The sequence below is a fragment of the Acinetobacter sp. ANC 4178 genome (genome assembly GCF_004331175.1).
In the GTDB taxonomy this organism is placed as follows: Bacteria; Pseudomonadota; Gammaproteobacteria; order Pseudomonadales; family Moraxellaceae; genus Acinetobacter.
Map to the genome: position 1 here is coordinate 1 of NZ_SJOD01000006.1, position 56,035 is coordinate 56,035.

At 42.1% G+C, this 56,035-nt stretch carries 68 protein-coding genes, 4 tRNA genes and 1 pseudogene (1 of these 73 cut by a window edge); 22 read left to right on the forward strand and 51 right to left on the reverse strand.

All coding sequences use genetic code 11. The features are described 5' to 3' along the window. Positions 1-207: 207 nt before the first annotated feature. The 3 genes from E0H87_RS12600 to E0H87_RS12610 are packed head-to-tail and all read right to left on the reverse strand — an operon-like array spanning position 208 to position 3,041. Positions 208-1,281 carry a DUF6670 family protein gene (locus tag E0H87_RS12600; protein ID WP_131323932.1) on the reverse strand — a complete coding sequence of 358 codons (1,074 nt, stop codon included), beginning with the start codon at positions 1,279-1,281 and terminating at the stop codon, positions 208-210. 31 nt (positions 1,282-1,312) lie between these two features. Then, entirely contained in the window at positions 1,313-2,137 is an 825-nt protein-coding gene (gene pssA / locus E0H87_RS12605; RefSeq protein WP_131323933.1) for a CDP-diacylglycerol--serine O-phosphatidyltransferase, read from the reverse strand. A gap of 46 nt (positions 2,138-2,183) precedes the next feature. Continuing rightward, positions 2,184-3,041, reverse strand: coding sequence for a 23S rRNA (adenine(2030)-N(6))-methyltransferase RlmJ (locus E0H87_RS12610; protein ID WP_131323934.1), 858 nt, complete (start codon positions 3,039-3,041; stop codon positions 2,184-2,186). Between the two features lie 115 nt (positions 3,042-3,156). Here E0H87_RS12610 and E0H87_RS12615 point away from each other — a divergent pair, with 115 nt between their 5' ends. Then, complete coding sequence (locus E0H87_RS12615) at positions 3,157-3,759, forward strand: 2OG-Fe(II) oxygenase (RefSeq protein WP_131323935.1); 603 nt, start codon at positions 3,157-3,159, stop codon at positions 3,757-3,759. Between the two features lie 59 nt (positions 3,760-3,818). Further along, complete coding sequence (locus tag E0H87_RS12620; RefSeq protein WP_131323936.1) at positions 3,819-4,346, forward strand: hypothetical protein; 528 nt, start codon at positions 3,819-3,821, stop codon at positions 4,344-4,346. A gap of 83 nt (positions 4,347-4,429) precedes the next feature. Here E0H87_RS12620 and E0H87_RS12625 read toward each other — a convergent pair whose 3' ends face one another. The 5 genes from E0H87_RS12625 to E0H87_RS12645 form a co-directional block, all read right to left on the reverse strand. Continuing rightward, entirely contained in the window at positions 4,430-4,681 is a 252-nt protein-coding gene (locus E0H87_RS12625; RefSeq protein ID WP_131323937.1) for a DUF2789 family protein, read from the reverse strand. A 146-nt stretch (positions 4,682-4,827) separates the two neighbouring features. Continuing rightward, positions 4,828-5,085, reverse strand: a complete 258-nt coding sequence (locus tag E0H87_RS12630) for a DUF2789 family protein (RefSeq protein ID WP_131323938.1) — start codon at positions 5,083-5,085, stop codon at positions 4,828-4,830. A gap of 163 nt (positions 5,086-5,248) precedes the next feature. Then, positions 5,249-6,235: a malate dehydrogenase gene (locus tag E0H87_RS12635; RefSeq protein ID WP_131323939.1), complete on the reverse strand. Its 987-nt coding sequence runs from the start codon at positions 6,233-6,235 to the stop codon at positions 5,249-5,251. Positions 6,236-6,406: 171 nt separating this feature from the next. Beyond that, positions 6,407-7,021, reverse strand: coding sequence for a ribonuclease I (locus E0H87_RS12640; protein WP_131324195.1), 615 nt, complete (start codon positions 7,019-7,021; stop codon positions 6,407-6,409). Between the two features lie 88 nt (positions 7,022-7,109). Next, positions 7,110-9,068, reverse strand: coding sequence for a lytic transglycosylase domain-containing protein (locus E0H87_RS12645; RefSeq protein WP_131323940.1), 1,959 nt, complete (start codon positions 9,066-9,068; stop codon positions 7,110-7,112). A gap of 349 nt (positions 9,069-9,417) precedes the next feature. On the opposite strand from E0H87_RS12645, the gene miaB reads away from it, so the two are divergent. The 4 genes from miaB to E0H87_RS12665 all read left to right on the forward strand — a co-directional run bounded on the left by miaB (position 9,418) and on the right by E0H87_RS12665 (position 12,877). Beyond that, a complete protein-coding gene (miaB, locus tag E0H87_RS12650) occupies positions 9,418-10,875 on the forward strand; it encodes a tRNA (N6-isopentenyl adenosine(37)-C2)-methylthiotransferase MiaB (RefSeq protein WP_131323941.1) in 1,458 nt (485 codons plus the stop codon). Between the two features lie 39 nt (positions 10,876-10,914). Further along, entirely contained in the window at positions 10,915-11,991 is a 1,077-nt protein-coding gene (locus E0H87_RS12655; RefSeq protein WP_131323942.1) for a PhoH family protein, read from the forward strand. A gap of 18 nt (positions 11,992-12,009) precedes the next feature. After that, positions 12,010-12,492, forward strand: a complete 483-nt coding sequence (ybeY, locus tag E0H87_RS12660) for an rRNA maturation RNase YbeY (protein WP_131323943.1) — start codon at positions 12,010-12,012, stop codon at positions 12,490-12,492. Positions 12,493-12,571: 79 nt separating this feature from the next. Then, positions 12,572-12,877: an antibiotic biosynthesis monooxygenase family protein gene (locus tag E0H87_RS12665; RefSeq protein ID WP_131323944.1), complete on the forward strand. Its 306-nt coding sequence runs from the start codon at positions 12,572-12,574 to the stop codon at positions 12,875-12,877. On the opposite strand, the gene E0H87_RS12670 is transcribed toward E0H87_RS12665, so the two are convergent. Continuing rightward, positions 12,874-13,755 carry an energy transducer TonB gene (locus E0H87_RS12670; protein WP_131323945.1) on the reverse strand — a complete coding sequence of 294 codons (882 nt, stop codon included), beginning with the start codon at positions 13,753-13,755 and terminating at the stop codon, positions 12,874-12,876. The two genes, E0H87_RS12665 and E0H87_RS12670, sit on opposite strands and share 4 nt — an antisense overlap. A 229-nt stretch (positions 13,756-13,984) precedes the next feature. On the opposite strand from E0H87_RS12670, the gene E0H87_RS12675 reads away from it, so the two are divergent. The 5 genes from E0H87_RS12675 to E0H87_RS12695 all read left to right on the forward strand — a co-directional run bounded on the left by E0H87_RS12675 (position 13,985) and on the right by E0H87_RS12695 (position 18,174). Next, positions 13,985-14,668 (forward strand): hypothetical protein, encoded by a 684-nt coding sequence (locus tag E0H87_RS12675; protein WP_131323946.1) that lies wholly within the window; start codon positions 13,985-13,987, stop codon positions 14,666-14,668. 166 nt (positions 14,669-14,834) lie between these two features. Further along, positions 14,835-15,548 carry a DUF3108 domain-containing protein gene (locus E0H87_RS12680; RefSeq protein ID WP_131323947.1) on the forward strand — a complete coding sequence of 238 codons (714 nt, stop codon included), beginning with the start codon at positions 14,835-14,837 and terminating at the stop codon, positions 15,546-15,548. Between the two features lie 89 nt (positions 15,549-15,637). After that, positions 15,638-16,213: a xanthine phosphoribosyltransferase gene (locus E0H87_RS12685; protein ID WP_131323948.1), complete on the forward strand. Its 576-nt coding sequence runs from the start codon at positions 15,638-15,640 to the stop codon at positions 16,211-16,213. Between the two features lie 276 nt (positions 16,214-16,489). After that, positions 16,490-17,554, forward strand: coding sequence for a sensor domain-containing diguanylate cyclase (locus E0H87_RS12690; RefSeq protein WP_131323949.1), 1,065 nt, complete (start codon positions 16,490-16,492; stop codon positions 17,552-17,554). A gap of 251 nt (positions 17,555-17,805) precedes the next feature. Then, positions 17,806-18,174, forward strand: a complete 369-nt coding sequence (locus tag E0H87_RS12695; RefSeq protein WP_131323950.1) for a hypothetical protein — start codon at positions 17,806-17,808, stop codon at positions 18,172-18,174. 67 nt (positions 18,175-18,241) lie between these two features. Here the strand turns inward: E0H87_RS12695 and wrbA are convergent, their stop codons facing one another. After that, a complete protein-coding gene (gene wrbA / locus E0H87_RS12700) occupies positions 18,242-18,838 on the reverse strand; it encodes an NAD(P)H:quinone oxidoreductase (RefSeq protein ID WP_131323951.1) in 597 nt (198 codons plus the stop codon). A 112-nt stretch (positions 18,839-18,950) separates the two neighbouring features. On the opposite strand from wrbA, the gene E0H87_RS12705 reads away from it, so the two are divergent. The 4 genes from E0H87_RS12705 (at position 18,951) to E0H87_RS12720 (ending at position 23,239) form a co-directional block, all read left to right on the forward strand. Beyond that, positions 18,951-20,201 (forward strand): YihY family inner membrane protein, encoded by a 1,251-nt coding sequence (locus tag E0H87_RS12705; protein WP_131323952.1) that lies wholly within the window; start codon positions 18,951-18,953, stop codon positions 20,199-20,201. 272 nt (positions 20,202-20,473) lie between these two features. Beyond that, positions 20,474-21,634, forward strand: coding sequence for a DUF389 domain-containing protein (locus E0H87_RS12710; RefSeq protein WP_131323953.1), 1,161 nt, complete (start codon positions 20,474-20,476; stop codon positions 21,632-21,634). Beyond that, positions 21,631-22,680, forward strand: a complete 1,050-nt coding sequence (locus E0H87_RS12715) for a linear amide C-N hydrolase (RefSeq protein ID WP_131323954.1) — start codon at positions 21,631-21,633, stop codon at positions 22,678-22,680. Before E0H87_RS12710 ends, E0H87_RS12715 begins: the two co-directional genes overlap by 4 nt. Before the next feature lie 73 nt (positions 22,681-22,753). Next, a complete protein-coding gene (locus E0H87_RS12720; protein ID WP_131323955.1) occupies positions 22,754-23,239 on the forward strand; it encodes a hypothetical protein in 486 nt (161 codons plus the stop codon). A gap of 77 nt (positions 23,240-23,316) precedes the next feature. Here the strand turns inward: E0H87_RS12720 and E0H87_RS12725 are convergent, their stop codons facing one another. Then, entirely contained in the window at positions 23,317-24,249 is a 933-nt protein-coding gene (locus tag E0H87_RS12725; RefSeq protein ID WP_131323956.1) for a DMT family transporter, read from the reverse strand. Between the two features lie 115 nt (positions 24,250-24,364). On the opposite strand from E0H87_RS12725, the gene E0H87_RS12730 reads away from it, so the two are divergent. Next, the gene (locus E0H87_RS12730) at positions 24,365-25,171 is read left to right on the forward strand and encodes an AraC family transcriptional regulator (RefSeq protein ID WP_131323957.1); all 807 of its coding nucleotides are present in this window, start codon (positions 24,365-24,367) and stop codon (positions 25,169-25,171) included. Between the two features lie 42 nt (positions 25,172-25,213). Here the strand turns inward: E0H87_RS12730 and E0H87_RS12735 are convergent, their stop codons facing one another. From E0H87_RS12735 to E0H87_RS12765, 7 genes are all read right to left on the reverse strand, one after another. Continuing rightward, the gene (locus E0H87_RS12735) at positions 25,214-25,861 is read right to left on the reverse strand and encodes a fumarylacetoacetate hydrolase family protein (protein ID WP_264757403.1); all 648 of its coding nucleotides are present in this window, start codon (positions 25,859-25,861) and stop codon (positions 25,214-25,216) included. 32 nt (positions 25,862-25,893) lie between these two features. Further along, positions 25,894-26,397 carry a YcxB family protein gene (locus tag E0H87_RS12740; RefSeq protein WP_131323959.1) on the reverse strand — a complete coding sequence of 168 codons (504 nt, stop codon included), beginning with the start codon at positions 26,395-26,397 and terminating at the stop codon, positions 25,894-25,896. A gap of 209 nt (positions 26,398-26,606) precedes the next feature. Further along, positions 26,607-26,683 (reverse strand) — tRNA-Arg (locus E0H87_RS12745). A 110-nt stretch (positions 26,684-26,793) separates the two neighbouring features. Further along, positions 26,794-27,396 carry an HAD-IB family hydrolase gene (locus tag E0H87_RS12750; RefSeq protein WP_131323960.1) on the reverse strand — a complete coding sequence of 201 codons (603 nt, stop codon included), beginning with the start codon at positions 27,394-27,396 and terminating at the stop codon, positions 26,794-26,796. A gap of 72 nt (positions 27,397-27,468) precedes the next feature. Beyond that, a tRNA-Arg gene (locus E0H87_RS12755) sits at positions 27,469-27,545 on the reverse strand. A 48-nt stretch (positions 27,546-27,593) separates the two neighbouring features. Beyond that, a tRNA-Arg gene (locus E0H87_RS12760) sits at positions 27,594-27,670 on the reverse strand. Positions 27,671-27,684: 14 nt separating this feature from the next. Beyond that, positions 27,685-27,774, reverse strand: a tRNA-Ser gene (locus E0H87_RS12765). Between the two features lie 265 nt (positions 27,775-28,039). Between E0H87_RS12765 and rnr the strand changes: the two genes are divergently transcribed. From rnr to E0H87_RS12790, 5 genes are read left to right on the forward strand one after another with little or no spacing between them, the layout of a single operon-like run. Next, the gene (gene rnr, locus E0H87_RS12770) at positions 28,040-30,481 is read left to right on the forward strand and encodes a ribonuclease R (RefSeq protein WP_171458379.1); all 2,442 of its coding nucleotides are present in this window, start codon (positions 28,040-28,042) and stop codon (positions 30,479-30,481) included. Positions 30,482-30,535: 54 nt separating this feature from the next. Then, a complete protein-coding gene (locus E0H87_RS12775; protein WP_131323961.1) occupies positions 30,536-31,423 on the forward strand; it encodes a VanW family protein in 888 nt (295 codons plus the stop codon). 58 nt (positions 31,424-31,481) lie between these two features. Further along, the gene (locus E0H87_RS12780) at positions 31,482-33,521 is read left to right on the forward strand and encodes a M3 family metallopeptidase (protein WP_131323962.1); all 2,040 of its coding nucleotides are present in this window, start codon (positions 31,482-31,484) and stop codon (positions 33,519-33,521) included. Between the two features lie 38 nt (positions 33,522-33,559). Further along, positions 33,560-33,766 carry a YheV family putative metal-binding protein gene (locus E0H87_RS12785; RefSeq protein ID WP_016168574.1) on the forward strand — a complete coding sequence of 69 codons (207 nt, stop codon included), beginning with the start codon at positions 33,560-33,562 and terminating at the stop codon, positions 33,764-33,766. 16 nt (positions 33,767-33,782) lie between these two features. Continuing rightward, on the forward strand, positions 33,783-34,226 hold the full coding sequence (locus tag E0H87_RS12790; protein WP_131323963.1) for a hypothetical protein: 444 nt from the start codon (positions 33,783-33,785) through the stop codon (positions 34,224-34,226). Positions 34,227-34,676: 450 nt separating this feature from the next. Here E0H87_RS12790 and E0H87_RS12795 read toward each other — a convergent pair whose 3' ends face one another. From E0H87_RS12795 to E0H87_RS12815, 5 genes are all read right to left on the reverse strand, one after another. Continuing rightward, complete coding sequence (locus E0H87_RS12795; protein WP_131323964.1) at positions 34,677-36,872, reverse strand: TRAP transporter large permease subunit; 2,196 nt, start codon at positions 36,870-36,872, stop codon at positions 34,677-34,679. Between the two features lie 162 nt (positions 36,873-37,034). After that, entirely contained in the window at positions 37,035-37,616 is a 582-nt protein-coding gene (gene rrtA, locus E0H87_RS12800) for a rhombosortase (protein ID WP_131323965.1), read from the reverse strand. Positions 37,617-37,667: 51 nt separating this feature from the next. Continuing rightward, complete coding sequence (locus E0H87_RS12805) at positions 37,668-38,732, reverse strand: hypothetical protein (protein ID WP_131323966.1); 1,065 nt, start codon at positions 38,730-38,732, stop codon at positions 37,668-37,670. A 517-nt stretch (positions 38,733-39,249) separates the two neighbouring features. Continuing rightward, on the reverse strand, positions 39,250-39,633 hold the full coding sequence (locus tag E0H87_RS12810; protein WP_131323967.1) for a hypothetical protein: 384 nt from the start codon (positions 39,631-39,633) through the stop codon (positions 39,250-39,252). Continuing rightward, the gene (locus E0H87_RS12815) at positions 39,626-39,883 is read right to left on the reverse strand and encodes a succinate dehydrogenase assembly factor 2 (protein ID WP_016168582.1); all 258 of its coding nucleotides are present in this window, start codon (positions 39,881-39,883) and stop codon (positions 39,626-39,628) included. The genes E0H87_RS12810 and E0H87_RS12815 overlap by 8 nt, the downstream gene beginning before the upstream one ends. Positions 39,884-40,069: 186 nt before the next feature. On the opposite strand from E0H87_RS12815, the gene E0H87_RS12820 reads away from it, so the two are divergent. Beyond that, complete coding sequence (locus tag E0H87_RS12820) at positions 40,070-41,242, forward strand: acyl-CoA dehydrogenase family protein (protein ID WP_131323968.1); 1,173 nt, start codon at positions 40,070-40,072, stop codon at positions 41,240-41,242. A gap of 46 nt (positions 41,243-41,288) precedes the next feature. On the opposite strand, the gene E0H87_RS12825 is transcribed toward E0H87_RS12820, so the two are convergent. The 28 genes and pseudogenes from E0H87_RS12825 to rplC all read right to left on the reverse strand — a co-directional run. Next, entirely contained in the window at positions 41,289-42,779 is a 1,491-nt protein-coding gene (locus E0H87_RS12825) for a flavin-containing monooxygenase (RefSeq protein ID WP_131323969.1), read from the reverse strand. A 195-nt stretch (positions 42,780-42,974) separates the two neighbouring features. Continuing rightward, a complete protein-coding gene (gene rplQ, locus E0H87_RS12830; RefSeq protein WP_004281488.1) occupies positions 42,975-43,340 on the reverse strand; it encodes a 50S ribosomal protein L17 in 366 nt (121 codons plus the stop codon). An 18-nt stretch (positions 43,341-43,358) separates the two neighbouring features. Next, entirely contained in the window at positions 43,359-44,366 is a 1,008-nt protein-coding gene (locus E0H87_RS12835) for a DNA-directed RNA polymerase subunit alpha (protein ID WP_116761944.1), read from the reverse strand. 17 nt (positions 44,367-44,383) lie between these two features. After that, positions 44,384-45,007: a 30S ribosomal protein S4 gene (gene rpsD, locus E0H87_RS12840; RefSeq protein WP_016168587.1), complete on the reverse strand. Its 624-nt coding sequence runs from the start codon at positions 45,005-45,007 to the stop codon at positions 44,384-44,386. 12 nt (positions 45,008-45,019) lie between these two features. After that, positions 45,020-45,406 (reverse strand): 30S ribosomal protein S11, encoded by a 387-nt coding sequence (rpsK, locus tag E0H87_RS12845; protein ID WP_004281491.1) that lies wholly within the window; start codon positions 45,404-45,406, stop codon positions 45,020-45,022. A 19-nt stretch (positions 45,407-45,425) separates the two neighbouring features. Further along, complete coding sequence (gene rpsM, locus E0H87_RS12850; RefSeq protein ID WP_016168588.1) at positions 45,426-45,782, reverse strand: 30S ribosomal protein S13; 357 nt, start codon at positions 45,780-45,782, stop codon at positions 45,426-45,428. A 107-nt stretch (positions 45,783-45,889) separates the two neighbouring features. Further along, positions 45,890-46,006, reverse strand: coding sequence for a 50S ribosomal protein L36 (gene rpmJ, locus E0H87_RS12855; protein WP_000867907.1), 117 nt, complete (start codon positions 46,004-46,006; stop codon positions 45,890-45,892). A gap of 20 nt (positions 46,007-46,026) precedes the next feature. Further along, positions 46,027-47,346, reverse strand: a complete 1,320-nt coding sequence (gene secY, locus E0H87_RS12860; RefSeq protein ID WP_171458285.1) for a preprotein translocase subunit SecY — start codon at positions 47,344-47,346, stop codon at positions 46,027-46,029. 45 nt (positions 47,347-47,391) lie between these two features. Continuing rightward, positions 47,392-47,832, reverse strand: a complete 441-nt coding sequence (rplO, locus tag E0H87_RS12865; protein ID WP_016168590.1) for a 50S ribosomal protein L15 — start codon at positions 47,830-47,832, stop codon at positions 47,392-47,394. A gap of 3 nt (positions 47,833-47,835) precedes the next feature. Continuing rightward, positions 47,836-48,012: a 50S ribosomal protein L30 gene (gene rpmD / locus E0H87_RS12870; RefSeq protein ID WP_000849088.1), complete on the reverse strand. Its 177-nt coding sequence runs from the start codon at positions 48,010-48,012 to the stop codon at positions 47,836-47,838. A gap of 6 nt (positions 48,013-48,018) precedes the next feature. Then, positions 48,019-48,516 (reverse strand): 30S ribosomal protein S5, encoded by a 498-nt coding sequence (rpsE, locus tag E0H87_RS12875; protein WP_004657688.1) that lies wholly within the window; start codon positions 48,514-48,516, stop codon positions 48,019-48,021. A 2-nt stretch (positions 48,517-48,518) separates the two neighbouring features. Next, positions 48,519-48,869 carry a 50S ribosomal protein L18 gene (gene rplR, locus E0H87_RS12880; protein WP_131264508.1) on the reverse strand — a complete coding sequence of 117 codons (351 nt, stop codon included), beginning with the start codon at positions 48,867-48,869 and terminating at the stop codon, positions 48,519-48,521. A gap of 14 nt (positions 48,870-48,883) precedes the next feature. Further along, on the reverse strand, positions 48,884-49,417 hold the full coding sequence (gene rplF / locus E0H87_RS12885) for a 50S ribosomal protein L6 (protein ID WP_131323970.1): 534 nt from the start codon (positions 49,415-49,417) through the stop codon (positions 48,884-48,886). A 13-nt stretch (positions 49,418-49,430) separates the two neighbouring features. Then, the gene (rpsH, locus tag E0H87_RS12890) at positions 49,431-49,826 is read right to left on the reverse strand and encodes a 30S ribosomal protein S8 (protein WP_116761950.1); all 396 of its coding nucleotides are present in this window, start codon (positions 49,824-49,826) and stop codon (positions 49,431-49,433) included. Between the two features lie 13 nt (positions 49,827-49,839). Further along, a complete protein-coding gene (gene rpsN, locus E0H87_RS12895) occupies positions 49,840-50,145 on the reverse strand; it encodes a 30S ribosomal protein S14 (RefSeq protein ID WP_004754234.1) in 306 nt (101 codons plus the stop codon). Between the two features lie 9 nt (positions 50,146-50,154). Next, the gene (gene rplE, locus E0H87_RS12900) at positions 50,155-50,691 is read right to left on the reverse strand and encodes a 50S ribosomal protein L5 (RefSeq protein WP_116761952.1); all 537 of its coding nucleotides are present in this window, start codon (positions 50,689-50,691) and stop codon (positions 50,155-50,157) included. A 15-nt stretch (positions 50,692-50,706) separates the two neighbouring features. Further along, positions 50,707-51,024 carry a 50S ribosomal protein L24 gene (rplX, locus tag E0H87_RS12905; RefSeq protein WP_116761954.1) on the reverse strand — a complete coding sequence of 106 codons (318 nt, stop codon included), beginning with the start codon at positions 51,022-51,024 and terminating at the stop codon, positions 50,707-50,709. 9 nt (positions 51,025-51,033) lie between these two features. Next, complete coding sequence (gene rplN / locus E0H87_RS12910; protein WP_001982634.1) at positions 51,034-51,402, reverse strand: 50S ribosomal protein L14; 369 nt, start codon at positions 51,400-51,402, stop codon at positions 51,034-51,036. Between the two features lie 89 nt (positions 51,403-51,491). Beyond that, complete coding sequence (rpsQ, locus tag E0H87_RS12915; RefSeq protein WP_016168596.1) at positions 51,492-51,749, reverse strand: 30S ribosomal protein S17; 258 nt, start codon at positions 51,747-51,749, stop codon at positions 51,492-51,494. Then, a complete protein-coding gene (gene rpmC / locus E0H87_RS12920; protein WP_004650482.1) occupies positions 51,746-51,943 on the reverse strand; it encodes a 50S ribosomal protein L29 in 198 nt (65 codons plus the stop codon). The genes rpsQ and rpmC overlap by 4 nt, the downstream gene beginning before the upstream one ends. Then, the gene (gene rplP, locus E0H87_RS12925) at positions 51,943-52,356 is read right to left on the reverse strand and encodes a 50S ribosomal protein L16 (protein ID WP_016168597.1); all 414 of its coding nucleotides are present in this window, start codon (positions 52,354-52,356) and stop codon (positions 51,943-51,945) included. The genes rpmC and rplP overlap by 1 nt, the downstream gene beginning before the upstream one ends. Beyond that, positions 52,296-53,115 (reverse strand): annotated as a pseudogene (rpsC, locus tag E0H87_RS12930) (30S ribosomal protein S3). Before rpsC ends, rplP begins: the two are co-directional and overlap by 61 nt. Before the next feature lies 1 nt (position 53,116). Continuing rightward, positions 53,117-53,446: a 50S ribosomal protein L22 gene (rplV, locus tag E0H87_RS12935; protein ID WP_004691320.1), complete on the reverse strand. Its 330-nt coding sequence runs from the start codon at positions 53,444-53,446 to the stop codon at positions 53,117-53,119. A gap of 9 nt (positions 53,447-53,455) precedes the next feature. After that, positions 53,456-53,731: a 30S ribosomal protein S19 gene (gene rpsS, locus E0H87_RS12940; protein WP_004281508.1), complete on the reverse strand. Its 276-nt coding sequence runs from the start codon at positions 53,729-53,731 to the stop codon at positions 53,456-53,458. Positions 53,732-53,744: 13 nt separating this feature from the next. After that, on the reverse strand, positions 53,745-54,569 hold the full coding sequence (rplB, locus tag E0H87_RS12945) for a 50S ribosomal protein L2 (RefSeq protein WP_116761960.1): 825 nt from the start codon (positions 54,567-54,569) through the stop codon (positions 53,745-53,747). Positions 54,570-54,580: 11 nt separating this feature from the next. Next, positions 54,581-54,901 (reverse strand): 50S ribosomal protein L23, encoded by a 321-nt coding sequence (gene rplW / locus E0H87_RS12950; protein ID WP_116761962.1) that lies wholly within the window; start codon positions 54,899-54,901, stop codon positions 54,581-54,583. Then, positions 54,898-55,500 (reverse strand): 50S ribosomal protein L4, encoded by a 603-nt coding sequence (gene rplD, locus E0H87_RS12955; RefSeq protein WP_016168601.1) that lies wholly within the window; start codon positions 55,498-55,500, stop codon positions 54,898-54,900. Before rplD ends, rplW begins: the two co-directional genes overlap by 4 nt. A gap of 11 nt (positions 55,501-55,511) precedes the next feature. Continuing rightward, positions 55,512-56,035, reverse strand: the 3' portion of a protein-coding gene (rplC, locus tag E0H87_RS12960; protein WP_131323971.1) for a 50S ribosomal protein L3. It continues 115 nt past the right edge of the window; 524 of the gene's 639 nt are visible here — the last part of the coding sequence; its start codon lies off the right edge, out of view — the gene reads right to left on this strand; the stop codon is at positions 55,512-55,514.

Sequence of the window (56,035 nt, forward strand, 5' to 3'; positions counted from 1 at the left end):
GGTTTTGTTAATTATTTTAAACTCATTCAAGATCTTCCAGATTCTACCGCTTGGGCTAAATCCTTGTTTCTCAACAAGTTTTAATCAACATCACCGCCGATGGATGTGCATTCTACAGTATTCCCAACTCGTTGCAATACCCTTTTTTAAATTATTTCAAAAATAGCGCTTGTATGATTAATTAATACTCAAAATCTGCTTTTTTTATCATTTTTTGAGCATAAAAGGTACAGTATTGACTAAATCATCTAGTATTTTTTCATCTTGATTTTTTTCTTGCCATTTTAATGCACGACAATCGACATACTCACAATAACCTGCTTCACCATATTCTTCTCGTGTATTGATTTTAATTTGATATTTAAAACTCCCTACATAACCCGCAGCTAATCCAAATTTAAAATCCCCTCGGCTTTGCGCTTGTATTTGAATGACATCTCCAACTTTATTTTGATAGTTCCATTCAAACTCGCGCGGTAAATACATCGCTTGTCCATTTGGAGTTACTACTTTGGGATAAACTCGATGTACTTTGAACTGTACTTGTTCATCGAAAAGTTCTGTGCGTTCAACATTGGCATATTTAAGATAAATACGTGATTGCACAATACGATTAAAGTGATCTCGTGTTTGTGCCATCAATACTTGATCACCATTATTGAGTTGAATAATTTGGTAAGTAAAAAATGCCAAAGGTAGGTAAGGAAACTGGACTGCGCGCGCAAACTCAAATACACCATGCTGTGCGATCGGGAAAACTTGTTCTTTATAAGTGATTTTACCCTCACAAAAACATCGTGTAGACCAGTGCTCGCCTAGTCCTAAATGCATTTTATTGAAATAACTGACTTGTGTAGTGGTATGAATAGAAAGCTGACAACTTAATTCATCATCATCGCGTTGGATTTGAAAGTTAGGTAAATTGCCTAAAATTTGCTCATGATTTGAAAACTGCCACAGGTTTTTGGAAAAGTGACAATCTCTTGGCATGCTATAACTGTGTAATTGCCCGACCATATGCGGACTACTACTACATAAAAGAGTGACCGTATCTAGTGCGTTGTTATGAATAGCCCTGTCATTGCGTAACATCAGTGCATGCGCAGCCCCCATTAATCCAATAAAATTAAAATAATGCAGCGGCGCGGGAAGATTGGGCAAAATAATGCCGAAATAGATGAATTTATATTGGCGGGTTGGCGTATGAAAGTTTAAGCGTGACTTTTTCGGAGCCAGATTCAATTGTTTGGATCGATCTAAAAAATCTTGAAACAATTGCATAGCCTAGCTCCTCATCACAACTATCTCATATTTAGCTCACCGTCTGTTTGCGAGCAAGAAAGGTAGTGACAAAACCAGAAAGCGCATAAATGATTGAAATCACTAATATGCCTACAGGAATATTGTAAGTCATCGCAGCAAGGATAAAGACAGCAATAGGTAACACTGCGAATGGAACGCGCTTACGGTCTACCGTTTTAAATGAATAATACTTGATATTAGAAATCATCAATAGCCCAACTGCCACAATAATGGCGGCATTGACAATCTGAATACCCAACTCATTTAAATCAAAGATGTTGGGAAAATCACGACCAACCCACACCATTGAAATAATCATGACAGCAGCTAATGGGCTTGCGACCCCAATAAAATAACGCTTATCGACGACACCAATTTGTACATTGAAGCGTGCAAGGCGAAATGCCGCACAAGCGGTGTAAATAAAGCAACAGGCTAAACCAATACGCCCCAAGTCATGCAGACTCCAGCTATACATAAGGATGGCAGGCGCAACACCGAAAGCCAACAAGTCGGAAAGTGAGTCAAATTGCTCTCCGAATGCGCTTTGCGCACCAATCGCACGTGCAACACGACCATCTAAACCATCCAGCAATGCCGCAAGAAAAATGGCATAAATGGCTTGGGTGAACTCACCATTCATACTGGCAATAATGGAATAAAAACCCGACAGTAATGCGGCTGTGGTAATTAAATTCGGCCACAGATAGATACCACGACGTTTAACCTTCTGTCCTTCTTGCGTGTGCTCATCCTCAACAACTTCGAAGGTAATTCCGTCGTAGTCATGCTCTGGAGTATGTAACTCACCTTCAGGTTTCGAGCTATTTGTCATTGTTTTATATCCTAATCTGCAACCTAATTTATTCTATCTACGGCAATTATTCGCCAACTAACCAACGTACTGCGGCATGTCCACCATGTTCTTGCATGCGTAAGTGTGGAAATAACCATTGTAATGCTTCATCGGCATCTTCAGAGAACTTCCAAGGTGGATTAATCACCAATAAACCACAACCATTTAAACCAACAGGTGTGTCATCTGGCCAAACGCAGACTTCACAAACCAATTGACGACGAATACCCGTTTTAAACATTTTTTTCTCAAAACGTTCAATCATGGCGCGGTCTTTAATTGGATACCAGACTGCAAATACACCTGTCGGCCATTTTTTATAAGCAGCGACTAAAAGTTCAACCAATTGTGGAAAATCTTTACGTTCGAGTTCATAAGGTGGATCGATCATGACCAAGCCACGCTTTTCTTTCGGTGGAATTACGCCCAATAAACCTTCATAGGCATCACGCTCATGCAAACCTGCACGTTTGTCATGAATGTTATGACGTAATTGCTGAAAGACATCACGCTGCATTTCAAAAATGGTCGCTTTATCTATGTCACGCATACCTTCTAGCGCAAACCACGGCGAACCAGGATATGCCCCTTTACCAAAATTACTACGCATTTTTTCAACAATTTTTAAATATTGCTGAACCCCTTCAGGCGCAGTACGTTTGATTGAATCATCCAGTTTAACTAAACGATGAATACCATTTAAGAATTCGCCCGATTTTTGTGCTTCTGAGGTAGATAAGTCATATTTACCAGCACCACCATGCGTATCAACATAGCGATATGGTTTATCTTTTGCATTGAGTCGCGTCAAAAGCTGCAGCAATAAAACATGCTTCATGACATCGGCAAAGTTGCCTGCATGGAAATGGTGGCGGTAATTCATTTCTATTTAATTCCTAAAATCAATGGATATTTTAGCATGAAAAATAGTTTCATTCCGACGGATATGTTGTTCTAGAATAAAGCAGTTCTGTTTTCTTGTTTTGAGTTGTGCTTCTATGCTTGTTTCCAAGCTTCCTGCATCGTGGAATATCGATCAAGTGCTCAATGATCTTGATCAACATGGTTTTGCACTGATTGATCACGCCTATACTACTGAATATGTAACTGATTTAGTCACTGAATGTACCTCACATTTAAATCAATTTCGTGAAGCAGCAATTCAAAATGGTGTGGTTAGTCAAATTCGTAGTGATCATATTTTATGGATTCATCCCGAATTACAGGTTGCACAACAACATGTCGAGACCTTATCGCTCTTATCCGAACAACTGAATCAAGCATTTTATTTAGGGATTCGTGAAGTTGAAGCCCATTTTGCTTGTTACCACGCAGGTGAATTTTATGCGCTGCATCGTGACAATCCGCAACAGAAAAATGATCGGATTATTTCAACGGTTTATTATTTACATGAACAATGGCAAGACGATTGGGGCGGTCAGCTTCGGCTTCAGGATAAAAATGGCGAATGGCATATGATTCAACCACAACCAAATCGGATTGCCTTGTTTCGCAGTGATTTACTTCATGAAGTGATTGAGGCCAAACAACAGCGACTTTCGATTACCGCATGGTTAAGAAGTGGCAATACTATCTGGTAACCCTTTAAATCTTCCCGAATGACCTTATATAGTAGGCTTAACTAGAGAGGACTGCACGAATGCTAACAGATACAAAGCAAATTATTGCGAGAATTGGTGAAACTGACCAAATGTATTTGGAGGGCAATACACCCGATTTAGCACTAGAACGTGCAGACTTACGTTTGGCATTGGTAACGGTGAGTCGGGTTCGTCAAGAACAGATTCACTTTTTACAAGAAGCGATTGTGTTGCTTGAGCAAGGTCGTATTGAATTTGAAGAAATGCCTTTAGGTACTTATTTAAACCTGTCTTTGCATTTAGCCAAGGCCTACATGCTGTATTTTGAAATTACCAAAGAACAGCGTTTTGCTTTAATTACCCAGCAAATTCTAAAACCCTTAACCGTGCATGAGCATGGGGATGTCTATTTTTTCCTTGCCTACGCCAGCGCATGTAAAAACGATAGCGCCTTGAGTCGCCATTGGTTAAAGAAATATAGTCAAACTACTGAATTTAACGCCTTCTTATTACAGCAACACGCTGCTTTTGCACCCTACCGCGAAACGCTATGGTTCGTACAACTTACGCAACCCAAACCACACTAAAGATTAAATATTGCATTAAAAAAGCGCCGAGAAAGGCGCTTTTTTAATGCATATATTGGGTAAACAGAAAAAATTTCAGAATTTTAAGCCGTTTGTAATTTATACGCATCCATATGTAATTGTTGATTTAACTCATCAATCCAGATTGCCCAGTCATCATCTTGTACTAAATGACTAATGAGAAAATCTCGCTGTGAGCGATTCCAAAATGGTGCTTCATGCAAAGATAGATGCGCAGGCAGTTGATGTGTACGGACATACAGCTCTATTGCTGCCGGACTGTTCGACAGACCTAATTGTGAAAACAGTAGCTCTAAGGATGGATTGTTTTTCATCGTTTTCCCGCCCCTTATCAGTTCATCTGTAATTTATTATTCAATTAACTTATAAAAATTATGCAGGCAAAAAAAGGGGCTATCGTGACTTTGTTGTAGTTTTTTGTGAACTACAGCAAAGCGCGACAGCCCATATGTCATTTTTATTAACCTGAGAAATTCATGCCTCCGACATCTTCATGCAATTGCTCATTTAAAATATCAATCACGATTGCCCATTCATCATCTTTGTCCCAGTGGCTATGTAAGAATTCACGCTGTGCCTCGGTCCAAAAACTGGCTTGATGCAGCTCGACATCAGTACCCAATTGATGCTCACGTATAAATTGATCGATGTCACTTTCGCTGGCGTTTAAACCGAGCTGTTCAAATAACAGTTCTAAGGTAGGTTGTACATCAAACATCATTCTGTCCTCGCATCCTTGTTCTCTTTTCAAGGTAACTGAATAACATTACAAAATCATTCTGTATATTTTTTCAGCATGTTATTTTTTGTTGATTCAGTTCTGTAATAAAAAAAGCACCCTCTAGGAGGATGCTTTTTTAACTTAATCAGTAAAGATTAAATTAGTTCACCATGTCAGCAATTGCTGCACGTTCTTCTTCCAACTCATTCAGAGTGAAGTTGATACGCTCACGGCTGAATTCATCGATTTCAAGACCTTGAACGATTTTGTATTCGCCATTTTCAGTTGTAACAGGGAAACCGAACATTACGCCTTCAGGAATACCATAAGAACCGTCAGAAGGAATACCCATGGTTACCCATTTGCCGTTTGTGCCAAGAGCCCAATCGCGCATGTGGTCGATTGCAGCATTAGCAGCAGACGCAGCAGAAGACAAACCACGTGCTTCGATGATCGCAGCACCACGTTTACCAACGGTAGGAAGGAATACATCTTTATTCCATACTGCATCATTGATTTTGTCTTTTAAGCTTTCGCCGTTTACTTTTGCAAAACGGTAGTCAGCATACATTGTTGGAGAGTGGTTACCCCAAACAGTCATGTCTTCGATGTCAGAAACTGCAACACCCGCTTTTTGAGCAAGTTGAGTTAACGCACGGTTGTGGTCAAGACGCAACATTGCAGTGAAGTTTTTCGCTGGAAGATCTGGAGCAGATTTCATTGCGATGTAAGCATTCGTGTTCGCAGGGTTACCTACAACCAATACTTTAACGTCACGGCTAGCAACTTCGTTGAGTGCTTGGCCTTGACCAATAAAGATTTCGCCGTTCACTTTTAACAAGTCAGCACGTTCCATACCAGGACCACGTGGACGTGAACCAACCAATAACGCGTAGTCAGCATCTTTAAATGCAACTTTAGGATCATCAGTACCGATCATGCCAGCCAATAATGGGAAAGCACAGTCATCTAATTCCATCATTACGCCTTTAAGCGCAGCTTGAGCTTTCTCAAATGGAACTTCTAACAATTGCAAAATAACGGGTTGGTCTTTACCAAGCATTTCACCGCTAGCGATACGGAATAATAAGCTGTAACCGATTTGACCAGCTGCGCCAGTAACGGCAACGCGAACAGGTTGCTTCATGTAATTATCTCCAATTGAGGATCGTTAATATGATTAAACGGGTCTGTCCGTTTTCATCGAATTATCATAAACGGCAAAGATTGTACTCCAATCCTTCAGGATATGCATAAAAAAGAGCATCAATTTCAACAAAAGTCTGATAGGAAATATAAATTAACCGTCTCAAAAAACTTAGTATGACCCTTTAATCGTGATCTGATTTGGGCAATTGCCAACAACCGCAGTAGAGCACTGTTTATACTGCCCATTGGTTTTATAACAAACATTCACTTTGGTCAAAAAGTTTTCACCGCGATAACTCTGGCAACCCAACTGAATTCCTGTACTTGGCAAGGTCGGATTTAAACGTAAAAACTGTAATTTAATCTGATTTTGCGGCAAAGTTCGTGTTTCTGGACTCGATAACTCTGCTGGAATCTTTAAGCGTTCTGCATAATTAATAATGGTGCGGAAATACTGACTCGCTCCCATTGGCACGCAGCCTCCAATCGATTGCCAAAGTTGAACACGTGCATTTTCGTCAGGCATGACTCTAGCCACGACTTTGGCTTGCAGAGGAGACAAGATTGCAGAAGATGAAATCTCACAGTCTCGCTGTGCAGTTTCAGGTAATAATCCGACAATATTCAGCGAATAGCCTTCTAAACATTTGCGTCGTTTACTGCGTTGACTATCCATCATACACGCCGCAGGTGTCATTTGTATTTCCATGACATAACCATGCGGCGCAACAGAAGGAGCAGCATGGGTAAGCTGAGTACAAACAGCCAGACCTAACCCACCCATTGCTAGGTAAGTCGCTTTAATCTGTTTATTTTCAACTACATCAAACCACATGAATGCTCGACCTTCTCATGCTGCTTACACAATAAATTTATGGCGTCCCGCGATAAGGAATCACTTGCATACGATTCCCAATAGACTGAGCCCCCTGTCCCAACAAGACCCCATAATGCGTGGCATTGGTCATAACTTGTTTGACATAGTCTCGGGTTTCATTCAACGGAATGGTTTCCGTATATTGATCTGCGGCAAGGGGACGATCATCAGGCTGCCAACGACGTGCCCGATTCGGCCCAGCATTATAGCCCGCAGTCGCCAACACGGGATTACTGCTTAATTGGCTATTAATCATCGACAGATAAAATGTTCCGTAACGAATATTGGTATTCATATCTGATAACGCGGCAGGATTATAGGTTTCACCCATTTGCTTGGCAACTAGTCGCGCCGTATCTGGCATAATCTGCATTAAACCACCAGCACCGACATGTGAGCGAGCGCTCGAAACAAAACGGCTTTCCTGACGCATTAAGCCATATGCCCATGCAGGATCAATCCCAGCATTTTGACTGTGGTTGACCACATAACCTTGATGTGGCATCGCGTAACGATAAGCATAGTTGTGTTTACTTTCCGTACGATCTGCTGCATAAATGGCACGGTCATACCACCCCATATCGGTTGCACGTTTAGCAGCAGCCAATAACAAACCATCATCATGTTTTAAATAGGCTTGACGCACCGCCCAGTTCCATTCGCGGTTCACATAGTTATCTGGCGCATTGACATTACGTAAAGCAAAAGCCCGATTAAAATGAATATCTTGACTCAAACGTTGCAAATCACTGTTGGTCGGCTGAACATTGTTTGGCACAGTGCTATAACGTTGTCCCACATGGTCTTTGGCCAGTAAATTATGATACTGATCGCCTTGCGCCAATTTACGGAAAATTTCCTGTGCGCTGCGTTTTGCACTGGCATCATTACGCTGTTCATAAGCACGAGCCAGCCAATATTGCCAACGATCTTCTTGTTTTTGATTGACACTCATGGCATCAATGGCACGAATTAAACTTTCCCAAGCACTAAAACGAATGGCTTGACGCGCATAGATTTCTGCTTCTTCTGGGCTAAATGGTAAGCCATAACTCGCATCCAGATTATTTAATACTTCGCGCTTGAAATTATTTTTCATTACCGTTGTACCACCCACATATCCCACCGCACGGTACAGCGCTTTTTGTACTGCTTCTGGTGTTCCCTGCGCAGCACGTTGAACAGAGGACATTGCAGCATCCAGATCACTATCTGCCATACGTCCTATCGCAAAGATTAAATATGCTTGCTCTTCGGCGCTCGCTTTAGGGGCAGACCAGACATAATTTAATGGATCGGCTTGAATCTGGTTCAACTGTGCAAGACTTAAATTCAACCCCAAGGTTTGTGCCGTTGCGATAGCTTGTCCAGATTGCCCTGCACGTAATAAGCCCCATAGACGTTGTTGCTTATCTTGCTGGGTCATTAAAGGACTCGACAGCATTTGCCGTGCTAAACCTGTACAGGATTCTGGTTGAGAATTGGTCGTCAACCAGACATCTTTATATTCTGCAAAAACCAAGGGATCCCCAGTTTTCGCACGCACTTGGGCCACCGCACAACTTTCTGCCTGATCTGGATTGGTCACATAAGGTAAAACTGGCTGTGCACTACTAAAATCGGCTTGCTTAACTTTTTCTTCTACATAATCTGCGGCTAATTTTTCTGCCATCGCCGACTGAGGATAACGGCGGGCAAAATTAATAATATTATTTGCAGGTTGAAAGCCTAAATTGGCGTTTAAAGCCCAATATTCTGGATAATAGCCCAAAGCATCATTTTGCATGGACATTTGGTATTGTTGTAATAACTCCGTATTGCCAGAATTGGCGGCTTGCAAGGCATCATTAAATTGTTCATCTGCTGCATAGGCGTGCCCGAATATACCTATTGAAGCCACACTCCATGCAAGTACGTGATAATAATTTTTTTTATCTAACCACCGATTTAACATATGTGCGCCTTCATCCTTTATTTCAACCTATTCGACTCAATCTCAATGTAAACACTTCATTCGTGCAGCTAGTTTAGAATATTCTCTAACTACTCTGTTGTTGTGTTATGTAACCTTCTGATAAGGCAATATTAATTTTCAAACATTTTTGCTTCATAAATCAATATTTTTGCTTCGATATTTAAAGCTGACCGTTTTTCTGTAAATCCTGCTAAAATATGCGCCTTCCTTATATTGCTCTCGTGTTTAATCGTGTTTCTGCGCTCGTCAAGGTTGATTTTTTATCGCCAACGCATAACGCAGATACAGTTTTTACACGTTTCTCCGTTTTATCCTGTTAGGAGCCTACATGACGGTTCAAACCTTCATCCCGAATGGTGCCAACGCTGCCTCAGAAAACACTGTTACCCAGCCACAGCACACCCCAGCCACCGATGGATCAGTTAAAAAACTGTATATCGAAACGCAAGGGTGTCAGATGAATGAGTATGACAGTCACCGTATGGCAGACTTACTTGGCGACTCACACGGCTATGTACTGACTCAAGACCCGAAAGAAGCGGATATTCTATTGATGAATACCTGCTCGATTCGTGAAAAAGCGCAAGAAAAAGTGTTTTCCGAGTTGGGTCGCTGGCGCAAGCTAAAAGACAAAAATCCTGACCTGATTATTGGTGTGGGTGGTTGTGTAGCCTCACAAGAAGGCGACAACATTCAAAAACGTGCCAATTATGTCGATATGATTTTTGGCCCACAAACCTTACACCGTTTGCCACAAATGCTTGATCAGCATTTCGAACAAATCGAAAAACCCAAGAAAGAAAAAATCAAATTGGTGGATATTTCTTTCCCTGACATTGAAAAATTCGACTTTTTACCTGAACCGCGTGTGGAAGGTTACAAGGCTTTTGTTTCAATTATGGAAGGTTGTTCAAAATATTGTTCATTCTGTGTGGTGCCCTACACCCGTGGTGAAGAGGTTTCTCGTCCGCTAGACGACGTTTTAGCTGAAATTGCGACCTTAGCCGAAAAAGGCGTGCGTGAAATTTCCTTGCTCGGTCAAAACGTCAATGGTTACCGTGGCGAAACCTTCGAAGGCAATATCTGTACTTTTGCAGACTTGTTACGTCTTGTTGCAGAAATTCCAGGGATTGGTCGTTTGCGTTATACCACCTCACATCCGCTTGAATTTAATGATGACTTGATTGAATGTTACCGTGACCTACCGCAAATGGTGTCGCATCTGCATTTGCCCGTACAAAGCGGCTCAAACGATGTACTGCAAGCCATGAAGCGTAACCACACGATTGATGTATATATCGACAAAATTGCCAAATTACGCAAAGTTCGTCCAGACATGCACTTATCCAGTGACTTCATCATTGGTTTCCCAGGTGAAACCAATGCTCACTTTGAAGAAACCTATCAATTTATCAAAGATATGGACTTTGACCATTCTTACAGCTTTGTTTATTCAAAACGTCCAGGTACACCTGCGTCTGACCTTGAAGACACCACCTCTGAAGAAGTGAAAAAAGAACGTCTTAGTAAAGTTCAAAAGTGGATTAAACGCTCGAGTATTGATAAAACAGATGCCATGCTCGGTACCATTCAACGCGTATTGATTGAGAAAGTTTCGGATAAAGATCCAAACGTACTGATTGGTACTGCTGACAATACTCGTTACGTAAGCTTTATCGGCGATGTAACATGGGTTGGACGTTTCGCCGAGATCGAAATTACCGAGATTAAAACTTTGAATTTTGTTTATGGTGAACTCTTGAATCTTGAGCCTGACGTGGCGTAATGTAAGAGGATAGATTCCAACTACCATAAAGGAACTCTCTTGACTGCAGCGATTCGACGTACAGTAACTTTTCCTGGTATTTCAATGGACCGTTTAAAGAGCATGCTCGGTGCTTATAACGGTCACTTGAAACAAATTGAACAACGTCTAGATGTCCAAATTTCCCATCGAGGTGATTATTTCTACATCGATGGTGACATGGATGCAGTCGAAAGAGCCGAGATGCTCTTGCAACGTCTGCATGAAGAAGCTGAAACATCACAACAGATTACTGCCGACGTCATCCACATGATGATTCAAGGCAGTCAGACTGATCGTGAACTCCAAGAAGACTTTTCTGATAATGATCACACGGGTTTGGAAGATGTTTATCTACAGACCCGTAAAGGTCGTATTAATCCACGCGGTGCAAACCAACGACGCTATGTTCAGCGTATTCTGCAAAGCGATATTTCATTTGGTATTGGCCCTGCGGGTACAGGTAAAACTTATCTTGCTGTTGCCGCCGCAGTCGATATGCTAGAACGCAACGAAATCCAACGGATTTTATTGGTACGCCCTGCGGTTGAAGCGGGTGAAAAGCTCGGTTTCCTACCGGGTGACTTAAGCCAAAAAATCGATCCATACTTACGCCCTTTATACGATGCCTTGTATGAAATGCTCGGTTTTGAAAAAGTGGCGAAACTGATTGAACGTCAAGTGATTGAAGTGGCACCACTGGCTTACATGCGTGGTCGTACCTTAAATCATTCTTTCGTAATTCTGGACGAAGCACAAAATACGACGCCTGAACAAATGAAGATGTTCCTGACCCGTTTAGGCTTTGGTTCACGTGCTGTGATTACGGGTGATGTCACGCAGGTCGACTTACCACGTGGTCAACAATCAGGTCTCTCGCATGCACTACGTGTTATTGAAAATGTGAAAGAAATTCACATCACCCGCTTCCATTCTCGTGATGTGGTCCGTCATCAACTGGTACAAAAAATCGTAGAAGCTTACGAAGGTTGGGATAGCGAACAACAACGCCTGAGTGCCGAAGCACGTGCAGAACGTAAAGCGCGTCAAGAAGCCTTAATTGCTGAAAATGATGCTGCTGCGGATGCACAAGATTAACCGCTTTAAGGATTCATTTTGAAACTTAGTCTTTCTTTACAACAGTCGTTTCAGTCCCCAGCATTGGTACTGAAACGCGCTTATCTCAAAAAAATCGTGGAAACCAGCTTACGCCATATCGATACACAAAGTGATTGTGAAATAGGTATTGCTTGTGTCGATAACGATGAAAGCCATAAATTAAATTTGGAATACCGCGGCAAAGATAAACCGACCAATGTGTTGTCTTTCCCAAGTGACCTGCCCGATGAAATGGCCCAAGTTCTTGATTCATTTCCAATTGGTGATTTGGTCATTTGCATTCCTGTGGTGCTGTTAGAAGCGGAAGAGCAAAACAAAACCCCACTCGCACATTTCACGCACATGCTCGTGCATGGCACTTTGCATCTAATGGGCTACGACCATGAAACCTCCGAAGCAGATGCTGAGGAAATGGAAGCTCTGGAAATAGAAATATTGGCGAAACTGGGTTTTGATAATCCCTATTTAGAACAAGACTAAACTCTAAAAAGCGAGCTTCGGCTCGCTTTTTTATGTACTGCAAACTTCACGGCTCTAAACACGATCAAAAGGAACAATAATGAAGTACGTCGTCATTTTTAAAGCCCAAATTAAAGCCTTGGATGAACAATATTTTCAAACGGCGCAGCTGTTACGTGAAAAAGCACTGAATCAGTTTAATTGTCAAAAGTTTGAAGCCATTTCTGAGCAAGACTTTGAAATTGCATTGTCTTACTGGAACAGCTTGGCAGACATTCAAGCATGGCATCACGATGCCGAACATCAAGTGGCACAGCAATTAGGCAAAGAACAATGGTATCAATCCTTTAGTGTAGAAATTTGTAAGATTGAGCGCCACTATGCTCATTCAGCCCATTCAATTTAATGGACTTCAAACTCGGCTTCCGCAGGGTCAAAACGCCATGTTCGGACAATGCGTAACTCAGAGATATCTTTCATATTATGGTCAAATCCAGTAAATGGCGCCGCTTTACGTACCGACGCTTTCGCTGCTTCATCAAGTAAATCATGACCTGAGCTTTCAATTAAACGAATGGCCCGAATTCCGCCATTACGGTTCAGAATCACCATTAAACGTACTTCACCCGCTAAACGTTGTTGCTTTGCTTGCTCTGGATAATAACGGTTGCCGTAAAACTCCACTTTCTGTCTAAATTTTTCTAAATACGCCGCCGTAACATCTTGCTTGGCTTGAATACCATCGACCGTTTTAATTTTCTGTTGGCGACTAAAATTCTGTTGGCGCTGTAAATATTGTGCTTCCAAACTCGCCACCATAGCGGCTTTGGCTTGGAACTGGCTGTTTAATTCATCCATCGCCTTTTTCCGACGAGTTTGTTCTGCCTGCTTTTGCCAACTGAGCGTGGTCATCAAAACTTTTTCTTCAAAATTCAATTCACGCTTTTGTTGGGTTTTTTGCAGTGTTTCCATCTGCTTTTCACCCGCACTTTGTTCCAGCATGGGTGCTGGCATATCACTCGACATGCGATGCGCTTCGCGGAATGTTCCTGAACCGTTCTGATCTGCTTGTGCCAGAAAATCAGCATGTTCAACCTTTTTTTCACTCGGCCGCAACGTCACTGCAATTTCCTTCACCGCCGCATCCTGTTGTGTGGGTGCAGCAAATTGAATCGCCAAAACCAACAGATGTAAAACGAGAGCAAAGCCCACAGCCGTTGTAAAAATCGGGTCTTTCCACCACGCGCGCAACAAAGGCGTATAATTTATTTTATTCAGTATCATAACTAACAGACAAACTGCCTTCCCCACACTGCATATACAGTAAAATTTTGACTTGGTTGCTATTATGTTGATAAAACCCAAAGTTCATCAATACAACAGAATCATGGCCTTAAAATACTGAAAATGGTGCAATTAATTTTGCTAAACTGCAAGATTGAATTTTTGTATTTTAAATACAATTCGGCAAAATTAATCAAAAGCCAGTAGATTCACTTGCTAGGATGCCTTTATGCAAACGCTACTTTCCAATATTTCTAAACGGCTACATCAAGTGTACCAAAAAGCGGAAGGCTTTATTGAAGATGAACGTGAATTTCCACTCTCACAAGTCTTTTTAAATGCGACTTTCCAACGCTTTGTCACTGATAATGTGAAAATGCTAAAAGATTTACATGCAGACCTTCATGATGACTGGTTACGTTTATATGCCACTTTAGAGTTTAAAGGGATTTACACCACCCTTTCCGTAGATCTAAAGTTAGTGCAAATGGAAATGAACAAAGACATTCAACTGATTGTATTTGAGCAAATTAGTGATACGCAGGTCATAGAAGCTAAATTTCAAAATGTGTTCCATAAAATGGGTTTTCACGCTGCGATTTTTTTCTATCAAAAAATTCTAAATAAAGATCCTTTAGGCATGATTCTTGAAAAATTGAATGTGATTAAAGTAAAGGATGATTTATTACATTTAGATCTGAATCGCTGGTTAGGTAAAAAGCGTTCGATTCTGGATACACTCAATAAAGTGCATGTCAATCATGCAGTCTTGCGCGAAGCTGAACTGGTCGTTTTAGGCAATGTGAATTTAGCTGCCTTATTTGGCAGAATGAGCGAAGATGAAATTGAAGATTGGGCACATGAAGGTATTCCTGAAAACCAAGTCACACCAATCAAACAAAAGCGTAAATAAGCCCAGATTTCACAACTAACTTGGCGTGAAATACCAAGAAAAAATGCTACAGGAAAGATACACTTTGCACAGAAAAGTAGATTTTATCTTCATAATACATAGGCATAATAAACGAGTGTAATTTTACACTGCACTTATTTTAAACTTCACAGGAACACTTTCACTAATGGCTAAAAATGTTTTGAAAACAATAGCAATGACGACAGGCATTGCCTCTACATTGTTATTTACTGGCTTTTCCAGCCAAGCATTCGCCATGAGTCCCTTCCAAGCAAGTTATCAATTTAACTACAATGGCAAGAACATGGGCTCGGCAACTCGTACCTTAAGCAAATCAGGAAATAACTGGACCTATGTTTTTGCAGCCAAAGCTGGGGCAATTGCCTCTGCATCTGAAACCAGTCGCTTCGGTTTCAATGCAGGCAAAATTAGTTCCAATAGTTTCAGCCGAACCAGCAAAATTCTGGTGCACAACAACACCATGAACATCAACTTTAATGCAAGTAGTAAAACCATTAACACCCAAAAAGATGACAAAGCACGTTCATTTGCGTGGAAAGCTGGTGTACTGGATGAGCTGAATGCCGAATTACAAATCCGTGAGGACTTGAAAGGCGTTGGCATCAAGTCATCCTATCTGATTGCTGATGCGAAAGAAGTCGAATCTCGCCAGTTTGTTAAGCAAGGTTCTGAAAAAGTTAAAACTTCTTATGGGACCTTCGATACAGTTAAAGTAGTGATGAAACATGATAAGCCAGGCCGCGATACGACTTTCTGGTTGGCCCCTAAATTGGATTACCTTCCTGTAAAAGTCACTCATCAGGATGGAAAATCATCTTATGGTCTACTGTTAACTGGATATAAAGGCCCCACTAATTAGACCATTTAGTCAATTTTACTTGCATTTTTTCGGGTGCTTTTTAAAATACGCTTTTGCTTGAAAAAGCACCTGCCCCTGAGGATTCTCCCGTGCATGCACTAGAACAGAAAATCTTAGCAGAAGGTATCGTTCTCTCTGATCAAGTTCTGAAAGTCGATTCTTTCTTAAACCACCAAATTGACCCCGTTATGATGCAACAGATTGGTCAAGAGTTTGCGCGTCTATTTAAAGATGCGGGGATCACCAAAATCATCACAATTGAAGCATCAGGTATTGCACCTGCTGTTATGGCTGGTTTAGAACTCGGCGTGCCTGTCATTTTTGCACGTAAATATCAGTCTTTAACTTTAAAAGATGATTTGTACCGCTCAAAAGTCTTCTCTTTTACCAAGCAAATTGAAAGCACCATTGCAATTTCAAATAAACACATCAGCTCTACTGATAAAGTACTGGTGATTGATGACTTCTTGGCGAATGGTCAAGCTGCTTTAGGTCTTGCAGATTTGATTCACCAAGCCCAAGCTGAAGTTGTAGGTATTGGTATTGTGATTGAAAAATCATTCCAGCCTGGTCGTGCATTGTTATTGGAAAAAGGTTACCGTGTTGAATCTTTAGCTCGTGTAAAATCTTTAGCTAATGGTACTGTTGAATTTGAGCGTGACTAAGTTCCAATTCTGTATTTAAAGAGCGCTTAAGCGCTCTTTTTTATTGGCTTCTTCCTGAAGCTCTAAACACTCACGCCACTTTTGCCCTGATCAGTTTCATCTTTTTTTAGAAAAACTCAGAAAAAATGCTTAGTATGTAAATACATGTATTGTCTGTTGTATTCAAATTGCATTCACCATTGAAATACAGCCACAGAATCACTGATTTTATCCACCATTCGCCTCCAATAAGAAAACGCCTTAGACTGACTGTTAGGTTTAGAGAATCCTCCTGCAATGAACAAAAATAAAACAGCTGAACGGATATATCCCCCTAATCAACTGACCCCAATCAATGAAAACGATTGTATTCAACTTCCAATCAACTTCATTTATGATCTCGCGCAAGCAGATTGCATTCAAAGTCTTTTAGATAAAATTGCACTCTGGATTTCACAGATCTTTCAAGCCGAACGGTCGAGCATTACTCTGTATGATCGACCTAATTTTCTCAAACTGTACTCGATATCAGGCAATCAGGCGATTCCACTGGATTTTAAATTGCCCATTCAACAAACATTTGTTGGACGTGTTTTTAGTACCGCCACACTCCGTATTTGCGATGATGTGACTTTATTTGAAGAATTGGATTGCCAAATGTTAGCCCAAAATGGCATGGGATCATGCATGGATGCCCCTTTAATGCATAATGGAAATTGCTTGGGTACATTAAACGTTGCCGACCAAGCCAAGTTTCATTACACCAAGCAACAAGCCATCTTGTTACAATGCTTGGCAAACTGGATTGCTTTAAACATTAAATTGCACTTACAGGTGCAAGAAATGCAAAAACTCACCTCGACCGATGAATTGACAGGTACTTTTAATCGGCGCATGTTTACACAGCAGAGTAATCGCCAAATGCTGCTCCTTGCTCATGACAATACGCCCTTTAGTATTGGTATTCTCGATATTGACCATTTCAAAACTTTAAATGATTTTTATGGTCATCAAGCTGGTGATTATGTGCTCCAGCAGATGTGTGAACACATTCAAACCCATTTAACTGAGCATGATTTTCTTGCACGAATTGGAGGAGAAGAATTCGCCATTATTTTACCCACTCATGATGCCCAAGATACCATCAAGCGCTTTAAACAAATACGTACGGCCATTGAAGAGCTGAAAATTCCATATCTAGAAGAAGTGATCTGTTTTACCGTCAGCATTGGGGTCGCTGAAGCAGAGATCACAGACTTGAATGCAGAAACAGTCTTCAAACGTGCTGATAAAGCTTTATGCCAAGCCAAGCAGGCAGGACGCAATCGGGTTCATTTAGATATGCCGATTCGTAAGATATAAGCTTAAAGATGAAATAAAATGCACTTATCTGTGCTTCATATTTACTTCACAATGAATCCTAGAAGCACATCCTGTTTACAACTCAATTAAACACATGACTGTTCTTTTTCGCTAGAATTCACTCTAGATTTACAGACTTAGCGAAGTCATGCAAGTCGAAGCAGCACATGGTTGTTCTGCTCGAACGTAAATCTTGACAAAAATTGCTGTATCTCGTGATTGAGTTTACGGCACGCAAAGGCAAATCATCTATGGAAAATACGATTCTCTGTCCTAAATGTGGTTCAAGTGACGTTGAAAAACGCGACCATGACCAATACCTGAAAAAAGCCAGTGGAATTTTACTGGGTTCTGCAGGCGTTGCTGCGGGAACCGTGGGTGGTGCTGCAACTGGAGCATCAACAGGTGCCGCTATTGGGGCTGTTGCTGGGCCACTGGGCGTGATTGTGGGCGGTACAGTAGGTACGTTTATTGGTGGAATTAGTGTCGGAATTACAGGGGGCTTTCTGGGCAACTATTTTGGCAAGAAAGCTGGCATTGTGATTGATCAGAATATTTTTCTCGATTACAAATGTTCAAAATGTAAGTATCGCTTTAAGCAAAAACTTGAGACAACATAAGCCTGCACTGTCTTTAATTAAAAACAAAAGGTCAACCTCATCGTGACGCTGACCTTTCAGATTAAACCTACTTTATCTGTAATTTTTGTACCACGTTTGCTAAACGACGCCCTTGTTCAGTACAAAGCACTTTTTCATCTTGACTCAATTGCTGATCATGGCGTGGACCACTCACATGACTTGCACCATAAGGTGTTCCACCTGTTTTAGTATTCGATAATGCAGCCTGCGCATTGGTTAACCCCATCACCATCATGCCGTGATGAAATAATGGAGGAAGCATCGTCAACAAGGTACTTTCCTGTCCACCATGCATTGAACCTGACGCGGTAAAAACACAAGCAGGCTTATCATGCAAAGCGCCATTTAGCCATAAACTGGTGGTTTGATCCCAAAAATATTTCATTTCTGATGCCATATTGCCAAACCGTGTCGGTGAACCTAAAGCCAAACCCGAACAATGCTGCAAGTCTTCTAAAGTACAGTAAATATCTCCTTCTGCAGGAATACTTGCTGCCGCTTCCGTTACAACTGTCGCCAAATTGGGCACAGTACGAATCTTGACCGCCATCCCTGTCGACTCGACACCATTGGCAATTAAATGCGCCATTTCTTGGGTAGAGCCATATTTGCTGTAATATAAAACAAGGACATAAGGTTGCATGACATTTATGATCTAAGCTAAAAATGAAAACTATACGGTATTTTTCCGACTTTTTGGTTAAGCTTGTGCTTGAAAAGTATATAAAATGATTAAAAATTGAGACTAGAAACGCATGATAGAAAAGTATTTAGTAAGACTGCCTTTTTACAGCAAAACTTGGTTTCAGTTTGTTTTATTTGTCCTTCGACGTTTTGAAGCAGACCGATGCCGCGAGCAAGCAGGTTCTTTAACCTATACCACACTGTTTGCAGTGGTTCCGATGTTAACCGTATTTTTAGTGATTATTTCTTCAATTAAAGCGCTAGAGCCTGCTCGACAACAGCTACAGCAGCTAATTTATAGTAATTTTTTACCCAAAACCACCATTGCTTTTGACAAAGTGCTGACCGCATTTACCGATAAATCCAATAATTTGACAGTGATCGGGATACTGTTTCTGTTTGTTACCACCGTCATGATGCTGACCAGTATTGAAAATGTGTTTAATCGTATTTGGCGTGTTCGGGAAAAACGTGGTGGTATGATTGGCTTCATGCGCTATTGGACCATTATTTCTTTAGGTCCAATTATATTAGGGAGTGCTTTTGTATTATCTTCTACCGTGGCTTCCATGAATCTGCTGAGTAGCCATTTGGCAGGCTATGAAGTCGATGGTGGCTTCCTGCTCTGGGTCATCTCCTTTACCCTCTCGATTCTGGGCTTTTTTATTTTATATTGGACCATTCCCAATCGTAGTGTGCCGATTAAAGCTGCTCTTTTTGCAGGTATATTCAGCGCCAGTGTTTTTGAATTATTAAAGAATTTATTTGGTTACATCATGTCTAATTTCACCAGTTATGAAATTATCTATGGTGCATTTGCCGCACTACCTATTTTCCTGCTGTGGATTTTTCTGTCTTGGAATATTGTACTTCTGGGCGTCGAAATTAGTTATGCCTTGACTGCGTTCTATACAGGTAAAGAACAACGGCGCCATCCTGTGATTATGCTGCTCGATATTCTGCAACTTTTTCATCTCAAGCAACAAAATGGCGAGAGTATGTCAGACAAAGAAGCGCTAGATGTTTTAGGTCGAGAAGAAATTGGCCATTGGCCAAGCTATGTTTTATTACTAGAACAGCAAAATTTAGTGAAGCGAACCGATAACAATGAATATGTGTTAGTCCGTAATTTAACGCAGGTCGATTTTTGGAGTTTTTATAAATCACTCCCCTATCCACTGCCGCGCCGTCCTGATGTTAAAAACATTCATCTTGATGACCATGAGTGGATGCAGCGGATTGGCCCCATGTTTGAAGAAGCCGATGATTATCTGGCGGCCAAACTCTCGCTACCCTTAGCGAGCATTTTTGAGCAGCGTTAAACCTAATCAAGCAAGAGAGATGAAATTGCATTTCATCTCTTCCTCAACCCAACATTCATAACCGTATTCTCATTTTATCAATCTATTTTTAAATCACATTAGCCCCATTGCTGATGACGTAATTTTCCAAATTACCAGCTACAACTCGTTTAAAAAATAAGCTAATATAAATTTCGATCCAAATGATAAAATGATCTAAAAACAAAATATAGAAGAAGAACCGTTCATCACAAGCAAGACTTTAATTTGTGTAATTCAGTTGAGAATTCACTATGACTGACCCAAAAAAAGAAACGCCCACCATCATTATCGATGATAAACCCGAACAACAACGGTTTGAAAACCTAAAAGAAAAGCTCCGCTATCAGCAAGCAGTACGTGAAAATTCTAGGAAAATCGACCACAAACAGGTCCGTCTTAATATTCAGGCCGATGCGCTTCCAAGTAAAACCTTTTTTATTATGAATGCACTCGCAGCCATTATTGCAGCCTATGGTCTGTTGAGTGATTCTACTGCCGTGGTTATTGGTGCAATGCTGGTTGCTATGATGCTAGGTCCCATTTCAGGAATTTCTTTGGCCTTAATTGATAGCCGCTGGATTTTATTCCGAACAGCCCTGCAAACCTTGGTTTTAGGTATTCTTATGATTTATGGGATTGGATTCCTACTCGGTATTCTACATCCCAATATTGCTATTTCCAATGAAATTTTAGCACGGACACATCCCAACTCTTTAGATCTCATGATTGCCCTTGCAGGTGGAGCCGCAGGTGCATTTGCATCAGTTTCTCCTCGCCTGTCTGTCGCCGTGGTTGGGGTAGCCGTCGCAACCGCTTTGGTACCACCTTTAGTCGCAAGTGGTATTTTATTATCCCGTGCTGAATTTAGGCTATCTGCCAATGCCTTCTTGCTCACTTTTACCAATATTATTGCCATTCAAGTCAGTTCTGCTATGGTACTTTGGATTGCAGGTTTTAGACGTGGCTCCAACAAGGAAGTCTCAAGTAAATATCTGGAATTTATTAAACGTAATTTAGGCAGTTTAATCATTTTATTTACTCTCGCTATTTATCTCAGTTTTAACTTATTTTATAGCGTCCATAATGAACTGTATAAAGCTAAAATTACCGACCAACTCAGCCAATCCTTAAATAATGAAACCAATATTATTGATACCGTTGAGTTTAATCCAAACCCTAACTTTACGCTTGCACGCGTCTTTATTCGTGGCGTTACACCACCCTCAATCCAGCAAATTGATGAATTAAACCGTACGCTCGACACAGATCGGAATGGTCATCCCACTTATGTGCAAATTCGTTTTATCCCCATTCAAATTATTCAAACCCAGCCCACTAAAATAGTTCCCTTAAATCCAATAGCGGCTGAACAACCTACGATTAAAACACTCAAAAAACAGGATTCATTATGACCAAAACATTACTTTTTATTGCAACATTGGCCAGTGGACTGCTCATTCATTCCTCCACTCAAGCCTGTACCAGGGTCGTCTTTCATGGGGATAATCAAAACATCATGACAGCCCGCTCAATGGACTGGAAAGTCGATGTTGGCACCAATCTCTGGATTATGCCGCAAAACATCGCAAGAAGTGGTTTAGCGGGACCTCAATCCATTCATTGGACGGCTAAATATGGCAGTGTGGTTGCGACAGGTTATGATATTTCAACCACCGATGGGATCAATGAAAAAGGGCTTACAGCCAACTTACTCTGGCTGGTTGAATCTGAATATCCAGAAGAAAAAAACAATAAAAAGCCCACTTTAAGTATTTCACTTTGGGCACAATATGTTTTAGATAATTACGCAACCGTCAAAGAAGCGATTCAAGCCTTAGAGAAAGAGCCTTTTATTGTGGTAACAGACAATGTCCCTGGCGAAAAGCGCCTTGCGACCTTACATCTTTCTCTTTCAGATGCCTCAGGCGATAGTGCGATTGTGGAATATATCAATGGCAAACAAGTCATTCACCATGATGCCAAATATCAAGTCATGACCAACTCGCCTATTTTTGATGAACAGTTGGCACTGAATGAATATTGGAAAAAAATTGGGGGAACCACATTCTTACCGGGCACCAATCGGGCCTCAGACCGTTTTGCTCGTGCTTCGTTTTATGTCAATGCTATTCCTAAAAATGCCAACAACAAACAAAGCCTTGCCAGTGTGTTTAGCGTAATTCGAAATGCTTCAGTTCCCTTCGGTTTAAATACCGAAGAAGAACCAAATATTTCATCAACACGTTGGCGCACGGTTGTTGACCATAAGAATTTGTTATACTTTTTTGAATCGGCAGTATCACCCAATACTTTCTGGGTAGATTTAAAGAAAATTAATTTTAAAACTACACCTTTCCAGAAACTCGACTTAGGTGCAGATCAAGCCAATGTCTATGCTGGGGATGCCACAACACACTTTAAGACAACGAAAGCATTTCAATTTTTAGGAAAAGAATAAATGCTATGCAGCAGATATTTACCATGACTAAAAATATCAACTGCACTCCTGTCCATGTAAATAAGGGTCAAACATGAATATTTTAAAAACTGCATTTTTGGGCATAGCAACAGTCGTTGGATTAGCAGGCTGTGCAACCTCGACCACTCAACCTCAAAATATTGCCTCTGCGGGGTTACTGATTTGTGCGCAGAATGAACTTTGCCCAGCGGTCAAAGTGACTTGGAATGAGCAAGAACGTAGCCATTTAAAAATTACGGCGTACTTACCAAGCGCCAAAGATGATTATGATATTCAGCAGTTTGTATTCTTAATTGATCAAAAGCCCTATAGCTACGTTCCTGCCGCAGCAACCACACATGAATACATCAGCCGTATGGTTCCTCATCGCTCATCTAACTATATTGTGGTGCCGAGTTCTTTCTTAAGCACGTTTAAAAATGCCAAAGATATTGAATTAAAACTAGTCACAGACAAAGGCAATATTACTCGTCCTGTATACCGCAATGGACAGCAATCATCTGCTTATCGTGCTTTTATCAATTTATACCAACCTTAATTTTTAAACTAAAACCAAAGCCTGTCATGAAGACAGGCTTTGGTTTTTCTGCGTTGTCGCATTTAAAGCAGTATTCATCAGTTTTTTAAAGCTTTTGCCAAACTACGCGACTGTACCCAACCTTGTAGGCTCACCACCATAATCCCCAACGTCACCAAAATGGTTCCGACTATAAAGTTCAGCTCAATTTTTTCATTGAGTAGTATCACGCCAAACAACACACCAAATAATGGGGTTAAAAAGGAAAATACCCCCAAACGAGAAGCCAAATACTCTTTTAAAAGCCAAAACCAAATCAAATAACTGGCAAACGACACAATAATGGTATGGAAAAGCAAGCTCCCTATCGCAAATGCGGTCCAATGGATACTGGCTTGTCCCATTGCAAATGCCAGTGGAAATAACAGTAGGAACGCAATCAAAAGCTGATAGAACAAGGTCTGCGTGGCAGGTGCTTCCGCCAACTTAGTTAAACGAACTGCAATCGTGGTTGCCGCCCATAAAATTCCCGCCAATAATGCGAGGATATCGCCCCGCAAAGCCGTGCTTGAGGCTGCTGCCGAACCTGCAGGATGAAACAGAAAAGCGATAATAATGCCGAAAAATGCAAGTGCAATCCCACTCCACTGCAACACACTCAGTCGCTCAGAAGGAAGCTTCCAGTGCAGTCCCAACGCCACAAAGATTGGTGCGGTATATAGCAAAACTACCGTATGTGATGCCGAGGTAAAACGTAAAGCCTGTGCCACCAAAAAGAATTCTGAGGCAAATAGAACACCAACCAGAATACCAGCAACCAAATAATCACGGCTCCACAAAGACACGCCATCAGCCAGCTTAATCATGGGGTAAACCATCAGTGCAGATAGACCTGAGCGTAATGCAATTTGCATCACCGCAGAAATATCTGGCGCAGCCATTTTTAAAATCACTTGCTGCAAGCCCCAAATAATACACAGCACAAACATGATGCCTGCGGCTTTACTGTCTAGTGCCCGACGCTCACTCACGGTCTACTCCACCCAAATGCATAAATAACCACTATAGACCTGTCACTTTTTAAAGATATACTTCAAAACAGACAACCCATCCTATTATTCAGGCAAAATGAGCAGGGGCGAAACCATGCCTACACGTCAACAACATGACTATCATCCCATGCCGACCAACGATGATATTCCTGCACCGCTATGGTTTCGCATTTCCGATGCACCAGCAGAATCTTGCTATCCCACGCATGAACATGCCTGGGGAGAGTTTGTCTATGCCCTCAACGGCGTGCTCGAAGTCAAAGTGGATCAAATTCATTTTCTGACCCCTCCGCCTTATGGTATTTGGTTACCCCCACATTTAAAACATGCAGGCATTAACCGTACCGAAGTGACTCATTCCACTTTATACGTACATGAAAGCTTGTGTACCACCTTACCCAAACAGGCAGGCATTTTGCTCACTTCTGCTTTGGTCCCTGCGCTTTTACATCATTTGCGCTATCACCCTCTACCCGACCATGATCCTGAGCACTTGCGCTTATTGCACGTGTTAGTAGATCAACTCAGGCATGCCGAATGGGTGGGCAGTTATTTACCCTCAAGTAAGCATCCTGCCCTACAGAGTTTATTAGACTATCTACAACAACATCCCGCCGATCAAAGCACGCTGGCACAACTGGCGCAGCGGATTAATATGACCGAGCGCACTCTGGCACGTTATAGTCAGCAAGAACTGGGCATGTCATTAAATGAATGGCGACAACGACTAAAAGTGATTAAAGCCATGTCGATGCTGAATGAAAACAAAACCGTAGAAAGCATTGCACTCGATTTAGGCTATGCCAATGCCTCTGCCTTTATTAACTTATTCAAACGCTGGATGCGCTGTACACCCGATCAGTTTCGCAAGGACTATGCTGCTGAACCCCAAAAAAAATAAAAAAGGACTGTAAATACAGTCCTTTTTTAAGCTCAACTCAACTTAGTCTTGCACAAAAGTATTCCAGACATAGTCTTGCTGCTGACCTTGCAAAGTCATTTTCAGTTGATCGCCCGCTTGCAATGCCGCAACACCCGCGGGTGTACCTGTCATAATCACATCACCCACTTCTAGAGTGAAGACTTGACTCATATCTGCCAATAAGGTGCCAATATCAAAAATTAGATGTGAGGTATTGCCTTGTTGACGAAGTTCGTCATTTACGTGCAAGGTGAAATTTACATCATTCCAATCTTGTACAACATCCGCAACATTAATCCAATCTGCCACCATACATGAGCCATCAAAAGCTTTGGCACGTTCCCACGGCTGACCTTTCTTCTTCAGATCATCCTGTACATCACGTAAGGTTAAATCTAACCCCAAAGTCACCGCACCCACTGCTTGCAAGGCTTTCAAAGGATCGGTTTCGGCTTTCAATTCACGATCAATTCGCAGTGTTAGCTCACATTCATAATGACAACTGCCCCACGCCGAGTTCCACGAAATTCCATCTGCCAGTGATTTTAAGCTGCTCGGTGGCTTAATAAACAATACAGGACTGTCGGGAATCGCATTTCCCAACTCTCTCGCATGGTCTGCATAGCTACGACCGACACAAACAATTTTAGATGGACGTGTACTCATGATCTTCCCTTCGACTTTTTGTGACAATAAATCTTTTATTTAGAATGCTTAAATGTATTTTCAAATATGCCTTGATCTTCAGCTGTTGCAAAGGCTCGTTTGGGCACAATCACCACAGTGCGATTTTTTAATTCGAGCATATAGGTTAGCTTACCCACTGCAAAATTCTGTACTTCATGATAATGCACGACTTTTTTACGCCCATTGGCATAAATATCCGCATGTTCCTGATACAAATCGATGCCTTGTTCACTTTTACCAAATTGATATTTTACAAATTGACGCTTAAACATCATCGGCAAGAACCAAGAGCGTAAAACCAGTTGTAAAACCAAGAAAAATACGCCCAGTGCAACGTAATAACGCCCCACCCCAGTAAAACCTAAATAAATTCCCCAACCAATAATTGCAATACTAATTAAAGGGGTAATAAAACGTGTGAACAGCTTTTTACCAAAGGTGGCTAAAGCAAAGCCATCCTGAGACTCTTCAAGGTTTAAATAATAACGTAAAGATAAGGCAGGCTTGCTGTCTGACATAAATCCATCATCAATCTGAAAACGAGACTACAGCATAGTACACCAAATTTCAGCTTTTCTTTATGCTTTTCATTGTGACTTAGCAGCAAGGGATTTTAAAAATTGTCACGAAATAGACATGCCTTTTCGTTATTTTAGGCACAAAAAAACCGCAAAAAATGCGGTTTTTTTTATGCGATAGAACAGATAAACGATCTATGCTATCAAGTTGGTGCGCTCAGAGAGATTCGAACTCCCGACCCCTTAGTTCGTAGCCAAGTGCTCTATCCAGCTGAGCTATGAGCGCGACGTCTTGATGGTTGGGCATTATACGCACTTTTACCAAGATGCCTAGTCTTTTTTAAAAAAATGATTTTGAATGCTTAGTTATTAGGCAAACCTTCTTTAAACCAACAACTAATTCGAAACCTTTATTTCTTGTCCCTGATAAAACTGGTAATCAGCTAACGCCAACATGGCATGATCATTCGGGCTATCTCCATAGGCATATACGGCATCAAAATCACTTAAGGCATACTTCTGTTGTATACGCTTAGCTTTTTCCATATACCCACAATCACCATGTTGTAACTCTCCTGTATAACAGCCCGCCCGTACTTCCAACTGATTACAAATCAGATCAATGCGCTGTTGCTGACACCAATGGCTTAAATAAACATCTAAAGAGGATGAGACCACCACAACTTGATCACCTTTTTGTTGATGATTAGCGATTTGTTGGAGGGTATGTTCATTCATTAAATTAGGCAAAATTTTTGTCGAAAATTGCTGACCTTGTTGCTCAAGCATTATGGAAGGATAGTTTTTAAAAGCAGCACGACAAAGTCGAATTCTAATTTGTTGATCATTTACATATCCTAGCCGAAACCCAATGAGCCACGGCGCAACGCTTAAACCTCCAAATAACTGTTTTCGATAGGACAATGAATATTTTAAAAAATGACTAAAACTGTCGGAATGTGTAATGGTGTTATCGAAATCAAAAAGTGCAAGGTTCATATTATTTAATCTACTATTTTTATAAATTTTACGCACAAAAAAACCGCAACATGTGCGGTTAATTGTTCAAGTTGGTGCGCTCAGAGAGATTCGAACTCCCGACCCCTTAGTTCGTAGCCAAGTGCTCTATCCAGCTGAGCTATGAGCGCATTACTTGTGTGCCAATTCAGGCGATACGTTACATACAGTTTACTTATTGGTGCGCTCAGAGAGATTCGAACTCCCGACCCCTTAGTTCGTAGCCAAGTGCTCTATCCAGCTGAGCTATGAGCGCGACATAAGTAAAGTTGGCGGTGAGAGAGGGATTCGAACCCTCGGTACAGTTACCCGTACGCATCCTTAGCAGGGATGTGGTTTCAGCCACTCACCCATCTCACCGTAACGTGCCGCCATAATACAAACTTAACCCTAGTACTGCAAGCACAGCCGCTCTTTTTTTTGCATTTTTTTGCTCAATTAAATATTTTTTAAACAATTTATCCAAACTTGAACGGAATTTATACGGCTTCTTGGGTTCTAGCATCCAAAACTCAACCGCCCAATTTGAATAGCCTTGTGAAAAACACATTATTGCAATCATTTACGTGCAGTCTGACGCCGCATGTCTTATGCTAATCCTATCTTCTGACACAAAACCAAATCCATGATGAAAAATTGGGTCGATCCTGAAGCCAAAGCGGAAGCTGAACGCTACGAAAATCCTATTCCGAGCCGTACGCTCATTTTAGAAACCATAGAACAATTAAACTCACCACAATCACATGCTGATTTAGTGGAACATTTCAAAATTGCTGATCAAAAAAGCATTGATGCGCTCAGTCATCGCCTGATCGCCATGGTGCGTGATGGTCAACTGATGAAAGATGGTTTTAAATTTCAACGTATGGCCGATCAACCGAGCTATGAAGCTACGGTCTATATCAACAGCAAAGGCTTTGGTACAGCCAGTATTGCAGGTCACGACGATTTACTCTTGCCTGAACGTGAACTTCGCCAAGTGTTTAATGGCGATCGGGTTAAAGTGCAACAAACTTCGGTTGACCGCAAAGGTAAAGCGTGGGGCTTTATTTCTGAAGTTTTGCAACACCGCGTCAAGCAGATTATCGGAAAAGTTTCTCAGCATGAAGGTGAATACTTTATTCAACCTGCGAATCCGAATGCACATCAACCGATTACTCTAGAAAAAGAGTTGATTGAGCATGCGAAACTCAAACTGGGTGATTCCGTACGTATTGCAATTGACGACTACCCCACCCGTGAAGCATTCGCGACAGGGCATGTCATCCAGTCGATGGCAGACAAAGCAGATACCGAAATCATTATTCCACAAACCATTCTAGAGTTTGGTTTGCCTTATGAATTTCCAGAAGAAGTCGTTAAAGAAGCAGAAAGCTTTAAAGAGCCTAATGCCAAAGACCGTGAAGGTCGTATCGATTTACGCGACTTGCCTTTAGTTACCATTGATGGTGAAGATGCCCGCGACTTTGATGATGCCGTTTATGCAGAAAAACGTTCTGGCGGAGGCTATCGTGTGGTGGTCGCCATTGCCGATGTTAGTCACTATGTCCGTATTGGCAAGCCATTAGATGATGAAGCGCAAGAACGTGGCACGTCAGTGTATTTCCCACATTTTGTGCTGCCAATGTTGCCTGAAGCGCTCTCGAATGGGCTGTGTTCTTTAAATCCACATGTCGACCGTTTATGTATGGTCTGTGATTTAAAACTTTCCCGAGCAGGTCGCGTTACAAGCTTTGAATTCTATCCGTCAGTGATGCATTCAAAAGCACGTCTTACTTACACACAAGTCGCCCAATATTTTGATGGCGATAGCGCTGCGGTAACTGAAGACCGTGAAGTCCGCAAATCACTGAATACCCTGTTCCAACTGTACCAAGTCCTCAAAGACTTACGTGGCAAACGTCATGCTATGGAATTTGAAACTGTCGAAACCTATATGACTTTCGATGACTTGGGTGGTATTAATGAAATTCTGCCACGCACGCGTAATGTGGCTCATAAACTGATTGAAGAATGTATGTTGTTGGCGAACGTGGCTGCGGCTGAGTTTGCACTCGAACATGATATTCCTATGCTGTACCGTGTGCATGAACCACCTGAGTTCTCTCGCATTCAAAAAGTCCGTGATTTTGTCAAATTATTGGGCTTGAAATTCCCCGACCAGCCAACTCAAGCTGACTATCAGGCGGTCATTGAAGCCACTAAAGATCGTATCGATGCACCAAGCATTCATGCTGTGTTGTTACGCTCGATGATGCAAGCCTATTACGGCGCAAAAAATGCAGGACACTATGGTCTGGCTTATGAAGCATATACGCACTTCACGTCGCCAATTCGTCGCTACCCAGATTTACTGCTGCATCGTGCCATTAAAGCGAAATTAGCTGGCAAGCCATTCCCACTTTCAGGCGCAGCACTGGATGATGCAGGTGAACACTTCTCTCAGACTGAACGTCGTGCAGATGAAGCATCTCGCTCTGTGACCATGTGGTTAAAATGCCATTATATGCAACAGCATTTGGGCGATGAATTTGTCGGTGTGATTTCAGCAGTGGCTGAATTTGGTTTATTCGTGACCTTAAAAGACCTGTATGTCGATGGTATGGTGCATGTCAGCCAATTGGGCAATGATTTCTTTGTATTTGATCAGGTCAGCCAAAGTCTAGTGGGACAAAATCATGGACAAACGTTTGGTTTAGGCGATGAAGTCAAAATTAAAGTGGCTGGCGTGAACTTAGAAGAGCGCAAGATTGATTTTGAACTGATTCAACAACTGACCCACGCGGGACGTGCGATCCGTAGCCGTGCTCCACGTATTGCCAAAGCAGCAACGGTTCAGGCGAAAGAAGAAACCTTTAACCCACGTGCGGCGAAAGCTACAACTGAAACACGAGAATCTGGCGATCAACCCGTTGTGAAAAAGAAAGCCAAGTCCAAAGCCAATTCTTTCGCTAAAAAAGCCGATAAGAAAGCCTCGGGTAAAACTGAGACTAAAGGCAAAGACAAAGCCAAGAAAAAGAGCAAAGACAAAAAGAAAAAAGCCAACGCGAAAGTGCGTAGCGAATAAACCGATGCGGTGTTAAGACTTCTGGTCTTAACACCCTTTTTTTATAAAACTATAATGAAATTTATTCGACGTTTTATCAGTAAACCGATTAGCCAATATCATCCGCTGTTTTATTTTTTATCGACCCGCACTCGACGGGCATTACGTCATTGGCAATGGAAAACCGATGGTCAAGATTATGCCCAGCAGAAGTGCTTAACGCATTTGCCCTATCGGGTTAAAAAACATCAATCGGTTTTAATCCGAAAATTAGGTGACAGTGAGCAGCATTGGCAACACAACAAAGTCATCAATCTGAAAATCGCCAGCCCTTATATTTCAGGCATTTTAATTACCCCCAAACAAACCTTTTCTTTCTGCCAATTGGTTGGACAACCCACACAAGCCAAAGGCTATGTTGAGGGCATGGAGCTGAGTTTTGGTCAAGCACGCGGTGGGATTGGCGGAGGAATCTGCCAAATTGCCAATCTGATTCATTGGTTGGTGCTACACAGCCCACTACAGGTGGTACAACGTGCACAGCACTCCTTTGACCCCTTCCCCGATCAAGGCCGAGTTTTACCTTTTGGCAGTGGTGCCGCGATTTTTTATAACTATATTGATTATCAATTTTATAATCCGACCCCGCATACCTTTCAAATCCGCTTATGGTTTAGTGACAAATGTCTGGAAGGAGAACTGCGCTGTTCGGCAGACTTGGGTTATGTCTATCATGTGTTTGAACAACAGCACGCCTTTTTAAAAATTGGGCAAGACTATTACCGTCAGAACGAAATCTGGCGCCATCGCAAAGAAAAATACAAAAGCGGTGAAATTCTGGAAACAGAATGTATGACTCGTAACTTTGCCAAAGTCTTGTATATCCCTCAGCACATAGATCAATCCTTTAGCTCTTGGGCTGAATTTAGATCTGAACAACAAACTCAATCAATTAAAACTTGATTTCCCGTCTAACAGTCCCTACATCTAGATTAAGTTTAAAATGAAATGGCGAATGTACATGCACTTAGATCAAGCAACACTACCTGTTCCTCAGTTTGATCAAATTCAACTTAGCGACTTAAAACAACAAATTGAACAAGCCATCCAACACGGTCAGCAATTTTTAGCAGAGCTGACGACGGTTCCTGAACAGCACGAGGTACAACTTCAAGTGCTGAGCCAAATCGATGAACTTGAAAATAATATGAGTGAATCATGGGGCGTTCTCTCCCACTTAAATGCTGTAATGAACAACGCTGAAACCCGTGATGTCTATCAATCTTTGCTTCCTGCACTGAGTGAATATTACACAGCGCTTGGACAACACACGGTGCTATACCAAACCTATCAACAAATCCAAGATTCGACAGAATTTAATCAACTGCCTGCGGCACAGCAAAGTGCCATCAAACTGGCATTACGTGATTTCAAACTCTCTGGTGTAGCCTTAGAAGGCGACGCGAAAAAGCGTTATGCTGAAATCTCAGCACGCTTATCGCAATTGTCTTCGGACTTCTCTAACCATGTATTGGATGCCTCTCAGGCCTATTTCAAACCTCTAAGCGAAGACCAACTCAAAGGTCTCCCTGCCAGCAGTGTTGAGTTATTAAAACAATATGGGCAGCAACGTGAACTTGAGCAAGCAGTCGCCACTTTAGATATTCCTGCTTATTTGGCCATTATGACCTATGCCGAAGATCGTACGGTGCGCGAAGAATTGTATCGTGCTTATACCACCCGTGCTTCCGATCAGGCAGAACAAGCTGAATTTGATAATACGGCGGTGATGGAAGAAATCTTGAGCTTACGTCAGGAAATGGCACAGTTGCTCGGTTTTAATAACTATGCAGAATTGTCCCTTGCGAGCAAAATGGCACCTGATGTTGACACCGTCGCCAACTTTTTAATCGAGTTGGCTGAACATGCACGTCGCCCTGCTGAGCAGGAAATTGCCGAGTTGAAAGCGATTGCACAACAAGATAGGGTTAAAAACCTAGAACCGTGGGATACAGGTTTTTACTCAGAAAAGCTTAAAGTTCAGCAATTCAATCTTTCTCAAGAAGATTTAAAACCATACTTCCCAGCCCCTAAAATCATACAAGGCTTATTCAGCATTGTTGAACGCTTATATGGCATTCAAATTGTGCAACGTGAAGCCCCAGTTTGGCATACCGATGCTCAATATTTTGAACTGGAAGATCAAGGCAAAGTGGTCGGTGGATTCTATTTCGACCTCTATGCGCGGAGTGGCAAACGCGGTGGTGCATGGATGAGTGGCTTCCGTTCCCGTATGCAAACTACACAAGGTTTACAAAAACCAATCTGCTATATGGTATGTAACTTTACTCCACCCGTTGCAGGACAAGCGGCTTTGCTCACCCATGATGAAGTCACCACACTGTTCCACGAATTTGGGCATGGCTTACACCACATGCTGACCGAAGTCGATCATATTTCTGTGGCAGGTACCCACGGCGTGGCTTGGGATGCGGTAGAATTGCCAAGTCAATTTATGGAATTCTGGACATGGGACAAAGAAAGCCTCGATTTGCTTAGCGAGCATATTGAAAGCAAAGCGGTACTTCCTGAATCCTTGCTCAAAGCCTTGCTTGATGCTCGCTTCTTCCAGTCAGGCATGCAAACCTTACGTCAAATCGAGTTCGCCCTATTTGATCTCAATATTCATCGGACGACGCCTGCATTAAATGCTGAAGGCATTCAAGCCACTTTAGATCAGATTCGTAAAAACTACGCTGTTGCCCCTACGGCTGCTTATAACCGTTTTCAGCATAGCTTCAGCCACATTTTCGCAGGGGGTTATGCTGCAGGTTATTATTCCTATAAATGGGCAGAAGTTTTAGCCAGTGATGCCTTTGATCGTTTCGAACAAGAAGGTATTTTCAACACTCAGACTGGCAAAGAGTTTCGACAATTTATTCTAGCAGTTGGCGGAAAAGATACCGCACTTGATGCATTTATCAATTTCCGCGGACGCGAACCAAAAATAGATGCATTATTACGCCATCAGGGTTGGACGAACGCAGATAAAACCGCTTAAACTACGTCATTATTGTTCACAGGGTGTTATTAACTGACATGAAAAGACAGTTTATCGCAGGCGCAAAATGTCCTAAATGCGGAGCTTTAGATCGTGTGGTTAAAATCATCACTGTGGATGACGAGTGGATTGAATGTATAACGTGTGAATATACAGAAAAGCGCCCGACCCATGTCGAGTCTGCTGAACCTGAACATCCAGACGAAATTGGGGTCATTCAATTCAAACCTCGTCAGCCTGAATAACAACAAGGTTTAAGTCATGACGTTAGATCAAAGACAAAATTCAAAACTTTTAGTGGGGATTATTGCTGGACTGGTTGTATTGGTGGCTATTTTTTTAGCTTATCAATGGATGTCAAGCTCTCAACCACAACATGAAGCCGAGCAGCAAGTGGTTCATACACCTGCAAAGCCCGTGGTGAAAGAGGCTGTGCCTGTGGTCGAAAATGCAGCTTCTACAGCAGTTGCAAATACGACTGCTGAAGCACCTATTCAATTGGTCGATGAAGCCATCTTAAAACAAGATGTGCCGAAAAATGCCAGCTTGGCCAAAGAAGAAATTGCCAAACTGGATGACATTCAGACACAACTGGATGAACAAGAGAAAACGCTGAAAGCACAACATGCTGATGCAGATGACCTGATTGCTTTGAAAGAAGAACAGGTGAAATTACTCGAAGCTCAGCTCGCCAAAGCGCAATAAAATATTCAAATAAAATTCGGCTAGAATGGATTCCGTTTCCCTCTATGCCGAATTTTCTAGCTGATCTGCTCGTGTTATAGACTCAATAAACAGATCATATATTCGTGCATATCAATCTAAAGATTCGATGAATTACATTCTTCTGATCCTGTCAGAATTTCTCCTCCTTTGATCAGCCATTATTCATCTAATCGAGGTCTGATTATGATTACCCCAATCATAGAAATTCAATCTATAATAATATGATAGCCACATCAAAAAGCTCATCAAACAGAATCCATCCGCATCTTCCACTCAACCGTATTCTCTCAAAGTACACTGTTCTCATGAGATTTTTTAATTTTGTAGCAGCTTAATGGTTTTCACTGTTAAGGTTGAGCATCTTACTTATTTCCCAAGTCCTAAAAGCAATCAAGCACCCGAAGGTGCTTGATGTATGACAGTATGTGATTAGTGATACCAACCAAATAATTTAAAAACATACGGGGCAAAAGTCACCAACATTAACGATGGGAATAACACCATAATCGGCAATAACCAACGTTCATAACGATAATAAAATTTGGTGTATTTTTCTTTGGCTTCAGCATCTGCTGCTCGCACTTCATCATCCCCTACCGACATTCGGGTCAATAAGTGATTCAACGCAACGGGTGGCGTGACATAACCCAATTCAAAAGCAACCAGTACGATCATCCAGAAATGAATTGGATGAATGCCATTTTCATAAGCCACCGGAGCAACCGTCGCTGCAACCAAAATTACGGCACCAAATGGATCTGTCGTCATCCCGATAATTGCCAGCAGTAATGCAATAAATGCCAGCGAAATATAAATATTGCCTAAATGCGTTGGCAATAAGGTCACGACTTCTGAGCGCTCAATCAACCCTCCGACACTCGCAGATAAAGCCATTAAAATAATTAATGCCCCAATATGTCCAACGGTCTCAGCCGAGGCAAACCAAATCGAACTCCCAAAACTGCGACGATTGGCCGCATGTCCACCATGATCACGTAAGAATTGAGACTTTTGTTCATGCTCTAATGCTAATGTCGTGTGCGCATCTTTAGGCTCTGGACTAAAGCGATCTGCCCACCAACGATCAAACATAATGTAAGCAATCAGGATGATGGGAAGTACAACGGGTGCTGTAAATTCATCCATTTGCGTATCTAAACCATACTTATAAAAAGCAATCACAAGGATCGTAATCACAACGTATGGAATCACTGGAACACAAGCACGTAGCATTCCTGGAACGGCGACTTTCGGTGAGTTCACGCGGAAACGGGTTTCTGCCAACCACAGTGAAATTCCCAAGAATACAAAAGCGGTTAACCAGAAAACATACATCCCATGATCAAATAACTCATCCGAGGTGACATGACGGCTATCCAGCATCGAAATCAAAATAATCAATAAACATGGTCGTATCACAACACCGAGTGAACCCGACATTGCCGAAACAGCTAAGGCAAACTGACGGCGAGAACCTGCATTCCAAACTTCTTTATAAATGATGGCACCCGCAGCAACCACGAAAATCCCCGATGCGCCGGTATACGCTGTCGGAATCGCAGCGGCAATTAAAATCAACCACGTTAAGGTTTCTGGTGCTAAATTCCATGGACGTAATATGCCTAAAAACAGATCCATGACACGTGTTTGTGTGAGTAGCATCCCCGCCCAAATGAACAGTGCTAAATTTAAGAAAATTCCTGAAAATTCAACCAAAATACCGAGATAAATCCCTTGCCCCATTGGATAGTCCATGAAGAAGGTAAATGCAATGCCTGTAATAATCGCCATGTAGGCATATAAGGGCACACTCAGCAGCGCTAAACCGACATTTCCACCTGATTGTTTGGGTACAGGGGGCATAAAGAGTTGGAAAAGACTCAAAATCGTCTGAATCACAAATAATCCAATCCAGATCCAATATCCTGCTAAAGTTTCAAAGGTACTACTCACCCCAGAATTAACAACCGAATGATACTGACTCACCACGGAATAACTCAGTAAGCCATTCCCCATAATCATAAATAAGGCATAAACACGGTAATCAATTTTTGTAGCGGGTGCACGCAAACCAATATGGTGATATTTCACGGTGGCTGAAATTGCCGCGAAAAACACCATCACCAATAAGATGAGTACACGATTCTCAGAGCCAAATTTAAAAATGCCAAAGAAGCCTGTTTCTATCGTTCTATAGGTTCTTAAACTTGGATGATCATCTAAATATTTCATCGATTTATCATAAAACTGATATTTTTCTTCACACTGTCGCACACCTGCCAACACGGAAGCACGTACATCTGACTCAGAGGCTGTACCAAAAATATCAGCAAACTCATCAGCAGAACTCGCTTGCATTTGCGTCCGAACTAAAGCGTCAACATCTGGGTGACGATTACAATCGGGTTTAATCGGCTCCGCCCGCAAAAAGGAATACTGCATACCCACAGTTTCATTCCCATACAGCCGCTCGCCCACGCGCAGTAGCTGTCCATGAATCATTTCACCTGTGCCAATAATTAGAGTCAAAATTAACAACAGCAAGATTACAAACGTTGAAATCCATTCTGTCCAAATATTCTTGATCAGGTCTAGTCCAGACCTTTTCTGTCCTGCATCCTTCATATGTATTCCTATTTTTATTTTACTCATCACCAATGATGGTGTAGATATCCTTGAGGAACAGAACATCTCCATATTCTGTTCCGATCTTTATTTTCAGCTTCACTCTGCATGTATTTTGGACTGAATAAAATGACTGTTTTTGTTTTCTTTCTGCCTAAAATGTCAACTTTTAGACATAACTCGCAGATAATGAAAAGGAAAATATAATAGGGCAAAAACCATTCCCCAGATTGCGCCCAGTAAATGCGCTTCAACTAATACAGGGCTGCCGATCAGTTCTGCTGTTCCAGTATTACCAATCGTATTTTCCCAAATGAGTTTCAACACAATCAGCCCCAGTACCACAGCAGCAAATTTACGCTCATGCGCGTAACTTAAATGGATCAATGCGACTACGACATAAGCACCGTGTAATACCCCTGACAATCCAGCATAAGCTTCTATATCAGGAAAAATATAATAAAAACTTAAGCTAATGCAGACTGGAAGCACGACCAATAAAGCAGCCAAATGCCAGATTCGGACATGAGGAAAAATAAAAGGAAAACAGGCAAAGGCAAGCATATTCAGCAAATAATGTGTCCATCCGACATGCACCCAATGCCCTGTCCAAAGACGCCAGAATTGCTCCAACAAATCTGGGCGCCAATAGATAAAATAGTCTGCAAAAATCTGTAAACAAGCAGAGATTGAGGCAACCCCTGCAATAAAGACCACCTTTCGAGCAAAATATGGATCATTCATTAGCATCTCCCTCGACTTCTTACAGCAATTCCTTTGCCTCTTAAGACGTTATTATTCTTTTGCCGTACTTGCTGCATCCTCTGAGGCATTGAATAAATCATCCAATCCCGAGCTATCCTCCTGCTCATCCCAGAATTGACGCATACCATCATCGGCTGTACGTTTGCCTGTGTGTTCCGTCCAGTATCGATCTGAAATACCTTGCACCATACTCGCGGCCATACTATCAATCAGCTTAAACTGAGGATTGACTGGCTTTTCATCTGAACGAGCGGCAGCAAACTGTTTCAAGGCATCACGGATTTTGGCATCATCGCCACTGGCTTGAGCAGCCACTGCGTATAAGGCATGTGGTAAGCGTACGCCTTTTTGCTCACCAATTTGCATGGATTGTTTGAGGGTTTGGTATGGATCTGGTTTACCATCCCCAGCGCCTGGCAGTAAGGTCCAAATGGCTGCACGTGTAGCCTCAGGTGCCCCCCAGAACTTTTCATTGTTCAAGCAAGTCATACCACGCTCTACAATTGCGGCAATATCTTTAGGAACATTGACCGAACCACCTGAATTAATATCATTGGTCATGGCTTGTACCCCACTGATCAGCCCGAGTAAATACACGGTTTGATCAATATCACTCTTCATTTTCGGGCAACTCTCACCCAATTCTTGCTGATACTTGGCTTGCCAACGCTTCTCTAAAAGTTGATACCCTGCATATTGACGTTGTGCTGCTACAGCCGACCAACGTTTTTGCTCAATTCGTGCATCTTGTGCTTCTGTGACCTGCCCTGCTTTAGACGCACGCAAATAACGGAGTTCAGCATCGAGTGCTCTGTTTTCGGCACATGTGCCCGCAGCAGAATAGAGTAAAATTGCAATACGCGTCGGGTCTGCCCCCATATCTTGAGTCGACATAATTGCAGGTGTTAACGCATTCCCCGAATTACACACCATATCCGCATCTTCCATGGCTAAAATGGGCGGAACAATATGCTTTTCACTAAATCCTAAAGCGACATTCGCACCAGATTTCACGATATGTGAACATCCTGTAAATACGGTGGTTGTAATCATTAAAATCGCCATACCTTGGCCAATTTTCTGGACTTGCGACATCTTCCTGTCCTCTATATTTTTTGTTTGTGTCCTTCGCAGTAAACATAGCAGAAGCTATTTTCGAATAAAAGAGTATTTACTCTAATTCAGAGGATTACTTTGCCATGAAAAATAAAGAGAAAAATTGACTCTAGTGGCAGGATTATTAAATTTTGGGCAAAAAAAAGTAGCATTGCGACGGTTCAGCACATGCTACCTATTAAATGAACGCCCACTGGGCTTTATGTTTGTGCAAATCGATCCTTCAGCACAGTTCCTAAACGTCCTATAACAATTGCCAAAACAATCGCTATTATTAGAAACGACCACGTTGGAAAAATCATACTGATTTCCTCGTTTGCTGTTTGGTAATCCTAATGTACAAAAAAAACACAGATCTGCCTGTATAAATTGTCTAACAATTTATACTTTATGCCAATAAATTGTTTTATTGTCTGACAAAGTATTACCGAATCAATATTAAATTATTGTTTTATATATTTTAATTAAATTTATAAATTTTTTAACTGTCTAACAATCAGAACAATTTTGCCAATAATTTAAGCTTTTTCCAATCTTTGCGTGTTAATTGGTCATACCAAATAACATGGCTACAAGCAGTTTGCTGTTGGAAATAAAGCACAATATAAAAATGATGATTGACCACTCGCGTAAGTCGCATGTGCTGCACAACCTGATCTGTTGAACGAATAGACCATTCATCTATCGAAAATGCTTGAAAATAATCAAGTATAGGACGCTTCAATTGTATCCAAAATGAAACGAGCAGAATAATCAAAGTAAGACCTGCCAACCAAACAGGCAATAAAACCGAAACTAAACACTGAATAAAAAGCAATAGACCAATCTGAAACACAATCGCCGCGCGACTGCGTTTCAAATAATATGCAGTGTTAGCCATGCACGTAATGCTTTAATTTAAGAATAAACGTCTTAATTTCAGCACGTGGTGGTTCACCGACTTCCATAAACCAATCGAGTAAATCAGGGTCTTCTTGTTCAACTAATTCTGCAAATAACGCTTTTTCTTCTGGAGATGCCGCTAAATAATAATTTCGAACATATGGGTCAAAATATACATCGATTTCTTTTAAACCACGACGTGCACGATAAATCACTTTGCGTTCTTCAAGCGTCATTTCTTCGCTCATTGTATTCCCCTAGACCAAACAGAAGTGCCTTAGTTTAACCGAATCATTGGCGTAATTTCGAGAGATTTCCCATGAATGACCAAATCTACCATTTTTTTTAAGGAATTGAGCATTGCTCACATTGCCCAAGCCATGACAGATCTTTTAAGTTCAACCTCACAATGATAATTAAGGGACATCATCATCATGCAATCTGGAGCCATTCGCCCACTGACCCATATGTTACCAAGACAACTGTTCAATTCTGAACATGAAGCATTCCGTGACATGGTCCGTAAATTTTACACTCAGGAAGTCGTTCCAAATACAGAAAAATATGAACAACAACAACATGTTGACCGAGATTTATGGAATAAAGCCGGTCAGTTGGGCCTACTCTGTGCCACTATGCCCGAAGCTTATGGGGGTTCAGGTGTCGATCGTCTTTACAGCATGATCCTGATTGAAGAGCAAGCCTATGCAATGGACTCCGCAACAGGATTCTCGCTGCATTCCGACATTGTGGCCAATTATATTCTGAACTTTGGTAATGAAGCACAAAAGCAACAATGGCTCCCCAAAATGGCAACGGGAGAAACTGTCACTGCCATTGCCATGACCGAACCAGGTACAGGCTCAGACTTACAAGCCATCAAAACAACTGCCATCCTCGAGGGGGATGAATATGTCATTAATGGCTCTAAAATCTTTATCACCAATGGCTACTTGTGTGATATGGCGATTGTGGTCTGTAAAACAGGACATAGCGACAAAGGTTCTGCCAATCTCTCACTCATTATGGTCGAAGCAGATCGCGTCGGTTTTAGTAAAGGCAAGCCACTGCATAAAATCGGCATGAAAGGTCAAGACACCTGTGAACTTTTCTTTGATGACGTGCGTGTACCTAAACATAATCTCCTTGGTGCAGAAGGTATGGGCTTTATGATGCTGATGAAAGAATTGGCGTGGGAACGCATGCTTGTGGCAATTATTTGTCAGGCTGGTGCAGAAGCCGCATTTACACATACCGTTCAATATACGAAAGAACGTCAAGCTTTTGGCAAAAGTATTTCCAGTTTTCAGAATACCCGCTTTAAGTTGGCTGAACTACGAACCGAAATCGATTTCTGTCGCACCTATCTTGATCGCTGCATGCAACTACAACTTGCAGAGCAATTAGCTGTTGATGCCGCAGCAGCAGCCAAATACAAAATTTCAGAAATGTTTTCTAAAGTGGTCGATGAATGCTTACAACTACATGGGGGTTATGGCTACATGCTGGAATATCCAATTGCACGTGCTTATATTGATAACCGAGCTAATCGCATTTATGCAGGCACCAATGAAATCATGAAAGAACTGATTTCACGAACTTTATAACATCATAAAAAAGGAGCTACACGCTCCTTTTTTATTCTTTAGTCAGTTAAGAAACCAGTTTAGGCTTGCGTTGATCATGCGGTAATGCTTTCTGAAACTTTAACACAGCATCTTCAAAGGTCGCATTTTTCAATTCCTTACGATCAGCCAGATAATTATTGGTGACTTTCCATGGTGCGTGCTTACCTTGTTTTGGCATCACATTGGCTGCACGAGCAATATAACCCGAAGTTAAACTTCCCATCACGGTATCATCAAGCAACTCAGTTTGATCACCTTGTGGAATCACCTGTACATAACCTTTTTGATCCATATAGTTAATCAAACGACAAATATAGTCAGCCGCAATATCCACTTTTAATGTCCATGAGGCATTAATATAGCCAATAATCATCGCCATATTGGGTACATCACTGACCATCACCCCTTGATAAAGCATATGTTTTGAGGTGTCGATAGGTTGACCATCCAGCGTTGCCTTGAGACCACCTAAAATTTGAATATCCAAGCCTGTCGCTGAAACAATAATATCTGCTTCCAGATGTTTTCCAGATTTTAACAAGACGCCAGTTTCAGTAAATCGCTCAATTAAATCTGTTTCTACACTGGCTTGACCAGAGCGTAAAATTTTAAATAGATCGCCATCAGGCACCACACATAAACGCTGGTCCCAAGGATTATAGCTTGGGGTAAAGTGCTTCATATCCACTTTGCCCTTCAGTTGCAACTCAATCGCTTTTAATAAAAATTTACGCAGGAGTTTCGGCTGCTTCTGAGCTAAGGCATAAATACCACGCTGCATGCCGATATTCCGTGCGCGAGTCAATTTGTATGCTAGGTCTTCAGGTAAAATTTTACGCATTTTATCGTATACAAAATCAACCGAAGGAACCGAAGCAATATAAGTCGGCGAACGTTGCAACATCGTCACATGCGCTGCCCCACCTTTTGCCATAGCGGGTACCAAAGTAATTGCGGTTGCACCACTACCAATGATAAGCACCTTTTTGCCGTGATAATCTAAATTCTCTGGCCACTGCTGTGGATGAATAAACTCGCCTTTAAATTCTGGCTGATTCGGAAATTTAGGTTGATAACCATGATCGTAATTATAATAACCCGTACAGCCTAAAATGAAGTTTGCCACCCAAGTCTGTTTCTTTTGCTGATGATCTTCAATTTCAACCACCCATTTTTGAATAGTCGAATCATAATTCGCAGAAATGACATTGTGTTTAAAATGAATTTTCGGAACAAGTTGGTATTCATCCACAACTTCTGTTAGGTAGCCTTTGATTGCAGCACCATCAGCCAAGACACTCGATTGCTGCCATGGTTTGAAATTATAACCAAAGGTAGACATATCTGAATCAGAACGAATACCAGGATATTTAAACAAATCCCATGTACCACCAATACTCTCTCGACGTTCGATAATTTCATAAGAACGCTTTGGATTATTCTTAGATAAATGCGCAGCCAAACCAATCCCTGAAATACCTGCTCCAATAATCAATATATCAATTTGCTTTTCCATGTTGTTTTTATAACCTGACTGATAATTCCATTTTATTAAAACACAAATTTGACAATGATCAATGTCAAGTTAAATAAATTCAGATGAAAATCATGTCATTTCAGGACAACAACAAATATTGTCAAACAAAAGACAATAAAAAAGGTCGGTTAAAAACCGACCTTTTTTTAAGAACAACTGAGTTATCCTGCGAAATTAGTTAACTTCGCGATCTACTAGTTCAACGTAAGCCATTGGTGCAGCATCACCTGCACGGAAGCCCGCTTTAAGAACACGTAGATAACCGCCGTTACGCTCTTTGTAACGAGGGCCAAGAACGGTAAATAATTTACCAACAGTTGCTGCTGAACGAGTACGAGCAAACGCCAAACGACGGTTTGCAACAGTATCGTTTTTAGCTAAAGTGATTAAAGGCTCAGCAACGCGGCGTAATTCTTTAGCTTTAGGAACAGTAGTTTTGATTAACTCATGTTCGAACAAAGAATTAGCCATGTTTTGGAACATCGCTTTACGATGACTGCTTGTACGGCCTAATTTCACACCACTATTACGATGACGCATGGTGATAGTCCTACTTAATTAACGGCTACGATAGGCGAAACGATCGTCCATACGGAGACTAGCTGGTGGCCAGTTCTCTAAACGCATGCCGAGTTGTAAGCCCTTAGAAGCCAGAACATCTTTGATCTCAGTAAGCGATTTTTTACCAAGGTTAGGAGTTTTAAGTAACTCAACCTCAGTGCGCTGAACAAGATCACCAATGTAGTAAATATTTTCTGCTTTTAAACAATTCGCAGAACGAACAGTAAGCTCTAGATCATCTACTGGACGAAGCAAAATTGGATCAACTTCTTCACGAGGCTCTTGAGCAACAGGAGCTTGATCTTTCTGAAGGTCAACAAAAATTGCAATTTGTTGTTGCAAAATTGTCGCCGCTTTGCGGATTGCTTCTTCAGGATCAACTGTACCGTTGGTCTCAAGATCAATGATCAGTTTATCAAGGTCAGTACGTTGTTCTACACGCGCATTTTCTACGATGTAAGACACACGTTTGATTGGGCTATAAGATGCATCTAACTGTAAACGACCCACTGGGCGAGTTTCGCCTTCTGGGAAACGTGAGTCAGAAGTCTCATAACCACGACCTTGAGCAACTTTCAGGCGCATTTTTAATGAGCCTGAAGCACTTAAAGTACCGATCAAATGTTCAGGGTTAACCACTTCAACATTATGAGGTAAACGAAGGTCAGCGGCAGTTACGTCACCAGGACCTTGTTTCTCTAATGTCAAATAAGCTTCATTTTGATCGAACAGCTTAATAGACAATCCTTTTAGGTTCAGCAAGAGCTCGACGATGTCCTGCTGCAAGCCTTCCAAAGTACTGTACTCGTGCTCAACACCTTCAATTTCCACTTCAACCACAGCTGCGCCAGGTAAAGAAGAAAGAAGGATGCGACGTAAAGCATTACCAAGAGTATGACCAAAGCCACGCTCTAAGGGTTCTAGAATAACTTTTGCCGAGGTCCCGCTAACCGCTTCGACCTTGATCGCTTGCGGAGTTAGAAACTCATTTGCAGTACGCGTCATTATTGCTACCTCAAGGATTATTTAGAATACAATTCTACAATCAAGCTTTCGTTGATTTCAGCAGGTAAATCAGAACGATCTGGCGCAGCTTTAAATGTACCTTCCAACTTAGAATGGTCAATTTCCATCCAAGAAGGAATACCACGTTGAGCAGCTAATTCAACTGCATTTTTGATACGCAATTGTTGCTTAGCACCTTCGTGAACTGCAATCACATCACCAGCTTTAACTTGGATAGACGCAATATTAACACGACGACCATTTAAAGTGATAGAACGGTGAGATACAAGCTGACGAGCTTCTGCACGTGTAGAACCAAAACCCATGCGATAAACAACGTTATCTAGGCGGCTTTCAAGCAATTTCAACAAGTTTTCACCAGTTGCGCCTTTAACACGAGCAGCTTCTTTATAGTAGTTACTAAATTGACGTTCTAAAACACCGTACATACGACGTACTTTTTGTTTTTCACGTAATTGTAGTGAATACTCAGATTGTTTTGCACGGCTTTGACCATGTTGGCCAGGAGCTTTAGCATGTTTTTTAGTCTTAACGTCAAATGGTTTAACGCCAGATTTTAATTGCAGGTCTGTCCCTTCGCGGCGAGAGAGTTTGCATTTTGGACCAATATAACGAGCCATGAATGTTTCTCCTTACACGCGACGTTTTTTAGGTGGACGGCAACCGTTGTGAGGAATTGGCGTCACATCGGTAATGCTGTTAATTTTATAACCCACTGCACCTAATGCACGAACCGCAGACTCACGACCAGGACCAGGACCTTTTACAAGGACGTCCAAGTTTTTCAAACCGTAATCTAAAGCAGCTTTACCAGCAACTTCAGCAGCTACCTGAGCAGCAAACGGAGTTGATTTACGTGATCCACGGAAGCCTTGTCCACCTGAAGTAGCCCAAGCCAATGCATTACCTTGACGATCAGTGATCGTTACAATGGTGTTATTAAAAGAAGCGTGAATGTGTGCGACACCTTCAGAGACGGTACGAGTGACCTTCTTGCGTGCGCGAGTATCTTTAGCCATCTTTTAGCTTCCAGAAATCTTATTTCTTAATAGGTTTGCGCGGACCTTTACGGGTACGTGCGTTAGTTTTGGTGCGTTGTCCGCGGACAGGCAAGCTGCGACGATGACGAAGACCGCGGTAGCAGCCTAAATCCATTAAACGTTTAATGTTCATGGAAATTTCGCGACGTAAATCACCTTCGGTCGGAACCTTAGTAACTTCTGCACGAATCGCATCAAGCTGAGCATCATCTAATTCACGAATCTTAGTCGTTGGAGCGATACCTACAGCAGCTAAGATGTTCTTAGCAGTGTGGCGACCAATACCAAAGATATAGGTGAGAGAGATAACAGCATGCTTGTTATCCGGAATGTTTACACCGGCAATACGAGCCATTCAATTTTCTCCAAAAAGGCAGTAGAGATAATCAACCGCCCCACAAAAATCTTGAGGGGCGGATAATAACCTAATTAGCCTACTGAAATCAACAGGTCTTGATCAGATTAACCTTGACGCTGCTTATGACGAGGTTCTGCGCTGCAAATTACGCGAATAACCCCATTACGACGGATAACTTTACAGCTACCACAAATTTTCTTTACAGAAGCTTGTACTTTCATGATGAAACCTCTAAGTGCGCTTATCCCTTCGGATGAGCAGTCGTTTTTCTCATTAACGTTTGATTATCATATTGATGAGATGTGAGGTGTGCTTGCAGTTGTGCCATGAAATCCATAACCACAACAACAACGATTAGCAAAGAGGTACCACCCAAATAGAATGGAATACCAAAAGAGCTCTGCAAAATCATTGGCATTAAACACACGATCGCAATATAAATCGCACCAATAAACGTCAAACGATTGAGAATATGATCTAAATAACGAGCAGTTTGCTCACCTGGGCGAATACCAGGCACATAAGCTCCGCTGCGTTTTAAGTTTTCCGATACTTCTTTCGGGCTAAATACCAGCGCCGTATAAAAATAACAGAAAAAGATAATTAACGCACCAAAGAGCACCAAATACAACGGCTGTCCAGGCGACAATAAAAGAGCCAAATCTTGAAGACTACGCTTGATTATACCTGCACTCGGATCTGAGCTTCCTACCCACTGCCCCAAACTTGCTGGGAATAACAGTAAAGAACTTGCAAAGATCGCTGGAATAACACCTGCCATATTAATTTTTAATGGCAAATGTGTCTGCTGTGCAGTAAATACACGACGACCTTGTTGTTTTTGAGCATAGTTTACAGGAATACGACGCTGCGCTTTCTCAATAAACACAATTGCTGCCAACACCCCGAGAGACAATAAGCCAAAAATAACCAAGCCAATCAGACTTGTTTGACCATTATCTACCGATGAGATTGATTGCATAATTAAATTAGGCAATCCAGCAACAATACCTGCGAAAATGATCATGGAAATACCATTGCCCACTCCGCGTTCGGTAATTTGTTCACCCAACCACATTAAGAACATAGTACCTGCAACCAATGAAGTTACAGCAGGAACGTAGAAGGCTAAACCAGCTGACAAGGTAATCCCTTGACTGATTAAACCCGCACACATCCCCGTTGCTTGCACTAAAGCTAAAAGCAACGTACCTTGACGTGTATATTGGTTAATCTTGCGCTTTCCTTGCTCTCCCTCTTTTTTCAAGGCTTCGAGTGATGGAATTACAGTCGACATTAACTGCACAATAATTGATGCAGAAATATACGGCATAATTCCCAAGGCAAGAATTGACATTCTTTCTAAAGCACCACCTGAAAACATGTTAAACAAACCAAGGATTGTACCCTGGTTTGCATTAAAGAGGTTTTCAAGTGCAGCATTATTAATGCCCGGTACTGGAATATGCGCTCCTAGTCGAAAAACCAACAATGCACCGAAGAGAAACATCATTCGGCGAATAATTTCACGATATTTCACGTAAAACGGTTGCCCTTTCATCATGTGAACATGACCTGAAGAACTAGGAGACATAGACACTCGCGATTACTCCTCGACTTTGCCGCCAGCAGCTTCAACAGCAGCTTTAGCGCCTTTAGTCAATGCAACACCTTGTACAGTGAATGCACGAGTAATTTCACCAGAAAGTACGATACGAGCACGAAGCATATCTTTACGTACAACATTCGCCGCTTTTAAAGTTTCAAGTGAAACGATGTCACCTTCAACTTTAGCAAGCTCTGATAAACGTACTTCAGCAGTTTTTAAAGCGATTTGGCTAGTGAAACCGAATTTAGGTAAACGACGATATAACGCAGTTTGACCGCCTTCAAAGCCTGGACGAGTACCACCACTTTTACGTGAGTTTTGACCTTTGATACCACGACCACCAGTCTTACCAACGCCAGAGCCGATACCACGACCTAGACGAAGATTATCACGCTTCGCACCTTCTGCAGGTGCAAGTTCATTTAAACGCAGAGTCATGGCTTATTCCTCTACACTAACCATATAGTAGACTTTGTTGATCATACCGCGGTTAGAAGGCGTATCTTGCACTTCTACAGTATGACCAATACGACGCAGACCTAAACCTTGTAAGCAAAGCTTGTGATTTTTCAAGCGGTGCGAAGAAGATTTAGTCTGGGTAACTTTAATCGTTTTCATGATTGATTACCCTTGAATTTGTTCTACAGAAAGACCACGTTTAGCAGCTACTTTCTCTGGAGAAGTCATATCACGCAAACCTTTGAAAGTTGCGTTTACAACGTTCGCAGCATTTGTAGAACCGTAACATTTAGCAAGTACGTTATGTACGCCTGCAGCTTCAAGAACGGCACGCATAGCGCCACCAGCGATTACGCCAGTACCTTCAGAAGCAGGTTGCATGTACACACGGCTTGCACCATGACGCGCATTCACAGGGTGTTGTAAAGTAGTACCAGCAAGGTCTACAGTAATCATGTTGCGACGTGCAGCTTCAAGTGCTTTAGAGATTGCAGCTGGAACTTCACGTGCCTTACCACGACCAAAACCTACACGACCGTTACCATCACCCACAACAGTTAATGCTGTGAAAGAGAAGATACGACCACCCTTAACAACTTTGGCTACACGATCAACGGCAACCAGCTTTTCAACAAGACCTTCGTTTTGTTCAACTTTAGCCATGATTAGAACTCCAAGCCGTTTTCACGAGCAGCATCAGCCAAGGCTTTGATACGACCATGATATTTAAAACCAGAACGGTCAAATGCAACTTTAGTGATACCAGCTGCTTTAGCACGTTCTGCGATTAAAGCACCTACTTTAGTCGCTGCTTCAATATTACCAGTTGAACCCGCACGTAAAGTAGCATCTAAAGTTGAAGCTTGCGCTAAAACTTTGCCACCATCTGCTGAGATAACTTGAGCATAGATGTGACGCGGAGTGCGGTTTACACACAAACGAGTCGCACCCAATGCACGAATGTGCAAGCGTGTGCTTTTCGCACGACGCAAACGGGATTGTTTCTTTTCGTTCATAAGAACCTCGCGCCTTATTTCTTCTTAGCTTCTTTACGAAGTACAACTTCGTTAGAATAACGAACACCTTTACCTTTATAAGGCTCTGGCGGACGGTAACCACGGATATCTGCAGCAACTTGACCTAAACGTGCTTTATCAGCAGATTTAAGAATAATTTCAGTTGCTGTAGGAGTTTCAGCAGTTACACCTTCAGGAAGCGTATAGTCAATCGGGTGAGAGAAACCAAGGTTAAGGTTAACAACGTTACCTTTAACCGCAGCTTTATAACCAACACCGATAAGTTGTAACTTACGTTCGAAGCCTTCGCTAACACCTTTTACAAGGTTGTTAAGAACAGCGCGAGCAGTACCAGCTTGCATCCAAGCGTCTTTCGACTCAGCTTTTGGAGCAACAGCTACAATACCGTCTTCCTGTTTAAGCTCGACCAGCGCATGCAGGTTGAAAGACAATGTACCTTTACTGCCTTTCACTTCGACCTGCCGGCCGTTCTGAGTAACTGTAACACCGTTAGGCACAGTTACTGGGGCTTTAGCCACACGAGACATGAGGAATCACCTATTAAGAAACAAAAGCAACAACTTCACCACCAACGCCTGCAGCACGTGCAGCGCGATCAGTCATGATGCCTTTGCTTGTAGAAACAATTGCAATACCCAAACCTTGCTTAACGCTAGGAAGTGCATCTTTACCGCGATACTGACGTAGACCAGGACGGCTTACGCGTTTCACAGTTTCGATAACTGGTTTGCCTTCGAAATATTTTAAAGTGATGGTCAAAGTAGCTTTGCCTTCAACTTCAGCAACTTCTACATTTGAAACATAACCTTCTTGTTGAAGTACGTTTGCAATTGCAACCTTCAACTTAGAATTAGGCATAGAAACAGATTGTTTCTTTGCCATTTGTGCGTTACGAACACGAGTTAACATGTCGGCAACGGTATCTTGCATACTCATTTATAGTCGCTCCTTACCAGCTTGCCTTAACAACGCCCGGTACATCACCTTGCATTACTGTGTCACGTAATTTGTTACGGCTTAAACCGAACTTACGGAAGTAACCATGAGGACGACCAGTTAAACCACAACGGTTACGAAGACGTACTGGAGATGCATTACGTGGTAATGCTTGTAACTTCATCATCGCTTCGAAACGCTCTTCATCGCTTGCATTTACATTTGCAATCGTAGCTTTTAATTCAGCACGTTTTGCAGCAAATTTAGCAACTGTCTTTTCGCGTTTCAATTCGCGATTAATCATACCTTTCTTAGCCATATCGACCTCTTATTTGAACGGGAAGCCGAATGCACGCATAAGCGCACGGCCTTCGTCATCGGTGCGAGCAGTCGTAGTAACGGTAATATCCATACCACGAATACGATCAATCTTATCGAAATCGATCTCAGGGAACATGATTTGTTCTTTAAGACCCATAGAGTAGTTACCACGACCATCAAATGATTTCGCAGAGAAACCACGGAAGTCACGGATACGAGGGATCGCAATAGAGATCAAACGGTCTAAGAATTCGTACATACGTTCGCCGCGTAAAGTAACTTTACAACCGATCGGCCAACCATCACGGATTTTGAAACCAGCGATTGATTTGCGAGCTAACGTAAGCACTGGTTTTTGACCAGCAATTGCTTGCATATCAGCTAGAGCACCATCAAGGAGTTTTTTGTCAGCAGCAGCTGCACCAACACCCATATTGATCGTGATTTTAGTAATGCGAGGGATATCCATCACATTTTTAACGCCTAAAGTCTCTTGTAATTGAGCTTTAAGTTCGTCATTGTAACGCGTTTTAAGTCTGGCCATTGCCTTCTCAACCTATTACTTCGCTACCGCCACTGATTCACCATTTGACTTGTAAACGCGAGTTTTCACGCCTTCAGTCACTTGGTAACCAACACGGTCAGCCTTTTGGGTTGTAGCATTAAAAATTGCCACGTTAGAGATATGAAGCGAAGCTTCTTGTGTAACGATAGCGCCTTCAGCACCTGTTGCACGGTTCGGCTTTTGATGCTTCTTAACCAAGTTAAGGCCTTCAACCATAACACGGTCATTAGAAACAGACAGAACAGTACCCTGTTTGCCTTTTTCTTTACCTGCGATCACAATTACTTGATCGCCTTTTTTAATCTTAGCCATGAGTGCCTCTTATAGAACTTCAGGAGCCAATGAAATGATTTTCATGAACTGTTCAGTACGAAGTTCACGAGTCACTGGTCCGAAAATACGAGTTGCAATCGGCGCTTTGTTGTTGTTCAAAATAACAGCTGCGTTATCGTCGAAACGAATAACTGAACCATCTGGACGACGGATGCCGAATTTTGTACGTACAACCACAGCATTCATCACGTCACCTTTTTTAACACGTGCGCGCGGAATAGCTTCTTTTACAGTAACTTTAATAATATCGCCAACTGAAGCATAACGACGATGTGAACCACCAAGTACTTTAATACATTGTACGCGGCGAGCACCACTGTTGTCTGCTACGTCGAGCATAGTTTCGGTTTGAATCATTGCCCTACTCCAAAACCGTGCATCACCGGTCGCAATTTCGAAAGGCTCAAAGAGTACTCGAAATTAACCGATGATGCAAGAACGTTTAATTACTCAGCAGCAGCTTCAACAACTTCAACTAAAGTCCAAGACTTAGTTTTAGAAATTGGGCGGCTTTCTTTGATTGTCACAACGTCGCCTAATTTAGCAGTGTTGTTCTCATCATGAGCATGTAATTTAGTTGAACGGCGGATTGATTTGCCATACAACGGGTGTTGAACACGACGTTCGATAAGCACAACAATAGACTTGTCCATTTTGTCGCTTACTACTTTGCCGGTTAACGTGCGGACTGTTTTTTCACTCATTGTCCGTTCCCCTGTTTTTCGGTAAGGAGGGTCTTAATACGAGCAATAGTCTTACGAGTAAGTGCAACTTCGTGCGATTTACCCAATTGACCAGTTGCCTTAGCCATACGAAGACGGAATTGGTTAAGCTGTTGCTCATCAAGCAAAGCTGTCAACTCTTCTACCGATTTTTCACGTAGATCTTTAGTTTTCATTACATTACCGTCCGAGTCACGATAGTGGTTTTAAACGGAAGCTTAGCAGCAGCAAGCGTAAATGCTTCACGCGCCAATTCTTCGTTCACACCTTCCATTTCGTACAGGATCTTACCTGGTTTGATTTCACAAACCCAGTACTCCACATTACCTTTACCGTTACCCATACGAACTTCTAATGGCTTTTCAGTAATTGGTTTGTCTGGGAATACACGAATAAAGATCTTACCACCACGCTTAACACGACGGCTAATGGTACGACGCGCAGCTTCAATTTGACGTGAAGTCATACGACCACGTTCAGTTGCTTTAAGCGCGATTGAACCAAATGATACTGTACTACCACGGTGCGCTAGACCAGTGTTACGGCCTTTTTGCACTTTACGGAATTTGGTACGTTTAGGTAGCAACATGGATTATTCTCCCTTGTCAGCAGCACGGTCATTACGACGTCCACGACGTTGCTCTTGACCTTCACCACGACCACGACCGCGTTTAGCTGGACGCTCTTCAGCTGGAGCTGGGTTCATGACTTGTTTCATGCCACCCAAGATCTCACCACGGAAGATCCATACTTTAACACCAATCGTACCGTAAGTCGTTTCAGCACGCATAGTTGAGTAGTCGATGTCCGCACGAAGCGTATGTAAAGGTACACGACCTTCACGATACCATTCTGTACGAGCAATCTCTGCACCACCTAAACGGCCAGAAACTTCAACTTTGATACCTTTAGCACCAGCACGCATTGTGTTTTGTACCGCACGCTTCATAGCACGACGGAACATAACACGCTTTTCTAATTGAGAAGCAATTGCTTCAGCAACTAAACGAGCGTCTAAGTCTGGGCGATCGATTTCGTTGATGCTTACTTGCGCTGGAATACCCATAATTTGAGTAAGTTCACGCTGCAATTTCTCAATGTCTTCGCCTTTTTTACCGATCACGATACCAGGACGTGCAGTGCTAATAGTTACTTTAGCAGCACCCGTAGGACGTTCGATAAGAATATTGCTGATCATTGCATTCTTAAGTTTTTTAGTTAAAAACTCACGAACTTGAAGATCTTTAAGCAAATATTCAGCGTATTGTTTCGGACTCGCATACCAGTTGGCGTTATGACGTTTTACAACACCAAGGCGGATACCGATTGGATGAACCTTCTGACCCATATCAAACCCCTACCTTAACGGTAATGTGACAAGTACGCTTAGTAATACGATCTGCACGGCCTTTCGCACGTGGCATAATACGTTTAAGGCTAGTGCCTTCATCAACGTAAATCGTAGTTACCTTAAGGTCGTCTACATCTAAACTGTTATTGTGTTCAGCGTTTGCAATTGCAGATTCCAATGCTTTTTTAACCAAAACTGCAGCTTTTTTGTTGCTGAAGTTAAGAATATTAAGCGCGTGAGCAACAGATTTGCCACGGATTAGGTCTGCAACCAAACGAGTTTTTTGTGCCGAGATAGCGGCACCGCGTAATTTAGCAGTAACTTCCATCATAGCACCTTAACGTTTAGATTTCTTGTCAACACCGTGACCGCGATAGGTACGAGTTGGCGCGAATTCACCAAGTTTGTGACCAACCATGTGTTCAGATACGATCACTGGAACATGGTTACGGCCATTATGTACAGAGATTGTTAAACCAACAAAATCCGGGAGGATCATCGAACGACGTGACCAAGTCTTGATCGGCTTACGATTGTTAGCAGCAATAGCAGCTTCAACCTTAGCGAACAAGTGCGCATCGACGAATGGACCTTTTTTCAATGAACGAGGCATTAGTCAGATTCCTTTACTTGACGCGACGATCGCGAATAATCATCTTAGTCGTACGCTTGTTGGTACGTGTCTTGTACCCTTTAGCTTTTTGACCCCATGGGCTTACAGGTTGAATACCTTTGTTACGCCCTTCACCACCACCGTGCGGGTGATCAACTGGGTTCATCGCCATACCACGAACGGTAGGACGAACACCACGCCAGCGTGCTGCACCTGCTTTACCAAGTGAGCGAAGGTTGCTTTCTTGGTTAGAAACTTCACCAAGAACTGCACGGCACTCAACGTGAATTTTACGCATTTCACCAGAACGTAAACGAACGATGGCGTAAGAACCGTCACGACCCAACAACTGAACTGAAGTACCAGCAGAACGAGCTAATTGCGCGCCTTTACCGATTTTAAGTTCGATGTTGTGAAGAGTAGAACCGATCGGCATGTTGCGAAGCGGCAAGCAGTTACCTGGACGAATTGGAGCATCGTTACCAGATTGTACTTTATCGCCGGCGCGAAGGCCTTTAGGCGCGATGATGTAGCGACGCTCACCATCAGCATACAATACAAGTGCAATGTGTGCTGTACGGTTAGGATCGTATTCAATACGCTCTACAGTTGCAGGAATACCATCTTTGTTACGTTTGAAGTCAACAAGACGGTAGTGCTGCTTGTGACCGCCACCAACGTGACGAGTCGTGATGTGACCGTTGTTGTTACGACCACCAGTACGTTTTTTAGCTTCAACCAACGGAGCATAAGGCGCGCCTTTGTGAAGATGGTCGTGAACGACTTTCTCTACAAAGCGACGTCCAGGAGACGTTGGCTTACATTTTTGAATTGGCATAATTCTCGTCCTTATTCCGCTGTGCTTTCAGCGGTATCGCCCAAGTCAGCCATTTCAACATCTTGGCCAGCTTTCAGGGTGACGTATGCTTTTTTAACATCAGAACGACGTCCTAATGTTTTACCAAAGCGTTTAGACTTACCTTTAGTGATCGTTGTGTTAACTTTAACAACTTGAACACCAAAGAGTTGTTCAACTGCTTTTTTGATTTCAAGTTTGTTTGCATCTAGTGCAACCTTGAAAACTTGAACACCAGCAGTCTCACCTAAAACTTGTGCTTTTTCTGAGAATACAGGTCCTTGTAGGACTTGATAGATACGTTCGTTGTTCATCCGAGTTCTACCTCAATTTTCTTAGCAGCAGCAACAGACATAACAACTTTATCGAACGCGATCAAGCTAACAGGATCGATTGCAGTAGCATCAACCACATCAACGTGTGGAATGTTGCGAGCTGCTAGATATAGATTCTCATCTACAGCATCAGTAACGATCAATGCGCGAGTAGCATTCAAGTCGTTAAGTTTCGCAAGCAATTCTTTAGTTTTTGGAGCTGCAACAGCAATCTCTTCAACTAATACAAGGCGATCTTGGCGAACAAGTTCAGCTAAGATACATTGCATTGCACCGCGGTACATTTTGCGGTTTACTTTTTGAGACCAATCTTGTGGACGAGCAGCAAAAGTTTTACCACCACCAACCCAGATTGGGCTACGAATAGAACCAGCACGCGCACGGCCAGTACCTTTTTGACGGAATGGTTTTTTACCACCGCCAGATACGTCAGCACGTGATTTCTGAGCTTTCGAACCTTGACGACCACCAGCTAAGTAAGCTGTAACAACTTGGTGTACAAGAGCTTCGTTAAATTCACGACCGAAAGCAACTTCAGATAATTCAACAGCAGAGCCGGAAACAGTTTTTAAATTCACGTTATTTCCCCTCAGGCCTTGATCGTAGGACGAACGGTAACGTCGCCACCAGTAGCACCAGGAATCGCGCCTTTAACAACTAGAACTGAACGTTCTGTGTCGATAGCAACGATCTCAAGACCCTGTGTAGTTACGCGTTCAGCACCTAAATGGCCAGCCATTTTTTTGCCTTTGAATACGCGACCAGGAGTCTGGTTTTGACCAGTAGAACCTAAAACACGGTGAGAAAGTGAGTTACCGTGTGTAGCATCTTGGGTACGGAAGTTCCAACGCTTAACACCACCTTGGAAACCTTTACCTTTAGACGTACCAGTAACGTCAACGATTTGACCAACTGTGAACAAATCAACAGTTAGAATACCACCAACTTCACGACCTTCAAGATCAGCTTCTGTAGCGCGGAATTCTTGAACTAGACGACCAGCAGCAACACCCGCTTTCGCAAAGTGACCTTTCTGAGCGTTAGTTACGCGAGATTCGCGACGTTCACCAGTAGTGATTTGAATCGCTTGATAACCATCAGTTTCAAGCGTTT

Bases quoted from the DNA above. Each gene is read 5' to 3' on its own strand.
- rplO (WP_016168590.1), bottom strand. From the start codon at position 47,832: ATGACTCTGCGTTTAAATGAACTTGCACCTGCAGAAGGTGCGAAGCGT.
- secY (WP_171458285.1), bottom strand. From the start codon at position 47,346: ATGAAAGGGCAACCGTTTTACGTGAAATATCGTGAAATTATTCGCCGA.
- E0H87_RS12810 (WP_131323967.1), bottom strand. From the start codon at position 39,633: ATGGCTAACACTGCATATTATTTGAAACGCAGTCGCGCGGCGATTGTG.
- rpsM (WP_016168588.1), bottom strand. From the start codon at position 45,782: ATGGCTCGTATTGCCGGTGTAAACATTCCGGATAACAAGCATGCTGTT.
- E0H87_RS12750 (WP_131323960.1), bottom strand. From the start codon at position 27,396: ATGAACCTTGCACTTTTTGATTTCGATAACACCATTACACATTCCGAC.
- E0H87_RS12630 (WP_131323938.1), bottom strand. From the start codon at position 5,085: ATGTTTGATGTACAACCTACCTTAGAACTGTTATTTGAACAGCTCGGT.
- E0H87_RS12680 (WP_131323947.1), top strand. From the start codon at position 14,835: ATGGCTAAAAATGTTTTGAAAACAATAGCAATGACGACAGGCATTGCC.
- rpsE (WP_004657688.1), bottom strand. From the start codon at position 48,516: ATGGCTAAAGTTGAACAAAACGAAGGTCTTGTTGAAAAGCTGGTTGCC.
- E0H87_RS12625 (WP_131323937.1), bottom strand. From the start codon at position 4,681: ATGAAAAACAATCCATCCTTAGAGCTACTGTTTTCACAATTAGGTCTG.
- E0H87_RS12645 (WP_131323940.1), bottom strand. From the start codon at position 9,068: ATGTTAAATCGGTGGTTAGATAAAAAAAATTATTATCACGTACTTGCA.
- pssA (WP_131323933.1), bottom strand. From the start codon at position 2,137: ATGACAAATAGCTCGAAACCTGAAGGTGAGTTACATACTCCAGAGCAT.
- E0H87_RS12620 (WP_131323936.1), top strand. From the start codon at position 3,819: ATGCTAACAGATACAAAGCAAATTATTGCGAGAATTGGTGAAACTGAC.
- rplR (WP_131264508.1), bottom strand. From the start codon at position 48,869: ATGAACGAAAAGAAACAATCCCGTTTGCGTCGTGCGAAAAGCACACGC.
- rplV (WP_004691320.1), bottom strand. From the start codon at position 53,446: ATGGAAGTTACTGCTAAATTACGCGGTGCCGCTATCTCGGCACAAAAA.
- E0H87_RS12615 (WP_131323935.1), top strand. From the start codon at position 3,157: ATGCTTGTTTCCAAGCTTCCTGCATCGTGGAATATCGATCAAGTGCTC.
- E0H87_RS12720 (WP_131323955.1), top strand. From the start codon at position 22,754: ATGAATATTTTAAAAACTGCATTTTTGGGCATAGCAACAGTCGTTGGA.
- E0H87_RS12740 (WP_131323959.1), bottom strand. From the start codon at position 26,397: ATGTCAGACAGCAAGCCTGCCTTATCTTTACGTTATTATTTAAACCTT.
- E0H87_RS12790 (WP_131323963.1), top strand. From the start codon at position 33,783: ATGACGTTAGATCAAAGACAAAATTCAAAACTTTTAGTGGGGATTATT.
- E0H87_RS12690 (WP_131323949.1), top strand. From the start codon at position 16,490: ATGAACAAAAATAAAACAGCTGAACGGATATATCCCCCTAATCAACTG.
- E0H87_RS12815 (WP_016168582.1), bottom strand. From the start codon at position 39,883: ATGAGCGAAGAAATGACGCTTGAAGAACGCAAAGTGATTTATCGTGCA.
- rpmC (WP_004650482.1), bottom strand. From the start codon at position 51,943: ATGAAAACTAAAGATCTACGTGAAAAATCGGTAGAAGAGTTGACAGCT.
- rplE (WP_116761952.1), bottom strand. From the start codon at position 50,691: ATGGCCAGACTTAAAACGCGTTACAATGACGAACTTAAAGCTCAATTA.
- E0H87_RS12805 (WP_131323966.1), bottom strand. From the start codon at position 38,732: ATGTCGCAAGTCCAGAAAATTGGCCAAGGTATGGCGATTTTAATGATT.
- E0H87_RS12640 (WP_131324195.1), bottom strand. From the start codon at position 7,021: ATGGGTGGGTTAGGTCTGGCTGTTTGTACTCAGCTTACCCATGCTGCT.
- E0H87_RS12825 (WP_131323969.1), bottom strand. From the start codon at position 42,779: ATGGAAAAGCAAATTGATATATTGATTATTGGAGCAGGTATTTCAGGG.
- E0H87_RS12795 (WP_131323964.1), bottom strand. From the start codon at position 36,872: ATGAAGGATGCAGGACAGAAAAGGTCTGGACTAGACCTGATCAAGAAT.
- rpsD (WP_016168587.1), bottom strand. From the start codon at position 45,007: ATGGCTCGTTATATTGGTCCAAAATGCAAACTCTCTCGCCGCGAAGGG.
- E0H87_RS12600 (WP_131323932.1), bottom strand. From the start codon at position 1,281: ATGCAATTGTTTCAAGATTTTTTAGATCGATCCAAACAATTGAATCTG.
- E0H87_RS12670 (WP_131323945.1), bottom strand. From the start codon at position 13,755: ATGATACTGAATAAAATAAATTATACGCCTTTGTTGCGCGCGTGGTGG.
- rpsS (WP_004281508.1), bottom strand. From the start codon at position 53,731: ATGCCTCGTTCATTGAAAAAAGGTCCATTCGTCGATGCGCACTTGTTC.
- rpsK (WP_004281491.1), bottom strand. From the start codon at position 45,406: ATGGCTAAAGATACTCGCGCACGCAAGAAGGTCACTCGTACCGTCTCT.
- rplQ (WP_004281488.1), bottom strand. From the start codon at position 43,340: ATGCGTCATCGTAATAGTGGTGTGAAATTAGGCCGTACAAGCAGTCAT.
- wrbA (WP_131323951.1), bottom strand. From the start codon at position 18,838: ATGCAACCTTATGTCCTTGTTTTATATTACAGCAAATATGGCTCTACC.
- E0H87_RS12610 (WP_131323934.1), bottom strand. From the start codon at position 3,041: ATGAATTACCGCCACCATTTCCATGCAGGCAACTTTGCCGATGTCATG.
- E0H87_RS12695 (WP_131323950.1), top strand. From the start codon at position 17,806: ATGGAAAATACGATTCTCTGTCCTAAATGTGGTTCAAGTGACGTTGAA.
- rnr (WP_171458379.1), top strand. From the start codon at position 28,040: ATGATGAAAAATTGGGTCGATCCTGAAGCCAAAGCGGAAGCTGAACGC.
- E0H87_RS12715 (WP_131323954.1), top strand. From the start codon at position 21,631: ATGACCAAAACATTACTTTTTATTGCAACATTGGCCAGTGGACTGCTC.
- E0H87_RS12665 (WP_131323944.1), top strand. From the start codon at position 12,572: ATGAAGTACGTCGTCATTTTTAAAGCCCAAATTAAAGCCTTGGATGAA.
- rpmJ (WP_000867907.1), bottom strand. From the start codon at position 46,006: ATGAAAGTACAAGCTTCTGTAAAGAAAATTTGTGGTAGCTGTAAAGTT.
- rpsN (WP_004754234.1), bottom strand. From the start codon at position 50,145: ATGGCTAAGAAAGGTATGATTAATCGCGAATTGAAACGCGAAAAGACA.
- E0H87_RS12835 (WP_116761944.1), bottom strand. From the start codon at position 44,366: ATGACGCGTACTGCAAATGAGTTTCTAACTCCGCAAGCGATCAAGGTC.
- rrtA (WP_131323965.1), bottom strand. From the start codon at position 37,616: ATGAATGATCCATATTTTGCTCGAAAGGTGGTCTTTATTGCAGGGGTT.
- E0H87_RS12705 (WP_131323952.1), top strand. From the start codon at position 18,951: ATGATAGAAAAGTATTTAGTAAGACTGCCTTTTTACAGCAAAACTTGG.
- E0H87_RS12780 (WP_131323962.1), top strand. From the start codon at position 31,482: ATGCACTTAGATCAAGCAACACTACCTGTTCCTCAGTTTGATCAAATT.
- E0H87_RS12820 (WP_131323968.1), top strand. From the start codon at position 40,070: ATGCAATCTGGAGCCATTCGCCCACTGACCCATATGTTACCAAGACAA.
- E0H87_RS12775 (WP_131323961.1), top strand. From the start codon at position 30,536: ATGAAATTTATTCGACGTTTTATCAGTAAACCGATTAGCCAATATCAT.
- rplN (WP_001982634.1), bottom strand. From the start codon at position 51,402: ATGATTCAAACCGAAACTATGCTCGACGTAGCAGACAACAGTGGTGCT.
- rplX (WP_116761954.1), bottom strand. From the start codon at position 51,024: ATGGCTAAGATTAAAAAAGGCGATCAAGTAATTGTGATCGCAGGTAAA.
- E0H87_RS12675 (WP_131323946.1), top strand. From the start codon at position 13,985: ATGCAAACGCTACTTTCCAATATTTCTAAACGGCTACATCAAGTGTAC.
- rpmD (WP_000849088.1), bottom strand. From the start codon at position 48,012: ATGAAAACGATTAAAGTTACCCAGACTAAATCTTCTTCGCACCGCTTG.
- miaB (WP_131323941.1), top strand. From the start codon at position 9,418: ATGACGGTTCAAACCTTCATCCCGAATGGTGCCAACGCTGCCTCAGAA.
- rplW (WP_116761962.1), bottom strand. From the start codon at position 54,901: ATGAACAACGAACGTATCTATCAAGTCCTACAAGGACCTGTATTCTCA.
- rplB (WP_116761960.1), bottom strand. From the start codon at position 54,569: ATGCCAATTCAAAAATGTAAGCCAACGTCTCCTGGACGTCGCTTTGTA.
- rplF (WP_131323970.1), bottom strand. From the start codon at position 49,417: ATGTCTCGTGTGGCTAAAGCCCCAGTAACTGTGCCTAACGGTGTTACA.
- rplP (WP_016168597.1), bottom strand. From the start codon at position 52,356: ATGTTGCTACCTAAACGTACCAAATTCCGTAAAGTGCAAAAAGGCCGT.
- E0H87_RS12730 (WP_131323957.1), top strand. From the start codon at position 24,365: ATGCCTACACGTCAACAACATGACTATCATCCCATGCCGACCAACGAT.
- rpsQ (WP_016168596.1), bottom strand. From the start codon at position 51,749: ATGAGTGAAAAAACAGTCCGCACGTTAACCGGCAAAGTAGTAAGCGAC.
- E0H87_RS12710 (WP_131323953.1), top strand. From the start codon at position 20,474: ATGACTGACCCAAAAAAAGAAACGCCCACCATCATTATCGATGATAAA.
- E0H87_RS12635 (WP_131323939.1), bottom strand. From the start codon at position 6,235: ATGAAGCAACCTGTTCGCGTTGCCGTTACTGGCGCAGCTGGTCAAATC.
- E0H87_RS12785 (WP_016168574.1), top strand. From the start codon at position 33,560: ATGAAAAGACAGTTTATCGCAGGCGCAAAATGTCCTAAATGCGGAGCT.
- rpsH (WP_116761950.1), bottom strand. From the start codon at position 49,826: ATGAGTATGCAAGATACCGTTGCCGACATGTTAACTCGTGTTCGTAAC.